Below are 57,671 nucleotides of genomic sequence, written 5' to 3' on the forward strand. Positions count from 1 at the left end.
TTTGGCTCGGTAGCTCAGTTGGTAGAGCAATGGATTGAAGCTCCATGTGTCGGCGGTTCGATTCCGTCTCGCGCCATCAATTCAATAATTCGGAAGGGTAGCGAAGAGGCTAAACGCGGCGGACTGTAAATCCGCTCCTTCGGGTTCGGGGGTTCGAATCCCTCCCCTTCCATCCTTTACGGGCATAGTTTAAAGGTAGAACTAAGGTCTCCAAAACCTTCAGTGTGGGTTCAATTCCTACTGCCCGTGTTAATAATTATGGCGGGTGTGGTGAAGTGGTTAACACACCAGATTGTGGCTCTGGCATGCGTGGGTTCGATCCCCATCACTCGCCTATTTATTATTTATATTATTGGGGTATAGCCAAGCGGTAAGGCAAGGGACTTTGACTCCCTCATGCGTTGGTTCGAATCCAGCTACCCCAGTTATACTTTGCCGGCGTGGCGGAATTGGCAGACGCGCTGGACTCAAAATCCAGTGTCCGCAAGGACGTGCCGGTTCGACCCCGGCCGCCGGTATAGTAATAAAGACAAGGTTTTCTGACCTTGTCTTTTTTTCTTTGTTGTGTGTCGAGTTACCAATTTTTTCCATTTTAAAATAAATCATCAAGTTTATTAGCCAATGTTTTCTGTTTGCTAGGGTACAAATGAGAATAAGTATCAATTGTTGTTGTAATAGATGCGTGTCCTAATCTTTCTTTGACAACAAGATAATCTTCTCCTTGATTTATAAGTAATGATGCATGTGAGTGTCTCAAATCATGAATTCTTATTTTCTTTAAATCTTTATCCCTTTCTAGTATTTGCTTAAACTTCTTATCAATCATATTTTTTGTAATTGTTATTGGTGTACTCTGTATTATTTGTAGTTCTTCAGTATTTTTCGTAAATTCCTCAAGTTTTCCTTTTTGTTTTACTTTCCAGTCTTTTAGCATTTCTGCTAATTTCTGATTTATTGTTATATTTCTAGTTCCTGATCGTGTTTTTGTTGTATTAATGTAGCTTGTATTATTGACAAAGTATACCGTTTTGGTAACGTAAATCGTATTTGTTAAAAGATTTATATCATTCCAGTTTAATGCGAGTATTTCTCCCATTCTCATTCCAGTAAAGAAAGCAATTACGAAAAACAGGTCATAGCTTATTTCATCATCTCGAATAAGTTCTCTAAATCTCGTGAACTCTTCTATACTCCAAAATTTGATATTAGGCTTCCTAATTGGTAATTTTCTAAGATTCTCAACAGGATTTTTATCAATGAGGGATTTTCTTATACCAGTATCAAAAATTTTTTTAAGTAAAATTAGAACCTTATTAATTGTATTATAGCTTAAAACTTCATTTTCATTTTGTTTTTTAGGTTTTGTTTTCAGGTATTCACGAAATTCGAATATATGGTCATACGTTAATTTATTTAAATTTGTATTTTTAAAATATGGCTTGATATGACGCTCATAATTGTTTCTTTGTGTACTTGTGTAGCTTACTTTTCTGCCATTTTTCAAATCATCTTCTTCAAGTAAGTCGAATAACATATCCGTTGTCACTACAAAGTCAAATTGTTTTTCTTTTAATTCTACAACTCGAATATGTTGTTCTAGTTCTAGGGCTTCCTTTTTAGATTTTAATCCTTTTCGAATGATACGTATTCTTTTTTGTGTGACGGGGTGAAAACCATTAGAAACATCAACGGTCCATTTACCACTTTTAGTTTTACGAATAGTCATTCATTATGCTTCTTTCTGTAGTTCAATTCCTAGTAGTTCTTCAGCGACACTGGCTGGAATTGTACCAATCCGTTTGTTATCGTAGATATTAAAACCACGATTCACTAATAGTAATTTGCCGGTATGGATAATCTTTCTTGCAGTTCCTGGAGCAAATCCAAGTTCGATAAGGTCATCTTTTGTTACAGTTTTAATCATGTAATCTCCTTTTCTAATAAGATTAAGTAAGGGGAGGATTAACTCCCCTTGTCTGATACTTATTTTTGTTTTACATCTACTAAATGGATAGCATCCGCCTTGTAATACATTGTCGTGCTAATCATAGTAGCTTGTAAATTGTCAAATGTTACTGGGACTTCATCCATTGCTTGGATATAGTCATTATCAACCAAGGCATCTGGATTGTCTACTGAGACTTGGGTTGATTTCTTTTTGAATTGTCCATCCTTGATTGTTACATTGTATTTCCAACCAATGATTTTATCGGTATTAAAACGTCTTTCGCTACCATCTCGGTTTTTGATAATTTCTCCGTTTGCATCTGCTCGGACTTCCGTTTCAAATTTTGGAATAACTTCATCCAATTCAAATTTTGTTCCAATGTTATTAAAATTCCAGTCATTTTGTGAAAGCATTTTTGCCATAATTAATTTCTCCTTTTGATATTTTCTTTGATTTTAGGGATTAAATCTTCTCTTTTAAAGAGAATTGCCCTTTCTATTAATCCACTTGCTAAATCTGGTGGATATTCCATGTTGTTGAGTGCGAGATAGTTAGATTTCTCATACTCGTGTAGTAAATTATTGTCGTATAGAAATTTATACGCTTTTAGAATAGCCCCTGAACCTTTATAAGTAAACCATTCTAATTTTTGTTCCAGTTCTGTTTTTGGTTTTGAAATAATGATAGAGACAGGTTTTGAGTGACCTAAAAACTTTTCCCAAGCTCTCAAAGGTTTTGAGAAATGGCTATCACTATAGAACCTCACTTTTTCTTTGAGATATCCCTTGGTAAAGTTGAGAAGATCTATTTCTGAATGCAACCATTCTTGAATGAAGTAGTGAGCTTTTTCTTTTCTAAGTTCTAACTCAGTTCTTATCCAATTTTCTATATAACGCTTGCTGATACCGAGCTTCTCAGCTCGTTCTAAGCGCTTATCGTAAATCCTAAGTCTTTCATCATCATTGGGTTTCCTCAAATATAAGGTCTGGCCGATTGTTTTATCTCCGTAGGTATTGTAGTAGGTGCTTTTCCCATATAGAAAGCGTTTTTTCTGACAAACCTTTAGAAGCTGATTAGGAGTGAAATAAGGTGTCTCATTAAAATCATCTATAGCAATATCAATTCGTCTGATTGAAAAACGATTGTAATTGTAGTAGAGATTGTTTAGAAACTGTCTTTCGGTCAGGCCATTTGGCTCTAATACCATATCTCTATAGAATTCGAGTGCCTGTCCTGACATGACAAGCATGTAGGACGACTCTTTCGCTCCATAGTAGATACGTGTATTCCCATAATGAAGCTGGCTATCATAGTTATAGTATTTAAGGCTCCCTTTATTCTCAATAAATAGGTCATAGTCAAGAAATAGGATGTCTTCGATTATTTCTCTTAGTGAAAATTCAGTCTTATCAAACTGAATTTGAATCCAGTCAAATACAGAACGTAAATGTTCATTTTTTGCCATAGATTTTGATTCAACTTTTTGCCTAATTTTGCCACCCTTAAAATCTCCAAAACCCTTGGGAATACTGAATTCTTTCGATGGTACACCTAACTTGCAGAGGGTGGTGTTACTACACACCCTATCGGTCAAAAATGGTCCGTCCGCATCTACGCTCATTTTCGGCTTTCTGCCTCATGGCTCAGCCGAAAACTCGCTATTAGCCGAACCTATTTTTTGACCTTTTGTTAACAAACCCTAGTAAGCCGGTTTGCATCGACACTTCAATATCTTGGATTTTCTTTTTTAGATTGGCATTCTCAATTTTTATCAGTCGTATTTCTCGCTTAAATTCCTGTTTTAAGGCGCTCAGTTCATCGTAGAGCTCATCTATTACTTGGTTTAGGGATTCATGCTCATTGTCGGCTAGACTCCCAAATACGGCTTGTATAGCCTCTTTGAGACCTATTTTGAGTTTTAGGTTAGCTAACTTTTGAAATTGTCTAAGGTCTTCGTCTGTAAAGTCATAGGCAATTGTATAACTTAATTGATGAGTTCTGGGATTTCTACTGATAGGAATTTTAATTTTCTTAAATTCCTTGCCACTTATCTCTTTAATCAGTTGGAGCCAATTTTTAAGAGTAGAGGTAGAGTTTAGGCCAGAAATTTGATTGACTAACTCTTTATTGGTCATCTTTTTGTGAAGCCTCCGAAATTTTCTTGTGCAACTGAAGAGTTTTCTGTGGTATAATTGTTACATAACATATTTTGATCTTGGAACGAACGGCACATTTGTTTCAAGATTTTTTTATTTTGTCGAATCTTACCTCCTTTATTAAAATTTTTTAAATTGACTACTAGTTACATACGCTTTTACCTCCTTTTATGCTATAATATTCTCAATGGAATATTTAATCTTAAAATAAATATTCCTTATGGAATAATTCCATTTTATACCGTTTAGAATATTTTGTCAAGCCAAAATATACCGAATCGAATATTTAAGGGGATGCAATGTTTAATAATGATTCTTTTGGAGAACGTCTTAAGGAACTGAGAAAGAGTAAGAAGTTAACTCAAGTACAAGTTTCTGAGATGATTGGTGTACAACAAGGTACTTATTCTCGTTGGGAGAATGGAACTTTAGAGCCTAATTTAGAAGCCGTTGTCAAATTAGCGAAATTATTTGATACTACGACAGATTATTTACTAGGAAAAACGATATACAGTACTCTAGATGTTATTCCTCATCCAATCACTAGAATTGATATGAAGAAGTTAAAAGAGTTTAATAAAACGGAACTAAATGATCTGAAATTTGCGATTGTTATGAATGGAATAAAAAATCATTTCACTGTATTTGACTATATGGATGAGCTAGTCTCTGAATATAATTTAGATGAAGAGGAGCAAGAAATATTGCATACTCTTTTTAAAGAGGTTTATGATTATTTTAATGCAGATTGATGATTTGTTTTTAGTTTCTAAATTCATTCTAGATGTTGGTACTATTTGTCATAATTCTTGACTCTGCTTTTAAACGGGAGCACAGTGATATTGAGGACAAGTAGTTGAAATGTTGCAGAAGTTGATAACATAAATACAAACCTACGGTGAGCCTCCGTAGGTTGTTTAATGTCTAAAAATCGCTATTTTACTGATGAAGTAAAAAACATTGGTATTACAGCGAAACACAAAATATGATACAATAAAAACAATTAATAGTTTGAACATTTATCAAAGAGGAGTAAGCATTATGAAAAATATTTATATGTATGTTCAAGATACTATGGCCGATTGGGAACACGGCTATTTGATGCATGCACTAAGTTTACAGGCTATGTTAGGAGAACCTAAAGTAAAATTATTAACGGTTTCTAAAGGGAAAAAGTCTATAAAAACTGCTGGAGGAATGACAATTGTTCCAGATTTTAATCTATATGATATAGATACTGCAAATACAGATGCTCTATTGCTTATCGGAGGAGATAGTTGGTTGAACAATGAGCAAGATGACGTTTTAGAACTTGCCTCTAAACTATTACAAGAAAATATCTTAGTTGGAGCTATCTGTGGAGCTACTTTGGGATTAGCCGAAAAAGGAATTTTAGATAATCGATATCATACAAGTAATGCTTCATTCTTTTTAAGCCAGATGAGCCAACATTATCAAGGGCATGGTTATTATAAAGATGAGATTGCAGTTCAAGACGGAAATCTTATTACTGCAAGTTCAGCCGGTTCTTTATTATGGGCTAAGTTTATTGTCGAAGAGTTGGGACTGTATTCAAAAACTACAGTCGAAGCATGGTTTAATTATTTTTCAACGGGAGATCCTCAATATTATGGCGAAATGATGAACTCTCTAGAAAAAGATGCATTGGAAAGTTAATATGAAAAAGATTATTTTCCTTCGTGGAGTAACACCAACTGGTACCAATAGAATTCCCAAAATGTCTTATTTAGTAGGAATCCTAACAGAAGTTGGTTTTTTAAATGTTCAAACATATATTCAGAGTGGGAATATACTGTTAGAATCAGAGTTATCTGACGAAGAAATCAGAAAGTTAGTTCATGATACGATTTTGGATAAAATTGGAGCCGATTTATCAATAATTATCAAAGAAATTAATCAATTAGAGATTGCTATTCAAGAAAACCCATTTGATAATACTTATGATAGTTCTCGTATTCATCTAGTTTTTACTAACGAAGAGATTCCCGAAAGTACTCTAACAGAACTTAGTAGAGAGAATTTTGGAGATGAAGAGTTCTATGGTGGTCACGAGTGTTGTTACCTATATTTACCACGTGATGCTCGAAAAAAACGTTTAAACACTAATTATCTTGAAAAGAAATTTGGAATTCGGATGACTATGCGAAAATTGAGTGTAGTTAACCGACTTTCAAAGTTTTAATCAGACAGAATCAGATAAAATTATATTAAAAAAACCTAGAAACACTTGAATCCATAATTTTGTGTAAACACTCACGAATAGTTTAAGAGTGTTAATCAAATAAGCTTTGAAGTGTGTTAAAACAGTAGCTAACCCCTTTTTGGATTCATTTAATTTGCTTGAAATTATAATCTTTAAACAAGATAACTACATAACGTTCCATATCCTCTATTGCAAATTTTTCAAAGGATGAATTTGATATTTTGAAACATTCAATAGCAGTTTCGGTGGCAAGAAATAAAATAAAGGCAACAGAACTAAAAGATAGAGTTATAGAAAAAAATCAGTTGTCAGAAAAAGATGCAGAACTTTTGAATAAGATTTTTGAAGAAGTTAAAACTTATTGGGAAAAATAGAAGGACGCCAGTCTTCAAAATTTCCTCCCAAAATGTGTCTAAAATATTAACGGAATTCCATTAAAGAAAGAACATTTAGAAGTTTCAATAGGTAAAGATTAGTATATTCTTGTTGAGTGATTTTATTTTATGAAGGTTGTTTATAGTTGAAAGGGGAAAATAGATGGTCTCTAAACTTGATACAGCATGGGACTTGTTTCTGGATGGAAAAACATCAGAAGCTAAAAAGTTGGTTGAACAAGATTTTTCCATTGATACCTGTACAGATTTTAGTCTTTTAAATCTGATGGGATATTTATTGTTAGCAGAAAAAGACTATGCCTCGTGTACCCATATCTTTGAGAAATACATTTTATTAGCTCAACAAAATGAAGATAAAGAACATGAACATATTGGCTTACATCAATTAGCGATGATCTACAGAGATCAGGGTGATTTTCATAAGGCTTTAAAACTCATTGAAGATGAAGAGAAGATAGTTGAAGAGTATTTTCCAAACGATAATCTAAAGAAAGCTGTGAATAACTACGAACAAGGCTATGTGAGATTGAAATTAAACAATCTTGATGAAGCTCTTACATTCATGAATCTGTCATTGGAACAATCTTTAGAGACTGATGATGTGATTTCTCAGGCTTGTAGCTACAGAGGGATAGGTGAGATCTATTTAGCCTTGGAAGATAAAGGATTAGCCAACACACATTTCAAACGAGCTATAGAACTTTTCGAAAGTGTTGGAGAGTTTGAAGGGGTAAAGGAAATTGAGGAATTGATTAATGAATGATTTGACATTTAGATTTTGCCATTAGTTTGTTTTTGCTTTGAAACTATGTTAGTCTAAGTTGCTAGTATTTTAAAAAGACAAGGTATTTTATCCTTGTCTTTTTCGTTTTAGTATTGCTTTTGTTTCAATGTCAATAAGTGTGTTCTTTTTGAATCAATAACTATTCCAATTTATCTATCTCTAAATATATAAAATCCCTTTGTAATACTATAAAAAATAACTAACAAAGAAATAACTATAAGACTCGGTTGCCAGAAACCTGATATATCTACTAAACTACGGCCTAAAAGTTGGCCAATAAAGCTAACTAAAATTAAAATAATTAAATTGAAAACTACTGATACTAATAAAATTAACACCGAATGTATTATTGCCTCGGCTATACGTATTTTAAAAAGTTGTAATCTTGACACTCCCAGTGTCTTTAACTGTTTAATGTCCTCAATATCTTTATTAGAAGATAAAATTGTAAGAGAAATAGAACTAGTAATAATCAGAATAATTGGAGCAGACAAATAAGCATAAAGGAAGCTCTTGCTTCTTGTACAGCGTTTGCTGTATTCATGAATGAATACATATTTTGGGTGTAAAGAATAAATCCAGAAATGAGAGTTACTCCCATACTCATTGAAGTTTGTATACTTTTCAAATAGCTAGGATTGGATAGTAGATTCCAAAAGCCTGTATTGATTACATAATTTTCAGTTGGTAATATCCTCATTAAAAATTTTATTAGAAACATTTGAATTGATGGAGATTTTGATTGAATAATAAGGATGTGAATAATTAATAAAAATAATATTATGCTTGACTGAGTTGCAATTATTTCTTTATTTCTGCTAAAACCTGCTGAAACAATAAAACCTATACATAGTAACCATAGAATTAAACGAGCAGAGATGTTAACAAAACCAGTTACTGTAACTTTTCTTTTTTTCTTTTTTGGTTTTAATATTGATGATATTTTAAGTATTCGACTCGAATAAAAGTAAGCCCCTATCCCGACAATTGTTGGGACTATAAAAACACTCAATAAAATTGATTGAATGTTGGCTGTAATAACTAAATCAGGTAACTCATCTCTTCCTAATAAATTTTGTAAAAATTTGTAGTAGCTATCTGCCATGAAGAATGAAAGTATTGTACCAATACTACTAACAATCACTGCCATTAAATAAAACTGTCCAGATACTAATAAAGATAGCTGAGTTCTGCTTGCGCCTAAGATAGCCCATAATTGGTAATCCTTTTTAAAGATATCTATTAGCAGTCTTATATTATTTGAAATAAGGAAAAATAGAGTAGTCCCGCCAAAAACTATTAGCATTTGAAAAAGTTGTGAAGCGTTAATATTAGCAGTCTTTATTGAACTAGCAATACCAAATAAAGATGTTCCAACAATCAGGCTAGATACAAATAGTAATGGTATTGTTCCTAACCATTGTCTTTTTGAGTACTGAAATTGGTAAATGATTAATTTTAGCATAATAAATCCTCCTCAAATTAATCTTTACTACTTTCAAGTGCTTGGTAGAGCTCATCAGCTGAAGGTTTAATAATTTGTCGAGATATTTTTCCGTCTTTTAAAATGAGTGCTCTGTCAGTTTTTGAAGCCAACTCAATATCATGAGTGACCATAAAAACACATTTTCCTTGACTCGCTAAATTACGAAGTGTTTCAAAAATAAGCTTTCTTGAGACGCTGTCCAGAGCTCCTGTTGGCTCATCAGCAAAAATAATTTTACTATCAGCTATTATTGCACGAGAAATAGCAACTTTTTGCTGTTCTCCACCTGATAAGGTAGAAACTAATGATGATAGTTCTGCTTTAAAATTCAAACTATCCAACATTTTTTTAACTTTATTGCTATCAACACTCTTTCCTGAAAGTCTCAGAGGAAGTGTAACATTTTCTAGAACAGGTAGAGCGGGTACCAGATTATAATTTTGAAAAATAATTGCAATATCTTGCCTTCTAAATTTAGCAAGTTTCCCTTCTTTTAAAGTGTATGGATTCACACCATTGATAACAACTTCGCCACTTGTTGGTTCAGATAAACTTGATAAACAACTTAATAAAGTAGACTTTCCAGAACCACTGACACCAAGGATTGATACAAATTCCCCATAATTGACAGATAAAGAAATATCTTTCAAAATAGATACAGTTTTATCTTGTCCTAGTAAAAATTCTTTTGAAAGATTTGTGACTTCAACAGCTAGATTATTAACCATAATAAATCCTCCTGGTCCCAGCGTCATATTTGATTTAATTATACAATATTGGAATCCTGTTAATATCAAGTAAGTAACTTATGAAACGTATTTTTAATGGATAAAATTTCTATTTCCTCTGGATCTCGTATAAAGGTCATTAGCGAACTAAGAATTTTTTCTATTTTCATAATAGTATCATAAACGAGGTTTCTTTGAAAGCGAAATCATAACTTTATTAAGAGGTACAGCTATTCTATACAAAATTTAAACATAAAACTTAGGTATACTTAATAAATGAGAATTAAAGTTAGCTATAACGAAGATAGTAGTATATGTAAAAAGGTTTTGATAGATCAGAGTTACTAAAAAGTTACTAAAATTTGAAAAATGAGTCTATTTTGAAAGATTCAAAAGTCCCAAAACCCTATTAAATCAAGGATATAAGATTTAAAAAGTGTATTCATAGAACTCAAAATCCAGTGTCCATTAGGACGTGCCGGTTCGACCCCGGCCGCCGGTATAGTATTAAAGACAAGGTTTTCGGACCTTGTCTTTTTCTTTTCTTTTATTTTATGTTAGAAAAGGAAATTTGTGAATATGAGTTTTAAATACATTAGAGAATGCAATTAGTATGTTTTGTGTATTTGATGGAATAAAGAGAAGGTTTGATTTTCCTCAATTTTATATTAGTAAATGATTGTATAATAAATTTATTACTTCACAGGATAAGAATACTTTTCCTTACAATATTGAGCATGATTTGAAATTTTTCCTTCTCCTTTTTCTTTTTTTGTGATATAATTAACCAGTAAAACATTTACCGGTTAATGAGAAGGAGTTTATTTTGTCTGAAGTTGCTAATAAAATTGATCGTTTTTTAAATTCGATTTTATTATTATCTGAGAATCAGCATGAAATTCTAGTTGGTTCTTGTACTAGTGGCGTTTCTTTAACTAACACGCAGGAACATATCTTGATGTTGGTTGCTGATGAGCCGCTGACAAATTCAGTTTTGTCTAAGAAATTAAATGTCAGTCAGGCGGCTATTACCAAGGCTGTCAAACCGTTGTTGAGTCAGGGTATGCTAGAGACCTATCGTGATGAAAATGATGCACGGGTACTCTATTATCGTTTGACGGATATTGGAAAGCCGATTGCATTGGAGCATCAGCATCACCATCTGCATACTCTTCATACGTATGAGGATGTATTGGGTAAATTTACTCAAAATGAACAAAGTGTGATTTCTCGATTTTTAGAATTATTAGAAAAGGAGTTGTGAGTTGAGGTATATTACGGTTTCAAATTTATCGTTCTATTATGATCGAGAACCGGTTCTGGAAGGGATCAATTACTACTTAGATAGTGGGGAGTTTGTTACCTTGACTGGGGAGAATGGTGCTGCTAAGTCAACCTTGATTAAGGCTAGCCTTGGCATCTTACAGCCCAAGGTTGGGACTGTTGAGATTTCAAAGACCAATGTAAATGGAAAGAAATTACGGATTGCTTATTTACCTCAACAAATTGCCAGTTTTAATGCAGGATTTCCAAGTACGGTTTATGAATTTGTGAAGTCAGGCCGTTACCCGCGGAAAGGTTGGTTTCGTAAATTAAATGAGCATGATGAACAACATATTCTTAAAAGTTTGGAATCTGTTGGAATGTTAGAGCATAAGAATCAAGCGATTGGATCTTTGTCTGGTGGCCAAAAACAACGAGCTGTTATTGCGAGAATGTTTGCATCTGATCCGGATATCTTTATTTTAGATGAACCGACAACAGGGATGGATGCCACAACAAAGAGTGATTTCTATGAATTAATGCACCATAGTGCGCATCATCATCAAAAATCTGTTTTAATGATTACCCATGACCCTGAAGAGGTAAGTCAGTTTGCGGACCGCAATATTCATTTGGTGCGAGACCAGAGCTCTCCTTGGAGATGTTTTAACGTCCATGGGACTGAAGGGGAGGGTTACCATGCTTGATTTATTTCAGTATGATTTTATGCAGCGGGCCTTACTAGCCATGATTGCGATGAGTCTTTTTTCTCCGGTATTAGGGATTTTCCTGATTTTAAGACGGCAGAGTTTGATGAGTGATACGCTGAGTCACGTTTCTTTGGCAGGGGTTGCTTTTGGGCTTTTCCTGGGTATTTCTCCAACGCTCTCGACCATGTTGATAGTGATTGTAGCAGCGGTCTTCCTAGAGTATTTGCGGACCTTATTTAAGGACTTTATGGAAATTGGGACGGCGATTTTGATGTCGACGGGTCTTGCACTCGCCTTGGTCCTGATGCGTGGTGGTGGAAAGAGCTCCATGAGCTTGGATCAGTATTTGTTTGGTTCGACCCTAACCATTACGGATGAGCAGGTGCTGGCCTTGTTTGTTATTGCCTTCGTTGTATTGGTGCTGACAGCCTTATTCTTGCGTCCTATGTATATTTTGACTTTTGATGAAGATACGGCTTTTGTGGATGGGCTTCCGGTCCGGACCATGTCTATCTTATTTAATGTGGTGACAGGGATTGCGATCGCTTTAATGATCCCTGCAGCAGGGTCTTTATTGGTCTCAACCATCATGGTCTTACCGGCTAGTATTGCCCTGAAACTTGGGAAGAACTTCCGTGGGGTCATGCTGATTGCAGTCATCATTGGCTTTATCGGTATGTTTAGTGGATTGATTTTGTCTTATATTGCTGATACACCAGCAAGTGCTAGCATCACGCTCTTATTTGTGGCTCTGTTCTTGCTTGTGAATCTTGGATCACGTTTGAGGAAGTAAATATGAAATATAAAAAAATAGGTTTAATGTTGTTGGTGGCTTTTGTCCTTATCTTGACAGCTTGTGGAAAAAGCCAGAGTAAAAATGAGAAACTGAAAGTGATGACCACTTTTTATCCTGTTTATGATTTTACAAAAAATATTGTTGGAGATGAAGGAACGGTGGATCTGCTGATTGGAGCGGGGTCTGAGCCTCATGAGTATGAACTGTCTGCTAAGGGACGGGCCATGATTCAAGATTCAGATGTCTTCGTCTATGAAAATGAAAACATGGAAACATGGGTGCCAAATCTTTTGAAATCCATGAAGGATAAGAAAACCAAAGCGATCGATGCCACCAAGGGCATGGTCTTGCTTCCTGGATTGGAAGAGGAACATGAACACGAAGGGGGCGAGGAGCACCATCATGAATATGATCCTCACCTTTGGCTCTCTCCACATCGTGCCATGAAGATGGTAGAGTCGATTCGCGATCAGTTGGTGGCAGCTTATCCAGATAAGAAAAAGACGTTTGAGAAAAATGCGCAAGCTTATCTGAAGAAATTACAGGCTTTGGATCAAGCGTATCAGGATGGCTTGAAAGATGCGAAACAAAAGAATTTCGTGACCCAACACGCCGCTTTCCGTTATTTGGCACTGGATTATGGCCTGAATCAGGTAGCTATTTCAGGGCTTTCACCTGATAGTGAGCCCTCTGCTGCACGATTGCGTGAATTGACAGAGTATATCAAGAAAAATGAGATCAAGGTCATTTACTTTGAGGAAAATGCTTCTAAGTCTTTGGCGAAAACCTTGTCTTCTGAAGCTGGTGTCGAGTTGGCTGTCTTAAATCCTTTGGAAAGTCTGACGGAGAAAGAAATGAAGGATGGCGAAGACTACGTGTCTGTCATGAAGGAGAATCTGAAGGCGCTAGAAAAAACAACGTCACAAGCTGGCAAGGACATTCAACCGGAACATGAGGAAGATACTAAGACGGTTCAAAAAGGCTATTTCGAGGATAGTCAAGTGAAGGATCGTAGCTTGGCCAATTATGCGGGAGATTGGAAATCCGTTTATCCATACTTGCAAGATGGAACTTTGGATCAGGTCTTTGATTACAAGGCAAAATTAAATCCAACCATGACTGCTGCTGAGTATAAGGAATATTATACCAAGGGTTACCAAACAGATATTGATCGGATCAAGATTGATAAGGATTCAATGGAGTTTTATCAAAAAGGATCTTCTAAGAAATATACCTATAAATACGTAGGGAAGCACATTTTGACTTATAAGAAGGGGAATCGTGGTGTTCGTTATCTCTTTGAAGCGAAAGAGAGCGATGCGGGAGACTTCAAATATGTTCAATTTAGTGACCATGAAATTACTCCGGTAAAGGCAGCTCACTTCCACATTTTCCATGGAGGAAAGAGTCAAGAGGCGCTCTATGATGAGTTGGAAAATTGGCCAACTTATTATCCTTCCAACTTATCTGGTTTAGAAGTTGCACAGGAAATGGTGGCTCATTCATAATCCGTATGCAAAGAAGTTGGGAGGAAACTCTCAGCTTCTTTTTGGTCTAAAATAGGGAGTGAAGCTTGTAAAATACTGGAAAATACGTTACAATGAAAGGGCTTTAAATAAAAATGTATGGGGAATTTTAAATGAAAAAAGTTGGTGCAATGTTAATAGGTCTTCTCAGTGTGCTCCTGTTAGTGGCTTGTTCGCAACAGGGAGCAAGCAAAAAATCAACCGCTTCATCTAGTCAAACGAGTGCTTCTTCTGAGGTCAAAAAGACGACAGCTTCTAGTTCAGAAGCCAAGGAGAAAGAAAAAAAAGAAGAGAAAAAAGAAGTGAAGAAAATGGATCTTGAAGCGATTGCTAATGGGGATTACAGCAGTATTGCTGGTGTCTGGCAAGATGATAAAGGAAACAAGCTGGTCTTTAACGACAAAGGGTTGGTTTCACAAGAGTTAGAGGGCTATGGAGCTTCTTTGACGGATTATGGCACCGCCTCAGAAGGCATTTATGGTGGTCGTGATGGGGGCTTCTTGTTGGAGTATATTCCTGCGGGAGTAACTATTGGTGATCAGGTCGATGATCAAGGACAAGTCGTCTTTAAGGATACATCAGATGTCTCTAAAAACCGTTTGTGGTCTGGTGTTGGTATCGCTAGTTTTGGGGAACAAGGCTCGATCTACTATCATGTAGGAGATGAATAACAGAAAAAAGAGGCTAGGACAAAAGTCCTAGCCTCTCAATTATTTTTGGATTATCGAGCAAGACGCAGTGGTTGAGTGGGCTCTACTACGCTGATTTCATCAGCTTTTACAGCCCTACTCAACTGTGCGGAGGTGGGACGACGAAATCGAATTCTAACGAATTACCGATTTCTGTCCCACTCTCTTTTCTTATGCATGTGGTGGGAGCCAAGAAAGCTCAAACTGGAGCAATTGGGCTTCAAGGAGATCTTGATGGGAAACCTCTTGTTTCTCTTTACCATCTAATAGGGCTTTTTGGATGAAATAGGCGCCTGCAGTGTGTGAGTTGGCGCAAATTTTGAGCTCTTGCTTGGGAAGATGGAGAAGGACTTCTTTAAAGAGGGGGAGGCCCAGATCATAGATTGGTTTTCCTGGGCAGGTTGGATAGAGTCCAAGGGCTGACCAGATGTACCAAGCAGATAGACTACCGTTGTCCTCATCACCTGGATAGGCTTGGAAATCTTGATGGAAAGCTTGGGAACGGATCTGGTGGATAAGGAGATTGGTATATTCGGGGTGGAGACTGTGGCGGAAGAGGTAGGGGATGTGAAAGCTGGGTTGATTGGAGATGGCGATCTGCCCAAATGGGGCTTGGGCCATTTCACTCATTTCATGGATTTCATAGCCATACCCTCTTACGTCAAATTGAGGTCTTTGATTGGCTAAATCCAGCAGTCGTTGGGTGAAGGCTTTTTTGCCACCCATCAGCTCTATCAGGCCGGAGAGGTCGTGCAAGGCTCCAAAAGTAGCCTGGGTTGCAGAGCATTCTGCATAATCTCCTCCCCAACTGGTAGGAGAGAAGGGCTCTTTAAATTTTCCAGTGGTGGATCGCGCTCTCATGAAACCCGTTTGGGCATCGTACAATGTTCGGTAGGAGAGGCTGGAAGCAGCATACTGAGTAGCCATTTCTGTCTGGCTCAATTGTTTTGCGACAGTGGCAATGCAAAAATCACTATAAGCATAATCGAGGCTATGGCTAACACTTTCGTGAAAATCATCGGGTAGGTAGCCAAGTGCCTTGTAAGTTTCATTGCCATGGCGACCAAAATGTTGATGAGGATCAGTTTTTTTGGCTGTTTGGAGCATGGCTGTCAGCATGTTTTCATGTAGATCTGGTGCGATCCCTTTTGTGACAGCATCTGCGAAGACTCCATCGATAAGGGTACCTGGCATCATTCCTCGTTCATCTGGGGCTAACCATTTTGGTAGAAAACCAGTATCCTTGTATGTATTTAAAAATCCTTCGAGAAAGTGACGGTAGTAATCGGGGTAGACAAGGCTAAAGAGCGGAAAAGAGGTCCGAAAGAGGTCCCAAAATCCGATATTTGTATAAGCTTTTCCTGGTTTGATTTCATTATGAGTGACATCCAGGTGCCAGTCATTTCCCTCAGTATCCGTTTCATAAAAAGTTTGAGGGAAAAGGAGGAGACGATACAGGCAATGGTCGAAGAAAGCTTGATCACACCCACCGGTATCTTTTACTTCAATTCGTTTTAGTAGCTGATTCCATTGATCGGCTGCTTCTTTTTTAGCTTCCTCTAGAGAAAGGTTGGGAAGATGATGGTGAGCCATGTCTTGAGACAGATAAGAAGTTCCTAATTGGACGGTCACTTCATTGCTAGCAAAGGTGAGAAAAAGATCTTGATCGATGTGAGTGACGTTCTCGATCGGCTGGCTAAATTGCCACTGGAGATAGAAAGAGTAGGAAGTATCTGAGGTATGAGCCTGATCCAGAATGCGGAAGTGACAGGTGTGGTCTGTAAGGGTCAAGTCCTCTAGTTCATTTGCTGCATGAAAGCAGAGAGTCAGCTTTTCTGGTGCTCGAAAGCGCAGGACAGCCCCGTAGCGGCTTGGAACCAGCTCGCTTTGAATCTGATAACGTTCCGAAAAAATACGAAGGTAGTGGGGCTGAAAAAGAGCTTCTTTCATCGAATAACTGCTTTGGCGACGGAAGAGGTCGGAACATGTAGCTTCTCCTGTGATGGGCGTGATGAGGCACCAAGCGTAGTCTCCGATCCAAGGACTAGGCTGGTGGGTGAGGCGAAAGCCCTGAAAAATAGGGAGATTGGGGTTGAAAAACCAAGCTCCTTGTTCATGTGTCATCTGAGGAAGAAAGTAATTCATTCCAAAAGGGACTCCGGTATAAGGGAGGGTGTTTCCGTACGAATAGTGGGGGTGATTATCGCTCCCCCAGCGGGTATCGATGGTCTGGCAAGTTGTGTGCATCTTGTCTCCTTTTTCTTCATCAACCTTAAATGATCTGTGTTTTTCTTGGAACACGCAGTGGTATTTTCTTCATTGTATCAAAGTGTTGTCAAATATGATAGCGTTTTTATCAAATGGAAAATTTTGTAGAAAAAGGGCTATAGTTTGCGTATGTATTTCCCTTTTGAAATCTTTTATACTGAATAGGAAAGAATCGATATGTGTGAGGAAAATAAATGACCTATTCAAGAGAAATTGTGAGAGAATGGTTGGATCAAGTGGCTGAGCGAGCTAAGGAGTACCCTGAGTGGGTGGATGTCTTTGAACGTTGTTATACAGACACTTTGGATAATACAGTTGAAATTTTAGAAGACGGTTCAACCTTTGTGTTAACAGGTGATATCCCAGCTATGTGGTTGCGTGACTCAACAGCTCAATTGAGACCTTATCTTCATGTGGCTAAACGAGATCCCCAATTGCGCCAGACCATTGCTGGTTTGGTTAAACGTCAGACGACTTTGATTCTCAAGGATCCCTATGCTAACTCCTTCAACATTGAAGAGAACTGGAAGGGTCACCACGAGACCGACCATACAGACCTCAATGGCTGGATTTGGGAGCGCAAGTATGAAGTAGATTCGCTTTGCTATCCCTTGCAATTAGCTTATCTCCTTTGGAAGGAAACTGGTGAAACTAGCCAATTTGATGAAACCTTTGTCACAGCGACTAAGGAAATCCTTCATCTCTGGACAGTAGAGCAAGACCACAAGAACTCTCCTTATCGCTTTGTTCGGGATACCGATCGTAAGGAAGACACCTTAGTTAATGGTGGTTTTGGCCCTGATTTTGCCGTGACAGGAATGACCTGGTCAGCCTTTCGTCCAAGTGATGATTGTTGTCAATATAGCTACTTGATTCCGTCAAATATGTTTGCAGTGGTTGTCTTGGGTTATGTGCAAGAAATCTTTGCAACATTGAATCTAGCTGATAGTGAGAGTATCATTGCAGATGCCAAACGATTGCAAGCGGAGATTCAAGAAGGGATCGAAAACTACGCCTACACGACTAATAGCAAGGGCGAGAAGATCTATGCCTTTGAAGTGGACGGTTTAGGAAATGCTAGCATCATGGATGACCCTAACGTACCAAGTTTGTTAGCTGCTCCCTATCTTGGTTACTGTGATGTGAACGATGAGGTCTATCAAGCCACTCGTAGGACTATTTTGAGCCCTGAAAATCCATACTTCTACCAAGGAGAATACGCTAGTGGGCTAGGAAGTTCTCATACTTTCTACCGCTATATCTGGCCGATTGCCCTGTCGATCCAAGGTTTAACAGCTACAGATAAAGCTGAGAAGAAATTCTTGCTGGACCAGTTGGTCGCTTGTGATGGTGGCACGGGTGTCATGCACGAAAGTTTCCACGTAGATGATCCAACCAAATACTCGCGTGAATGGTTCTCTTGGGCTAACATGATGTTCTGCGAATTGGTCTTGGATTACTTGGATATTCGCTAATGAGCTTTCGCTCAACAGGTTCTTGTCAAGAATCACAAATATATTTTTAAGTTAGAATGAGGTTTTACTCATGGAAAATGTTGTTGTACATATTATCTCTCACAGTCACTGGGATCGTGAGTGGTATCTACCTTTTGAAAGTCACCGCATGCAATTGGTGGAACTGTTTGACAATCTGTTTGATCTTTTTGAAAACGATCCTGAATTCAAGAGTTTCCACTTGGATGGGCAAACCATTGTCCTTGATGACTATTTAGAAATTCGCCCTGAAAATCGCGATAAGGTGCAGCGTTATATCGACGAGGGCAAGCTCAAGATTGGTCCTTTCTATATCTTGCAGGATGATTACTTGATCTCCAGCGAAGCCAACGTTCGCAATACCTTGATTGGACAGGCTGAATGTGCCAAATGGGGGAAATCTACGCAGATTGGTTACTTCCCTGATACCTTTGGAAATATGGGACAAGCTCCTCAAATCCTTCAAAAATCAGGCATTCACGTAGCGGCCTTTGGGCGTGGGGTGAAGCCGATCGGATTTGACAACCAAGTTCTTGGAGATGAGCAATTTACCTCTCAATTTTCTGAAATGTACTGGCAAGGGGCGGATGGGAGTCGTGTACTGGGCATTCTCTTTGCCAACTGGTACAGTAACGGGAACGAAATTCCAGTGGATAAAGATGAAGCTTTGGCTTTCTGGAAACAAAAATTGGCAGATGTTCGTGACTATGCCTCAACCAACCAATGGTTGATGATGAACGGCTGTGACCACCAACCGGTTCAACGAAACTTGAGTGAAGCTATACGCGTAGCTAACGAACTTTTCCCTGACGTGACCTTTGTTCATAGCTCCTTTGATGAATATGTGCAAGCAGTGGAGAGTGCGCTCCCTGAACAATTATCAACGGTTACGGGAGAATTGACCAGTCAGGAAACCGATGGTTGGTACACACTGGCAAATACGTCTTCTTCTCGGATTTATCTCAAGCAAGCCTTCCAAGAAAACAGCAACTTACTCGAGCAAGTGGTCGAACCTTTGACCATCATCACTGGTGGACATCACCACAAGGATCAGTTGACCTATGCCTGGAAGACGCTCTTACAAAATGCGCCGCACGATAGTATTTGTGGTTGTAGCGTGGATGATGTTCACCGTGAAATGGAAGTTCGTTTTGCCAAGGTTAACCAAGTTGGAAACTTTGTCAAGACCAACCTTCTGAACGAATGGAAGGGTAAACTAGCGACTCAAAAAGCCCAGAGTGAGCATCTCTTTACGGTCATCAATACAGGCTTGCATGATAAGGTGGATACCGTCAGCACGATCGTCGATGTAGCGGTTTGTCCATTTAAGGAATTGCACCCGACAGAAGGCTTCAAGAAAATGGCCGCTTTGACCTTGCCAGACTATCATGTAGAAGATTTAGATGATCATCTTGTAGAAGCAGAGATTGAAGACTTGGGAGCAAGCTTTGGCTATACCTTGCCTAAGGATAAATTCCGCCAACCTTATATTGCACGTCAAGTACGCGTGACAATTCCAATTCACCTTGCACCACTTTCTTGGGCAAGCTTCCAATTGGTCGAAGGCCAAGTAGGTTACCATGATGGTATTTACCAAAATGGAGTCATTGATACACCATTCGTAACAGTGAGTGTAGATGAAGGAATTACAGTTTACGACAAGACTACTAACGAAGCCTACGAAGACTTTATCCAATTTGAAGATCGTGGTGATATCGGTAATGAATATATCTACTTCCAACCAAAAGGAACGGAGCCGATCTTTGCTCAACTGAAAGGTTATGAAGTTCTAGAAAACAATGCTCGCTATGCCAAAATCTTGCTCAAGCATGACTTGACCATTCCAGTCAGCGCAGATGAACAATTGGATGCGGAGCAAAGAGGCATTATCGAGTTTATGAACCGCAAGGCAAGTCGCTCAGAAGAGGTGACAACCATCCCTCTTGAAACGGAGATGACTATCTTTGTGGATGATCCGCAAATTCGCTTCAAGACGCGCTTTACCAATATAGCCAAGGATCACCGTATCCGTCTCTTGGTGAAAACTCATAACACTCGTCCAAGTAATGATTCAGAAAGTATCTATGAGGTGGTGACACGGCCAAATAAACCAGCTGCTTCTTGGGAAAATCCTGAAAATCCCCAGCACCAACAAGCCTTTGTCAGCTTGTATGATGATGTTAAAGGAGTAACCGTAGCCAACAAAGGATTGCACGAATACGAAATCCTTGGAGACGATACCATAGCCGTGACCCTTCTGCGTGCTTCAGGGGAACTCGGTGACTGGGGCTATTTCCCAACACCAGAAGCACAATGCTTGCGGGACTTTGAGGTGGAATATGCAGTAGAATGCCATCAAGCTCAGGGGCGCTTCTCCGCTTATCGCCGAGCTAAAGCTTTACAGACACCGATGACCAGTCTTCAAGTTGAAAAACAAGAAGGAAGTGTAGCAGCGTCTGGTAGCTTACTCAAGCATACGGCTTTGACGCATCCTCAGGTTTGTCCAACAGCTTTTAAGGTGGCAGAAAATGAAGAAGGTTACATCCTTCGCTATTACAATATGAGCCAAGAAAATGTGCGCGTGTCAGAAGGACAACAAACAGTTGTCGATCTTCTGGAGCAACCGTATCCGTTCCATTCAGGACTATTGGCACCACAAGAGATTCGTACAGAATTCATTCAAAAAGAAGAAATTTAATTTCAAAAAGAAAGGAGGAGTGAAAAAAGTAAGAATCAACTGCTTTTTTCGCTCTTTTTTATAGGTGAAAGTAATGACCATTGCAACGATTGATATCGGAGGGACTGGGATTAAGTTTGCTAGTCTAACTCCTGATGGAAAAATTTTAGATAAGACCAGCACGCCAACTCCAGAGACTCTGGAAGAGTTACTGGCTTGGTTGGACCAACGTTTGTCAGAACAAGACTATCGTGGGATTGCTATGAGTGTGCCAGGAGCCGTTAATCAAGAAACTGGAGTGATTGAGGGGATTAGTGCCATTCCTTATATACATGGATTTTCTTGGTATGAGGCGCTTGCTCATCATAAGCTACCTGTCCATCTAGAAAATGATGCCAATTGCGTTGGACTGAGTGAACTGCTGGCTCATCCTGAGATTGAAAATGCAGCCTGTGTCGTGATTGGTACAGGAATTGGAGGGGCCATGATTATCAATGGTAAGCTTCACCGTGGGCGCCATGGCTTGGGAGGAGAGTTTGGCTATATGACAACCATTGAACCAGCAGAAAAGCTCAATAATTGGTCGCAGCTCGCTTCTACAGGCAACATGGTTCGTTATGTGATTGAAAAATCAGGTCGGTCAGACTGGGATGGTCGTAAGGTGTATCAAGAGGCTGCAGCAGGTGATGCTCTTTGCCAAGCAGCGATTGAGCGCATGAACCGTAATCTGGCTCAAGGTCTTCTTAATATCCAGTACTTGATCGACCCAGATGTCATTAGCCTAGGTGGCTCTATCAGTCAGAACCCTGAGTTTATCAAAGGGGTGCAAAAAGCAGTAGATGCTTTTGTGGAAAGATATGAAGAATATACCATCGCTCCAGTGATTCAGGCTTGTACCTATCACGCAGATGCCAATCTCTACGGTGCCCTTGTCAACTGGTTACAGGAGGAAAACCAATGGTAAGTTTTACCGGAATCAGCAGTAAACAAGCACAAGCTATACAGTTGCTTCAAAAGCATATTTCCCTACCGGATGTAGAAGTGGCTGTCGCTCAGTCTGATCAAGCTTCCATCTCTATCAAGGGAGAGAATGAACAGTATTACTTGACTTACCGTAAACCTCATCAGCTTTACCGCACCTTATCTCTGCTAGCAACAGCTTTGGCAGGAGGTAACAAGGTAGAGATTGAAGAACAGGCAGCCTATGAAGATTTAGCCTATATGGCGGACTGTTCGCGCAACGCCGTGCTCAATGTCGCATCTGCCAAACAGATGATTGAGGTCTTGGTTCTCATGGGTTATTCAACCTTTGAGCTTTATATGGAAGACACCTATCAGATTGAAGGACAACCATACTTTGGCTATTTCCGTGGGGCCTATTCGGCTGAAGAGCTACAGGAAATTGAAGCCTACGCGCAGCAGTTTGATATGACCTTTGTCCCCTGTATCCAGACCTTGGCCCACTTGTCAGCCTTTGTCAAATGGGGTGTCAAGGAAGTGCAGCAACTCCGTGATGTAGAGGACATTCTCCTCATCGGTGAAGAAAAAGTTTATGACCTGATTGACGGCATGTTTGCGACGTTGTCTAAACTGCAAACTCGCAAGGTCAATATTGGGATGGACGAAGCTCACCTAGTTGGTTTGGGTCGCTACCTTATCCTAAACGGTGTGGTTGATCGAAGCCTCCTTATGTGCCAACACTTGGAGCGCGTGCTGGATATTGCAGACAAGTATGGTTTCCACTGCCAGATGTGGAGCGATATGTTCTTCAAGCTTATGTCAGCAGATGGCCAGTACGATCGTGAAGTGGAAATTCCTGAGGAAACTCGTGTCTATCTAGATCGTCTAAAAGACCGTGTCACCTTGGTTTACTGGGATTATTACCAAGATAGCGAAGAAAAATACAACCGCAACTTCCGGAATCACCACAAGATTAGTCAGGACATCGCCTTTGCGGGGGGAGCTTGGAAGTGGATTGGTTTTACGCCTCACAACCATTTCAGTCGTCTCATCGCTGTCGAAGCTAACAAAGCCTGCCGTGCTAATCAGATCAGGGAAGTTATTGTGACGGGTTGGGGAGACAATGGTGGAGAAACTGCCCAGTTTTCGATCCTTCCGAGCTTACAAATCTGGGCAGAGCTCAGCTATCGCAATGATTTAGAACGCCTATCCGCTCACTTCAAGACCAATACAGGTCTATCCGTTGAGGACTTCATGCAGCTTGACCTGGCCAATCTCTTGCCAGACCTACCAGACAATCTTAGCGGCATCAATCCTAACCGCTATGTCTTTTATCAGGATGTTCTTTGCCCAATCCTTGACAAGCACATGACTCCTGAGCAGGACAAACCCCACTTTGCCAAAGCGGCTGAGACCCTTTCTGGCATTAAAGAAAAAGCAGGCGCCTACGCTTATCTCTTTGAAACTCAGGCTCAGTTGAATACTATTTTAAGTAGCAAGGTTGATGTGGGACGACGCATTCGGGAAGCTTATCAAGCAGGTGATAAAGAGAGCTTGCGACAAATCGCAAGAGAAGAATTGCCAAAACTTAGAAGTGAGATTGAACACTTTCATGACCTCTTTAGCTACCAATGGTTGAAAGAAAACAAGGTCTTTGGCTTGGATACCGTAGACATCCGTATGGGTGGTCTCTTGCAACGCATCAAGCGAGCAGAAAGTCGGATTGCAGACTATCTAGCTGGTTCCATCACACGTATTGATGAACTAGAAGTAGAGATCTTGCCCTTCAATGATTTATACGGGGATCAGGACTTCGCGGCTACAACGGCTAATCAATGGCATACTATTGCGACTGCCTCAACCATTTATACAACATAAAAAATGCCAAGTTGGATGACAGATGTCTTATCCACGGTGAATAGGAGTAGAAGAGGAGCTGTGTTTACAATCACCCTTTTCTACTCCTTTTTTAAAGCTATGTCATAAATTTGTAGAATTTTTTCTATAATTAGGAGTTTGAAAATATAGAAAGGCTATCTTATAATAGGCAATGTAAACGCTACCAAAGTAAAAACGCGCTCAAGACTCAAAGGGGGGAGTTAGATGAAAAAGTTTGTAAGGACTCTGAGAGAAAATTTCATTTTTCTTTTAATGGTCTTACCTGGTGCAGCGTGGTTAATCTTATTCTTCTATATTCCGGTTTTTGGGAATATCGTAGCATTTAAGGACTATCATATCACAGGAGAAGGCTTCATCGACAGCGTCATGAAGAGTAAGTGGGTTGGCTTTGACAACTTCAAGTTCCTCTTTAGTTCCAAAGATGCCTACATTATTACAAGAAACACGGTATTATACAACTTAGGATTCATCTTCTTAGGATTGATTGTTTCCGTTGGGATCGCCATCATCTTTAGTGAGTTGAGATCAAAAAGAGTGGTCAAGGTGCTTCAAACCTCCATGCTCTTCCCATACTTCCTATCATGGGTTATCATCAGCTTCTTCACCGATGCCTTCCTAAATGTGGACAAAGGATTGGTCAACCACATCTTAACTTCACTTGGCATGAAGGCCATCAATTTCTATTCGGAATTGTGGATCTGGCCAGCGCTTCTCCTCTTCTTAGGAATCTGGAAAGGCTTTGGTTATAGCAGTGTTATGTACTATGCGACCATCATGGGAATCGATCCAACTTACTATGAAGCAGCGACCGTGGATGGTGCGTCTAAGTGGCAACGCATTCGCAACATCACCATTCCTCAGTTGTCTTCCTTGATTACAGTCTTGACGATTCTTGCAGTTGGAAATATCTTCCGCGCAGACTTCGGTCTCTTCTACCAAATCCCGCATAATGCTGGAGCGCTCTATAGTGTGACCAACGTTATTGATGTTTATGTCTACAACGGTTTGACCAAGTCAGGGGATATCGGGATGACAGCAGCAGCCGGTCTTTACCAATCGGTAGTAGGTTTGGTTCTTGTTTTAATCTCAAATATCATTGCCCGTCGCATTGATAAGAATGCCGCTCTCTTCTAGAAAGGAGGATCGTATGAAAAAATCAACCATTCAAAAAGAAAAAATTGATAATGTCGGGATCCATTCTTTCAGTAAGAAGAGCAACTTCTTCTTTACCTTATTGTTGACCTTGGTCGGCTTGACCTGTGTGCTTCCCTTCATCTTCGTTGTCATGATCTCTTTGACAGACGAACAAAGTTTGGCAGTTCATGGATTTCAATTCTGGCCAGCAAAATTTGGATTTGATGGTTACCTCTTCTTAGTACAGTTCAAAGACAAAATCTTGCAAGCCCTCTTCATTACCTTGTTTGTGACCATTGTGGGAACAGCATGTAATGTCTTTATCACAACGACCTATGCTTACGCTATCTCACGGAGTACCTTTAAATACCGCAAGTTCTTTACCGTATTTTCACTCCTTAGTATGCTCTTTAGTGCAGGATTGGTGCCAAGCTACATTGTGACGACTCAATTCTTGCAGTTAGGTGATACCATCGGGGCTCTGATTATCCCAATGTTGCTCAGTCCATTTAACATCATCTTGATGCGGACCTTCTTTAAACGGACCATTCCAGAAGCCATCCTCGAATCTGCTCGGATCGATGGGGCAAGTGAAACACGGATCTTCTTCCAAATCTGTTTGCCACTCTCTCTACCAGGGATTGCGACCATCAGTTTGTTCACTGCTTTAGGATTCTGGAACGACTGGTTTAACGCTCTTCTCTATATTAAGAGTGACAACCTTTACCCATTGCAATACCTCTTGATGCAAATCCAAAACAATATGGATTACATCGCTAAAAACGTCGGGGTATCCGGCCAATTGGCAGGAGCTGTACAATCCATTCCACGGGAAACAGGACGTATGGCCATGGTGGTTGTGGCAACAGTGCCAATCGCCATTCTCTATCCATTCTTCCAACGCTACTTTGTAAAAGGCTTGACCATCGGTGGTGTGAAAGAATAAAGCCGTTCGTTGAAAATCAACAGGATTTTCAACTCATAACTTAGTCTAAAAAGAAAATAACATAAAGGAGATTTTTCTTATGAAAAATTGGAAAAAATACGCGTTAGCATCTGCTAGTGTCATTGCTCTTGGAGCTACTCTTGCTGCTTGTGGAAGCCTTACAGGGAACAACAAGAAATCAGCAACAACTGAAGATGGTAAACCAATCATCAAGATGTACCAAATCGGTGACAAACCAGATAACTTGGATACCTTGTTAGAAAATGCCAACAAGATCATTGAAAAGAAAGTCGGCGCAAAATTGGATATCCAATATCTTGGTTGGGGTGACTACGCACAAAAAATGAACGTCATCATCTCATCTGGTGAAAACTATGATATTGCCTTTGCCAATAACTACGTGATCAATGCTCAAAAAGGTGCCTATGCTGACTTGACAGAATTGTACAAGAAAGAAGGGAAAGACCTTTACAAAGCACTTGACCCAGCTTACATCAAAGGAAACACTGTAAATGGCAAGATCTATGCTGTTCCAGTAGCAGCTAACGTTGCATCTTCTCAAAACTTTGCTTTCAACGGACCACTTGTTGAAAAATATGGTATCGACATCTCAAACGTCAAAGACTATGCTTCTCTTGAACCAGTCTTGAAAGCCATCAAAGAAAAAGATCCAAACGTTGTTCCATTTGCCATGAACAAGAGCTACGGTGGACCTTCAGATGATTTCGACTATGTAGCTGTTGATGGACTTCCATTCGTTGTTGACTTGAAAGGTGACACTACCAAGATCGTTGACCGTTACACAATTCCTCGTTATGTAGAAAACTTGAAGACTCTTCACAAATACTACGAAGCAGGATACATTCCAAAAGACGTAGCTACAAGCGATACTGGATACGACCTTTCTCAAGATACTTGGTTGGTACGTGAAGAAACAGTAGGACCTGCTGACTACGGTAACAGCTTGCTTTCTCGTGTAGCAAACCGTAAGATCGACATCAAACCATTTACTGAACTTTACAAGAAGAACAATACCACTCAAGTAGCTAACTTTGTTATCTCAAACAACTCTAAGAACAAAGAAAAAGCAATGGAAGTATTGAACCTCTTGAACACTGATCCAGAACTCTTGAACGGCCTCGTTTATGGACCAGAAGGCAAGAACTGGGAAAAAGTTGCCGGCAAAGAAAACCGTGTGAAAGTCTTGGATGGCTACAACGGAAACACTCACATGTCTGGATGGAACACTGGTAACAACTGGATTCTTTACATCAACGAAAACGTAACAGATGAACAAATTGCACAATCTAAGAAAGACTTGGAAACTGCAAAAGAATCTCCAGCACTTGGTTTCATCTTTAACACAGATAAAGTGAAATCAGAAATCACTGCTCTTACAAATACTTTGAACCAATTCGCAGGTGCGATCAATACTGGTACTGTGGATCCTGAAGTAGAAGTTCCTAAGATGCTTGAAAAATTGAAATCAGAAGGTGCTTACCAAAAAGTGCTTGATGAAATGCAAAAACAATACGATGCATACCTTGCTTCTAAAAAATAAGAACAGGTAGTGTGAAAAGGCTTTGGAGGAATCTCCATAGCCTTTTTAATCCTTTATGAAAATGAATCCTGTAAATGAAAATCAATATTTCAATTAACTAATGTAAATATGGGAAAGCGTTTTATTTTTATGGTATAATAGAATCACTATTTGGGAAAGAGGCTGAATGATGGGAAAAATCATCGAGTTCATTTTTACGAGGGTCTATGTTGCTATGCTGGTAACAGGGATTTTTTGGGTCTTGACGATCTGTGGGGGCGTTCTTCTAGGAGTAGGACCGGCCAGTGCCACAATCATGAGCCTCTATGCGGAAAATGGCATGACTTACAAAGATTATCATTGGTCACGCGCTTGGGAACTTTTCAAAGAAAATCTGGTTCCAGCCAATCAAGTCTTTTATACCTTCTTTGCTATTGAAGGGGTTCTCCTCTATGGCATGTACCTCATGATCCAGATTCCTCACTTGAATTTCTTCCAAATTTTGGTTCTCTTATTTAATCTGGTTTTCCTTTTGGTTGCGCCTCTAGCTTACGCTGTTTATTTGAAATTGCAAGTTCATTTTGCGCTCTCTTATGCCAACAGTATCAAGCTCAGTTTGATCGGAATGTTGCTGGACATTCGTCCGGTTCTGAAGCTCATCCTTGGAACAGCTCTACTTGGCGTCATTAGTTACTATATGCCAGCCCTTCTCTTTTTCGTCTTGATCGGTGTATGGCATTTCTTTGTCAATGATATCTTTGACCCTGTTTATCAAAACATCCACGAAAAATTGGTATCCTAACGATGAAAAAAATCTGGTTAAGTACGCTTTTAAAATTCTACGCCTATGTCATGGTGGTCATTTTGACCATTATGGGCCTGGTTGTCGCGGGGATCTCTTGGAAAAACCAGCAAGCTGAAGCCGATCGGATCGCCCAACGGGTCTTAACCGAAGTAGCGACGGATCTTGAGACCTCTTATCAGCGGGTCACACAAGAAGGCCGTAGTCTCGTTGAAAACCCTGCAAAATTAGAAGGAGTTTATCGCTATTTTACCTTGTCACCATCGGAGTATGAGACTTGGAGATTGAATGCCCAATTCCCTTCTTATATCCAATTGTCCCTACATAAGAATATTGACAGCCTCTATTTGAGCAATAAAAGCATCGAGGGTATCGATGTTACCTTGTCTGATTACAAGACGGTATTTGTCTCTACGCGGCAATCGAAGGGAGGCAAGCAGGTTTCAGCGGACCATTACAAGGCTCCTGCGACAGCCATTCCGGTTTCTTTGACAGATCCGACTACGGGTGCTGGAGTTGGGATTGCTTATATGACGCTGGACCAAGAAATTTTGACGGCAGCGATTGATAATGCCAGAGGCGATCTTCCGATCGCCGTGCGAGTCTTCACTCCCTTTGGGAAAGAGATGTACCATGAAGGGGATAAGGATCTACCCAAAAAGATTAAATGGCAAACCCGTAGTACGATCTATGGCTACAAGGTGGATGTAGCTGTTTCTGAAAGTTATCTGGTCAAAAAGGGTCTAGCTAACCTGACCACTTTTCTCTCTATTGCTTTCCTAATTTTCTTGATCCTTTACTTGTTATTACGGCAGATTTTCAAAAATTATCGGTGTCAAGTCTTCGATTTGGTCGATACCATGAACCAGATCAGTCAAGGCGATAGTGAACGTCGGATTGATACTTCGACCAAGGACCAAGAACTTTTGGCCATTGGGAATATGATCAATACCATGTTAGACAATATGGATAAGAATATTCGGGATATCTATCAGCTACAGCTCAGCCAAAAAGATGCCAATATGCGGGCACTACAAGCCCAGATCAATCCCCATTTCATGTACAATACACTGGAATTTATCCGGATGTATGCCGTCATGCAAGAGCAAGAAGAGTTGGGTGATATTATCTATGAGTTTAGCAGTCTCTTACGCAATAATATCTCAGATGAGCGAGTGACGACAGTTGAAAATGAGCTCGAATTTTGTCGCAAATACAGCTACCTCTGTATGGTACGTTATCCAAAATCGATTGCCTATGGCTTTAGGATCGATCCAGGCTTGGAAAAAATGAAGATTCCCAAATTCACGATCCAGCCTTTGGTCGAGAACTATTTTGCACATGGAGTGGACCACAAACGCAAGGACAATGTGATTAGTGTCAAAGTCTTGCAAGGAGAAGGGCAAGTCATGATCCTAGTTACTGATAATGGGCGCGGGATGGAAGAAGAACAGCTAGAAAAAATTCAAGAGATACTAGCCAATCGCGATCCACACTCAGAAATCGAAGAAAAGAGTGGTCGGCAGTCCATCGGAATTGTCAATGTCCATGAACGCATGCTACTCTATTTTGGAGATCGCTACCATATCCAAGTCTTCTCCCAACCTAACCATGGAGTGACCTATACGATAACCATTCAAGATGAATAAAGGAGACAGAATGTACAAAGTCTTATTAGTAGACGATGAGTATATGATTACAGAAGGGTTAAAAAAATTAATCCCCTTTGACCACTGGAATATGGAAGTGGTCGCAACTGCAGAAGATGCAGACCAGGCCCTTGATTATGTGCGAGAGTATCCGGTAGATGTGGTGATTACAGATGTCAATATGCCTGGAAAAACTGGACTTCAGATGATTGCTGAGATGAAGGATTTGATCCCAGATGCTGCCTTTATCATTATGTCAGGCTATCAGGATTTTGAATATGTCAAGACAGCCCTCAATTTGCGCGTGGCAGACTACCTGCTCAAACCGGTCAATAAGGTGGAGATGGGCAATATCCTAGAAAAAATTCAGCATAAAATCCAGCAACCAAGCCAAGAGTTAGCCAACCGTTTGATTCACGATGACATCTCTGAGGAAGAGTTTTGTCAGTATATCGCAGGTCGGAACTCACTGTGGATTGGAGTCGCTAAGGAGAAAAAAGGCTTTATCAGCTCGTCTTATCAAGTTCTTGGGCAAAATCTTCAACTCTTTATCTCGGATCAAGAAGAAGAAGCCATGATTGAGAAGGCCTTTGAGCCTCCTTATAAGGAGCACTTTCATCAATTTAAGGACCTAGTGGAGCGGAGTCTCTTTTATGGAGCGGCCCCTCTCAATCAAGATGAAGAGGTCTTCCATTACTACGAGCCTGCTTATCGGGTGATTATGCAAGGAAATATCCAGCAAATCTTAGAAGAACTGGACTGGTTAGAAAAAATGATCCTTGAGAAGACACCCAAGGTGTCGCTGACCAAGCAGCTCTTTATCCAATTTTTGATGGATGTCTTTCATTTGTTTGAATACTTGCAAGGAGACGATTTAGCTGATGTGGTAAAGAAAGTCCATGATGCTGCCACCTTTAGCGAGATGATTGGCTTTATCCAGGAAGAGTTGTCTCGTTTCTTATCCCACTATCGAATGAATGAAAATGTAGCGAGTGTCCTTCAAGTGATTAGCCGCGATTACCAAAAAGAACTGTCACTCAAGGACATCAGTCAGGGTCTCTTTATTAATCCAGTCTATTTAGGCCAATTAATTAAACGAGAAACCAATGCGACTTTCGCAGAACTCCTCAACAAACAGCGGATCAAGGCTGCCCAGCAGCTCCTCTTATCAACCAATGATAGTATTGAAGATATCTGCTACAAGGTCGGTTACAGTAATGTTGGCTATTTCTACAAGGTTTTTCGCAAACTCTGTGGAAAATCGCCTAAAACCTATCGCTTACAAGTCATGACAGAGCATACAGAAGATGAGTAAAAGGCTGAGACGGTGGTCTCAGCCTTTTAATTGAAGATAAAGTCTTCTTAGAAACTTTCCTTAGGTGAGTATGGACGTTAGGTGAAATTATCCAGTGGATGATTTCAGCAATCCAGGAAGTTCCATGACGAATTATTGAACCTAAGGTTTCAATAATTCCGACTACCTGAAACAAATGTGTTTCAGGTACTTTTCTCACGGCGGAAAGTTTCAGTAGATGATTGGATAATTCAAACGAATGAACTTTTTTAGGATTTTATTAGATTTTTAAAAATGCATCCTCCTAAAATCTAATGATTCTGCGTCGAATACCCTATTTTGACTTTATCCGCTACGTCCTTTGTATCTTGAGTTTCCCAACCAGCAGCTCAGCTTCAATGGTGATTTCTGTGAGTTGGCTCCAGTCGATTTTTTCTTGGTCAACGTGAAATAGAAGAGGGGTCATGGTGAGGAGCGCCTCACGTTCTTCAGGAGTTAAACTCTTGGTAAGGCTGACCGTTTCGGATGAGAGGATCTGACAGTGATCTTCAAAGTGCTCCAAAATTTCCTGGTTGGAGTAGGATTGCTTGGCCAATTGATCTTGGGCCAACTGACGAATTTCTTTTAGATGAGAAGAGGTTGGGACGACCTTGATGATCACCCCTCCAGCCTGTAAGACACGCTCGAATTCAGCGTAATTAGCTGGGGAGAAGATGTCCAAAATGACCTCCATACTCTTAGATTGAATGGGTAAATGGGCCAAGTCTCCTACAAACCAATTGACCTTCCAGCTAGCGTCGCTCTTGGCAGCTAGCTGCACGGATTCCTTGGAAAGATCAAATGCATAGAAAGTAGCCTTGGGATAGGCTTCTTGTAGCTTTCGGGAGTAATAACCTTCTCCGCAACCGATATCTAGAATTCTGGCATCCCTAGTCGGAATTTTTTGTCCGATCGCTGTGAGAATCGGCTCATAAAACCCTGCTTCTAAGATCAGCTGGCGATTCTGGAAATTTTCTTTGTCATAGTCCTTTGATTGCTTGATCTGGGGAGCCAGGTTGACATAGCCAAATTTTGCCAAGTCAAAAGAATGGGCCTTGGGACATTTAAAACTGGTCCCCACAAGTTCTAGGTTCAGTTGACAGATAGGACAGGCAAAAGCAGTGGCTGTTTGAAATCGTTGTAATTTTGGTTTGATCGGTGTATTCATATTAGTAGTGTAACAAAAGAGCCTCTAGATAGCAACTGATGCTTTAATGGGACTAAGTCACACTTTTTTAACGGTTCTACGCGGTATTGAGTGGACCTTGAGTCTCTTCATTTAATTTTCTCCTTTTCGTCCAATGGATCGCCGAGGATGGTTTTCAATTCTGGACAATATTTACTTGCCTCAAATTCAATGATCTCATATTGAGCAATCTCATTTTGATAGAATGGATCGTGTGCAATGATTTCTTGGACAGCATCTTTATTTTTTGCTCTCATGAGAATGATACCGCCGGTTCTTGGATTTTTTCTTCCAGATGCGATAAAAAGACCTTTTGTATAATACTGATTTAAAAAATCTATGTGTTTTTCTAAGTGTTTTTCAACTTCATCAAGGGACTTTATATAGGTAAGATTTACAATAAACATAAGTGACTCCTTTAAAATAAATGATAAATAGATTATAATACTTTACAAACTACCTGAATAGTAGGCACATTTTTGTAAGGAGAAAAAATGTTAACAAATAAAAATTGGAACTGTAGTATGTCTCGAGTCTTAGATGTGGTTGGTGGGAAATGGAGGATGAATATATTATGGGTTATAAACAAGCATAAGAGAGTCCGTTTCAATCAATTGAGAAGAGAAGTTGAAGGGATTACAACTATCAGTTTGACACGTGGATTAGATGTTTTAATAGAGAACCAATTGATTGAGAAATATGATTTTGAAACGATACCACTCCATACAGAATATGAGCTGACAGAAAAAGGGAAATCACTGATGCCGATTTTAAAGGACTTGAATCAATGGGGAAAAGAATGGTTGCATTAAATTTTCTTCTTCTTTTTGTCACTTTCATCTTGCCACTTAGGTTCTCATTTTGACCGCTTATCCCAAAAGGCCGTTTTTTAAACGGCTTTTTTGCTAGACTGATACTGTCAAAAAGGAGAGAGAACATGATATTACAAGCTAAAAACATCAGTAAACGGTATGGAAATCATCTAGTGGTTGATCATATTCACCTACAGTTTGAAAAGGGAACGTTTAATGCGATTCTAGGACCAAATGGGGCGGGGAAATCAACGACGATTTCCATGTTGATTGGTTTGAAACAACCAACGCAAGGCGACATTATTTATGAACCCGGTACTAAAATTGGTGTGGTCTTCCAAACCAGTGTTTTAGATGAGATGCTGACGGTTAAGGAAAATCTGACCATTCGTGCCAGACAGTACAAAGGCCTAAAACCAAATCGTGTGTCTGATCTTATTGATCGACTAGGCCTATCAGCTTTCCAAAAGCAGAAATATGGGACGCTTTCAGGCGGCCAAAAGCGTCGGGTTGACATTGCGCGTGCTCTACTGCACGGTCCGGATCTTCTGTTCTTAGATGAGCCAACGACAGGTTTAGACATTCAAACCCGGAAGTCTATTTGGGATTTGCTCTATCAATTGCAGAGAGAAGAGGGAATGACCGTTGTATTGACCACGCATTATCTTGACGAAGCAGATGAAGCTGATCAAATTTATATTGTAGATCTTGGGAAAGTGATTGCTCAAGGATCGGCACTAGATATTAAGAGCCAATATGCTACTAATATCTTAAAGATTCGTTTCAAGGAGAGACAGCAGATAGAAAGTCTCAAATCTTCGGGAATGTCAGTAGAGCAACAAAGTCAATTGGAGTATGTTCTTCGACCCGAGAGTGAAAGGGAAGCCATTGATTACCTGGCGCAAGTTAGAGATAATCTAGCCCATTTTGAGTTTCGTCCAGGGACCATGGATGACGCCTTTATTGCACTTACAGGAAGGGAGGTCCGCTAATGCTAGCCTTACTAAAGCGAAATTTTTTATTGTATTTTAGGAATCGTTCAGGAGTTTTCTTCTCCCTGTTGGGAGCCTTGATTTCCTTTGTTCTCTATATTATTTTTCTTCAAAAAATAGCATAAAAATCTAGTTATCCGCATAAAAACTGGACTTATCACACTTTATCAAGGTCAAAACCACTCAATTTACTACTAATTTACTACTTATGAATGAGCTTTGATACGACGATTTATCCTTGAAAAGTGAAGATATAAAGATACTTCCAATAAAATTTGAATATTTAATAGGTAGACACTTCAAAAAATGAGGTGTCTATTTTTTTACCCGATTTTGAAAGGAAGTGAACTTATGAAAACAAAAAATCAAGAATCAAAAGGTCGTTCCCCACTCTTTAAGACCATCAAACATTCATTCAGCCAATAAAAAAGAAAGGATAGGTAAAAATATGGAACTTAAATTTGTGATTCCCAACATGGAAAAAACATTCGGCAATTTAGAATTTGCTGGCGAGGATAAAGTCGTTCAGCGAAGAATCAACGGACGGCTAACTGTCTTATCAAGAAGCTATAATCTCTATTCTGATGTTCAAAGAGCAGATGATATTGTGGTGGTGCTTCCTGCTGAAGCTGGCGAAAAACATTTCGGCTTTGAGGAACGTGTGAAGTTAGTCAATCCACGTATTACCGCAGAGGGCTACAAAATCGGCACTCGTGGTTTTACAAATTACCTTTTACATGCTGACGACATGATAAAAGAATAAAGAAAGAGAGGAAAAATGATGAGATTAGCAAATGGCATTGTATTAGATAAAGACACGACTTTTGGAGAATTGAAATTCTCTGCTCTACGTCGTGAAGTGAGAATCCAAAATGAAGACGGGTCGGTTTCAGATGAAATCAAGGAACGTACCTATGACTTAAAATCCAAAGGACAAGGACGCATGATTCAAGTAAGTATTCCTGCCAGCGTGCCTTTGAAAGAGTTTGATTATAACGCACGGGTGGAACTTATCAATCCCATTGCGGACACCGTTGCTACTGCCACCTATCAAGGAGCAGATGTTGACTGGTATATCAAGGCAGACGATATTGTGCTGACAAAGGATTCTAGTTCATTCAAAGCTCAACCACAAGCAAAGAAAGAACCGACACAAGACAAATAGTCGCTAGGTAGAAAGGAGACTTTTTCGCATGAAACAGCGTGGTAAAAGGATTCGCCCATCTGGTAAAGATTTAGTCTTTCATTTTACGATAGCGTCACTCCTGCCTGTTTTCCTGCTGGTTGTCGGACTGTTTCATGTGAAGACAATCCAGCAGATCAACTGGCAGGATTTTAACCTATCACAAGCAGATAAGATTGACATTCCCTATTTAATTATCAGTTTCAGTGTCGCAATTCTTATCTGCTTGCTGGTAGCGTTTGTATTCAAACGGGTTCGCTATGATACGGTTAAACAACTTTACCACCGTCAAAAACTGGCAAAGATGATACTTGAAAACAAGTGGTATGAATCTGAACAGGTCAAAACAGAGGGTTTCTTTAAAGATAGTGCTGGTCGTACAAAGGAAAAGATAACCTACTTCCCTAAAATGTATTATCGACTTAAAAATGGCTTGATACAGATACGGGTGGAAATCACGCTGGGAAAATATCAAGACCAACTCTTACACTTGGAAAAGAAATTAGAGAGTGGCTTGTACTGTGAGCTGACGGATAAAGAGTTAAAGGATTCCTATGTGGAATATACTTTGCTCTATGACACCATAGCCAGTCGTATTTCTATTGATGAAGTAGAAGCTAAAGATGGTAAACTTCGCTTAATGAAAAACGTATGGTGGGAATATGATAAGCTCCCTCATATGTTGATTGCTGGTGGTACAGGTGGCGGTAAAACTTACTTTATACTGACACTGATTGAAGCCTTGCTTCATACAGATTCAAAACTGTATATTCTTGACCCGAAAAATGCTGATCTTGCGGACTTAGGTTCTGTGATGGCAAATGTCTACTATAGAAAAGAAGACTTGCTTTCTTGCATTGAAACATTCTATGAAGAAATGATGAAACGTAGTGAGGAAATGAAGCAGATGAAGAACTATAAGACTGGCAAAAATTATGCTTACTTAGGTCTCCCGGCACACTTCTTAATCTTTGATGAATACGTCGCTTTCATGGAAATGCTGGGAACAAAAGAAAACACCGCAGTTATGAATAAGCTGAAACAGATTGTCATGTTAGGTCGTCAAGCTGGCTTCTTTCTAATACTGGCTTGTCAACGTCCAGACGCAAAATATTTAGGCGACGGAATCCGTGATCAGTTTAATTTCAGAGTGGCTTTAGGTCGTATGTCTGAAATGGGCTATGGCATGATGTTTGGCAGTGACGTACAAAAGGATTTCTTCTTAAAGCGAATCAAAGGTCGTGGCTATGTTGATGTAGGAACAAGTGTCATATCAGAGTTTTATACTCCCCTTGTACCAAAAGGATATGATTTCTTGGAGGAAATTAAAAAGTTATCCAACAGCAGACAGTCCACGCAGGCGACGTGCGAAGCGGAAGTCGCAGGTGTGGACTGATCTTGCTGGCTGGTGTGGCAATAGCCACGCCAGCACTTACCCCCCCGTATCTAACAGGGGGGTACAAATCGACAGGAAACAGTCAAAAAAACATTAGAAAATCCTTTGGTTACAAGGGATTTACAAAATTTCAGCGTATGTCAAATGGGCTTTAAAAGTTGACATACGCCTTTTTGATTGGAGGGATTTTTACTGAATGAACAAACTTGGTTACAGCATTTAAAAGAAAAACGCTTGGCTTATGGACTATCTCAAAACCGTTTAGCTGTTGCGACTGGTATTACAAGGCAGTATCTAAGCGATATTGAAACAGGAAAAGTCAAGCCATCAGAGGATTTACAGCAGTCCCTTTGGGAAGCTCTGGAACGCTTCAATCCCGACGCTCCCCTTGAAATGCTGTTTGATTATGTAAGAATTCGCTTTCCGACAACAGACGTACAGCAGGTGGTCGAAAACATCTTACAACTGAAACTGTCCTATTTTCTTCATGAGGACTATGGTTTCTATTCTTATTCAGAGCATTATGCTTTAGGCGACATATTCGTCCTTTGCTCCCATGAACTGGACAAAGGAGTTCTGGTGGAATTGAAAGGTCGTGGGTGCAGACAATTTGAAAGCTATCTTCTGGCACAACAAAGAAGCTGGTATGAGTTCTTTATGGACGTTTTGGTGGCTGGCGGTGTGATGAAACGCCTTGACCTTGCCATTAACGATAAGACAGGGATTTTAAATATCCCTGTACTCACTGAAAAGTGCCAACAGGAAGAATGTATCTCCGTCTTCCGCAGTTTTAAAAGCTATCGCAGTGGCGAACTGGTACGCAAAGAGGAAAAGGAATGTATGGGAAACACCCTCTATATCGGTTCATTACAAAGTGAAGTTTATTTCTGTATCTATGAAAAGGACTACGAGCAGTACAAGAAAAATGATATTCCCATTGAAGACGCAGAAGTAAAAAACCGTTTTGAGATTCGATTGAAAAATGAGCGTGCCTATTATGCAGTCCGTGTTTTACTCGTCTATGACAATCCAGAGCATACCGCCTTTAAAATTATCAATCGGTATATCCGTTTTGTAGATAAAGACGATTCCAAACCTCGTTCTGATTGGAAACTGAATGAAGAATGGGCTTGGTTTATTGGGAACAATCGTGAACGATTAAAACTAACCACAAAACCAGAGCCTTACTCCTTCCAAAGGACGCTGAACTGGCTATCTCATCAAGTTGCCCCGACCTTAAAGGTTGCGATTAAACTTGATGAAATCAACCAGACGCAGGTTGTAAAAGACATTCTCGACCATGCGAAACTGACAGACCGACACAAGCAGATTTTGAAGCAACAGTCAGTAAAAGAACAGGACGTGATAACAACAAAAAAATAACTCAAATACAAATTCATTGAATATAGAGAGGAGAACATTTTTATGAATTTTGGACAAAACCTTTATAACTGGTTTCTATCAAACGCTCAATCACTGGTGCTTTTAGCAATCGTTGTGATTGGCTTGTATCTTGGCTTCAAGCGTGAGTTTAGCAAACTGATTGGCTTTTTAATTATTGCGATTATTGCGGTTGGCTTAGTCTTCAACGCTGCTGGAGTAAAAGACATTTTACTAGAGCTATTCAATCGCATTATTGGTGCTTAAATAAAACCGTTCTTTTGTGGAATATAAGTGGTTTTCTTATGTTCCGCAAAGGAATGGTACACCAAACGAAGTGCGGTAGGGATTTTTGAATCTCTACAAAGAAAGGACGTGAATATATGGACGATATGCAAGTCTATATTGCGAATTTAGGCAAATACAATGAGGGCGAATTGGTCGGTGCGTGGTTTACCTTTCCCATTGACTTTGAGGAAGTCAAAGAGAAAATCGGCTTGAATGATGAATATGAGGAATACGCCATTCATGACTACGAGTTACCCTTTACGGTTGACGAATACACTTCCATTGGCGAACTCAATCGACTATGGGAAATGGTATCGGAATTACCCGAAGAATTACAATCGGAGCTATCTGCTCTGCTCACTCATTTTTCAAGCATTGAAGAACTAAGCGAACATCAAGAGGATATTATCATTCATTCCGATTGTGATGATATGTATGACGTGGCACGCTACTACATTGAAGAAACGGGTGCTTTAGGCGAAGTACCAGCTAGTCTTCAAAACTATATTGATTATCAAGCCTATGGTCGGGATTTAGACCTTTCAGGAACGTTTATCTCAACCAATCATGGGATTTTTGAAATCGTCTATTAAATCTGTCGGTACATTACTACTGGCAGATTTTCTATTTTACGGGGTGGCTCAATCAGCTACCCCTATTTTTTATGAAAGGATTGATTACATGAAGAAAATACGAAGCTATACCAGTATCTGGTCTGTGGAAAAGGTACTGTATTCTATCAATGATTTTAGACTTCCGTTTCCCATAACCTTTACGCAAATGACATGGTTTGTCGTGTCACTCTTTGCAGTGATGATACTTGGCAACTTGCCCCCTCTTTCCATGATAGAGGGAGCATTTCTCAAATACTTTGGGATTCCTGTGGCTTTCACATGGTTTATGTCTACAAAAACTTTTGATGGTAAAAAGCCTTATGGATTTTTGAAGTCTGTCATTGCTTATGCACTGCGACCAAAGCTGACCTATGCAGGAAAAAAAGTAACGCTTGGCAGAAACCAGCCACAAGAAGCCATTACAGCAGTTAGGAGTGAATTTTATGGCATATCCAATTAAATACATTGAAAACAATCTCGTCTGGAATAAAGACGGGGAATGTTATGCTTACTATGAGCTTGTTCCTTACAATTACTCATTTCTAAGTCCAGAACAGAAAATACAAGTGCATGATTCTTTCAGACAGCTTATCGCACAAAATCGTGATGGCAAAATTCATGCTTTACAAATCAGTACAGAATCCAGCATACGTTCTGCACAAGAGCGTTCCAAAAATGAAGTCACTGGCAAGCTCAAAGCGGTTGCCTATGACAAAATCGACCAACAGACAGACGCTTTAATATCCATGATTGGCGAAAATCAAGTGAACTACCGTTTCTTTATCGGCTTTAAGTTGCTTCTCAACGATCAGGAGTTTTCTATGAAAAGTCTTACCGTTGAAGCAAAAAATGCTTTGTCTGATTTTGTCTATGATGTGAACCATAAGCTGATGGGCGATTTTGTTAGTATGAGTAATGATGAAATCCTGCGTTTTCAGAAGATGGAAAAGCTCTTAGAAAATAAAATCTCTCGTCGTTTCAAAATCCGCAGGTTAGATAAGGACGACTTCGGCTATCTGATTGAACACCTTTACGGACAGACAGGCACTGCCTATGAAGAGTATGAGTACCATCTATCAAAGAAAAAGCTGGATAATGAAACGCTGATTAAATACTATGACTTGATTAAGCCTACTCGCTGTTTGGTGGAAGAAAAACAGCGATATTTGAAAATCCAGCAGGAAGATGAAACCGTCTATGTAGCTTACTTTACCATTAACAGCATTGTCGGAGAACTGGACTTCCCGTCCTCTGAAATCTTCTACTACCAGCAACAGCAATTTACATTCCCGATTGATACGTCAATGAATGTGGAAATTGTAGCGAATCGTAAAGCCCTATCTACTGTCCGCAATAAAAAGAAAGAACTGAAAGACTTGGATAACCACGCTTGGCAAAGTGATAATGAAACCAGCTCCAATGTGGCGGAAGCTCTGGAAAGTGTGAATGAGCTGGAAACCAATTTAGACCAAAGCAAGGAATCTATGTACAAGCTGTCTTATGTGGTAAGGGTATCAGCAAATGATCTTGACGAACTCAAACGTCGTTGTAATGAAGTGAAAGATTTTTATGACGATTTAAGCGTAAAACTGGTACGACCATTTGGGGATATGCTCGGCTTACATGAAGAATTTTTACCTGCCAGCAAGCGTTATATGAATGATTATATTCAATACGTGACCTCTGATTTCCTCGCTGGTTTAGGTTTTGGTGCTACTCAAATGCTGGGGGAAAATGAGGGGATTTATGTTGGCTACAGCTTAGATACTGGACGCAATGTCTATCTGAAACCTGCTCTTGCCAGTCAAGGGGTTAAGGGTTCAGTAACCAATGCGTTAGCGTCGGCTTTTGTTGGTTCGCTGGGTGGTGGTAAATCCTTTGCGAATAACCTTATCGTCTATTATGCGGTGCTTTATGGGGCACAAGCAGTGATTGTAGACCCAAAAGCAGAACGTGGCAGATGGAAAGAAACCTTGCCAGAGATTTCCCATGAAATCAATATCGTCACTCTGACTTCTGATGAGAAAAACAAAGGCTTACTTGACCCTTATGTGATTATGAAAAATCCCAAAGATTCTGAATCACTGGCTATTGATATTCTGACATTCCTTACGGGGATTTCCTCTCGTGATGGGGAACGCTTCCCAATCCTTAGAAAAGCCATTCGTGCAGTAACCAATAGTGAAGTACGAGGGTTGATGAAAGTGATTGAGGAATTACGGGTTGAGAATACGCCACTAAGTACCAGTATAGCCGACCATATCGAAAGTTTTACAGACTATGACTTTGCACATTTATTATTCAGTAATGGTTATGTGGAGCAGTCTATCAGCTTAGAAAAACAACTGAACATTATACAGGTTGCGGACTTGGTACTTCCCGACAAGGAAACTTCCTTTGAGGAATATACCACTATGGAGCTTTTATCCGTTGCTATGCTGATTGTCATTAGTACCTTTGCTTTAGACTTTATCCATACAGACCGAAGCATTTTCAAGATTGTAGATTTAGACGAAGCATGGAGCTTTTTACAGGTAGCACAAGGAAAAACACTATCTATGAAGCTGGTTCGGGCTGGTCGTGCTATGAACGCTGGGGTATATTTCGTGACCCAAAATACAGACGACCTCTTAGATGAAAAACTGAAAAATAACCTCGGCTTAAAATTTGCATTTCGTTCCACTGACCTTAACGAGATTAAAAAGACCTTAGCCTTTTTTGGTGTAGACCCAGAGGACGAAAACAATCAGAAGCGATTGCGTGATTTGGAAAACGGGCAATGCCTTATCAGTGATTTATATGGTCGTGTCGGTGTGATACAGTTCCACCCTGTATTTGAAGAACTGCTCCATGCCTTTGATACCAGACCACCTGTGCGAAAAGAGGTGTAAATGTGAAACCATCAATAGTAAACAGAATAAAATCAAACTGGACGCTGAAACGTCTAGGTAAAGTGGCAATGACAGTGGCTTTCACACTTGTGATTGCCATTTTTCTTTTAGCCATGCTGGGAACGGTGGTTCAAGCTGCGGGCTTGGTAGATGATACGGTCAATGTGGCAAATGAATACAGCCGATACCCACTTGAAAACTATCAACTGGATTTTTATGTGGATAATAGCTGGGGCTGGCTTCCGTGGAACTGGTCGGACGGGATTGGAAAACAGGTCATGTATGGACTATATGCCATTACCAATTTTATTTGGACAATCAGTTTGTATGTTTCCAATGCGACAGGTTACTTAGTACAGGAAGCCTATTCCTTAGACTTCATTTCCGCTACAGCAGATTCCATTGGTAAGAATATGCAGACCTTAGCTGGTGTGAGTGCAAACGGATTTTCAACAGAGGGTTTCTATGTTGGATTCCTCTTACTCTTGATTTTGGTTCTTGGGGTTTATGTTGCCTATACGGGACTGATAAAGAGAGAAACCACAAAGGCAATTCATGCCATTATGAATTTTGTGCTGGTGTTTATCCTATCGGCTTCCTTTATTGCCTACGCTCCCGACTACATTAAAAAAATCAATGACTTTTCATCAGACATCAGTAATGCCAGTTTATCACTTGGCACGAAGATTGTCATGCCCCATTCCGATAGTCAAGGCAAGGACAGCGTGGACTTAATCAGAGATAGCCTGTTTTCCATACAGGTTCAGCAACCGTGGCTACTGCTTCAATACAACAGTTCAGACATTGAAAGTATCGGTATTGACCGTGTGGAAAGCCTGCTCTCCACCAGCCCAGATTCCAACAATGGCGAAGACAGAGAAAAAATTGTTGCGGAAGAAATTGAAGACAGAAGCAATACCAATCTAACCATTACAAAGACCATTAACCGTTTAGGTACAGTCTTCTTCCTATTTGTCTTCAATATTGGGATTTCCATATTTGTATTCCTATTAACAGGAATCATGATTTTCTCGCAGGTACTTTTTATCATCTATGCTATGTTTCTGCCTGTGAGCTTTATTTTAAGCATGATTCCATCATTTGATGGTATGTCAAAACGAGCCATAACAAAGCTCTTTAATACCATTTTGACACGAGCTGGAATCACATTGATTATTACGACAGCATTTAGTATTTCAACCATGCTCTATACCTTATCGGCTGGTTATCCGTTCTTTTTGATTGCTTTTCTACAGATTGTGACCTTTGCAGGAATCTACTTCAAGCTGGGCGATTTAATGAGTATGTTTTCTCTACAGAGTAACGATTCTCAAAGTGTGGGAAGTCGTGTGATGAGAAAACCTCGTATGCTTATGCACGCTCACATGCACCGTCTACAGCGGAAACTTGGACGTTCCATGACTACTCTAGGGGCTGGGTCTGCCATTGTTACAGGTAAAAAAGGACAGTCGGGTTCGGGGAGTTCTGCAAGGACACAAGCAGATCACTCCCGACCAGACGGAAAGGAAAAATCAACACTTGGAAAACGTATCGGTCAAACCATCGGTACAGTAGCTGATACCAAAGACAGAATGGTAGACACTGCTAGTGGTTTGAAAGAACAGGTTAAAGATTTGCCGACCAATGCAAGATATGCAGTATATCAAGGAAAATCCAAAGTAAAAGAGAATGTCCGTGATTTAACCAGTAGTATTTCTCAAACCAAAGCGGACAGAGCCAGTGGACGCAAGGAACAGCAGGAACAAAGGCGAAAAACCATTGCGAAGCGTCGCTCTGAAATGGAACAGGTCAAACAGAAAAAACAGCCTGCTTCTTCTGTTCATGAAAGACCGACTACAAGACAAGAACAATATCATGATGAACAGACCTCAAAACAGTCTAATATTCAGACTTCATATAAGGAATCTCAACAAGCCAAACAAGAGCGTCCAGCAGTTAAGTCCGATTTTTCAAGTCCAAAAGTGGAACGCCAAGGCAATACCGTTCAAGAAAAAACCGTTCAAAAGCCAGCAACTTCAACCACTACAGCAGATAGAACTTCACAACGTCCAATCACAAAAGAACGTCCGTCTACTGTTCAAAGAGTACCACTACAAAATACAAGAAGTAGACCACCAATCAAAACCGCCACCATTAAGAAAGTCGGTAAGAAACCATGAAGTTGAAAACTTTAGTGATTGGTGGTTCTGGATTATTCTTGATGGTCTTCTCACTGCTTCTGTTTGTTGCCATTTTATTTTCAGATGAACAGGACAGCGGAATTTCCAATATTCATTATGGAGGTGTGAATGTTTCCGCAGAAGTGCTGGCTCATAAGCCTATGGTAGAAAAATATGCCAAAGAATATGGCGTTGAAGAATATGTCAACATACTTCTTGCGATTATACAGGTGGAATCGGGCGGTACTGCGGAAGATGTTATGCAGTCCTCGGAATCCCTCGGTCTTCCACCTAATTCATTGAGTACAGAAGAATCCATTAAGCAAGGTGTGAAGTATTTCAGTGAATTATTAGCCAGTAGCGAAAGGCTCAGTGTAGATTTAGAATCGGTTATCCAGTCCTACAATTATGGTGGTGGTTTCTTAGGGTATGTGGCTAATCGTGGAAATAAATATACCTTTGAACTGGCTCAAAGTTTCTCAAAAGAGTATTCAGGTGGCGAAAAAGTGTCTTACCCCAATCCCATAGCCATACCTATCAATGGGGGCTGGCGATACAACTATGGCAATATGTTTTATGTGCAACTGGTAACGCAGTATCTTGTCACAACAGAGTTTGATGATGATACGGTACAAGCCATCATGGACGAAGCACTGAAATATGAGGGCTGGCGATACGTTTACGGTGGAGCTTCCCCGACTACTTCTTTTGATTGTAGCGGACTGACACAATGGACGTATGGAAAAGCTGGAATTAACTTACCACGAACCGCACAACAGCAATATGATGTGACCCAGCATATCCCACTATCGGAAGCACAAGCTGGCGATTTGGTTTTCTTTCATTCTACCTATAACGCTGGCTCTTATATTACTCATGTTGGGATATACCTTGGCAATAACCGTATGTTTCATGCAGGCGACCCAATCGGTTATGCCGACTTAACAAGCCCCTACTGGCAACAGCATTTAGTGGGAGCAGGACGAATCAAACAATGAGAAAGGAAGATTTAATGATGAAATTTAGAAAAAATCAGAATAAAGAAAAACAGATACCAAAGGAAAAGAAACCTCGTGTCTACTATAAGGTCAATCCTCATAAAAAGGTTGTGATTGCCTTGTGGGTACTTTTAGGGCTTAGTTTCAGCTTTGCGATATTCAAGCACTTTACAGCTATAGATACTCATACTATTCACGAAACAACTATCATAGAAAAGGAATACGTTGATACTCATCATGTAGAAAATTTTGTAGAGAACTTTGCGAAAGTCTACTATTCATGGGAACTAAACGACAAGTCCATTGATAATCGCATAGAAAACCTGAAAGCATATCTGACAGAGGAACTTCAAGCTCTCAATGTCGATACAGTTCGTAAAGATATTCCTGTATCGTCTTCTGTAAAAGGATTTCAGATATGGACGGTAGAAGCAGATGGCGACAATCAATTTGATGTAACCTACAGTGTAGACCAACTCATTACAGAGGGGGAAAATACAAAGACCGTCCACTCTGCTTATATAGTGAGTGTCTATGTAGACAGTACTGGAAATATGGTCCTCATTAAGAATCCGACCATTACTAGCATACCAAAGAAATCAGACTATAAACCAAAAGCCATTGAAAGTGAGGGGACGGTTGATTCCATTACAACCAATGAAATCAATGAGTTTTTAACGACGTTCTTCAAGCTCTATCCTACAGCGACAGCCAGTGAACTTTCCTACTATGTGAATGACGGGATATTAAAACCAATCGGAAAAGAGTACATCTTTCAAGAACTGGTAAATCCTATTCACAATCGTAAGGATAATCAAGTCACGGTATCGCTGACAGTGGAGTATATCGACCAGCAGACCAAAGCAACGCAGGTATCTCAATTTGATTTGGTACTTGAAAAGAACGGGAGTAATTGGAAGATTATAGAATAACAAATATTGGTACATTATTACAGCTATTTTGTAATCACGTACTCTCTTTGATAAAAAATTGGAGATTCCTTTACAAATATGCTCTTACGTGCTATAATTTAAGTATCTATTTAAAAGGAGTTAATAAATATGCGGCAAGGTATTCTTAAATAAACTGTCAATTTGATAGTGGGAACAAATAATTGGATGTCCTTTTTTAGGAGGGCTTAGTTTTTTGTACCCAGTTTAAGAATACCTTTATCATGTGATTCTAAAGTATCCAGAGAATATCTGTATGCTTTGTATACCTATGGTTATGCATAAAAATCCCAGTGATAAAAGTATTTATCACTGGGATTTTTATGCCCTTTTGGGTTTTTGAATGGAGGAAAATCACATGAAAATTATTAATATTGGAGTTTTAGCTCATGTTGATGCAGGAAAAACTACCTTAACAGAAAGCTTATTATATAACAGTGGAGCGATTACAGAATTAGGAAGCGTGGACAAAGGTACAACGAGGACGGATAATACGCTTTTAGAACGTCAGAGAGGAATTACAATTCAGACAGGAATAACCTCTTTTCAGTGGGAAAATACGAAGGTGAACATCATAGACACGCCAGGACATATGGATTTCTTAGCAGAAGTATATCGTTCATTATCAGTTTTAGATGGGGCAATTCTACTGATTTCTGCAAAAGATGGCGTACAAGCACAAACTCGTATATTATTTCATGCACTTAGGAAAATGGGGATTCCCACAATCTTTTTTATCAATAAGATTGACCAAAATGGAATTGATTTATCAACGGTTTATCAGGATATTAAAGAGAAACTTTCTGCCGAAATTGTAATCAAACAGAAGGTAGAACTGTATCCTAATATGTGTGTGACGAACTTTACCGAATCTGAACAATGGGATACGGTAATAGAGGGAAACGATGACCTTTTAGAGAAATATATGTCCGGTAAATCATTAGAAGCATTGGAACTCGAACAAGAGGAAAGCATAAGATTTCAGAATTGTTCTCTGTTCCCTGTTTATCACGGAAGTGCAAAAAACAATATAGGGATTGATAACCTTATAGAAGTGATTACGAATAAATTTTATTCATCAACACATCGAGGTCAGTCTGAACTTTGCGGAAAAGTTTTCAAAATTGAGTATTCGGAAAAAAGACAGCGTCTTGCATATATACGTCTTTATAGTGGCGTACTGCATTTGCGAGATTCGGTTAGAATATCGGAAAAGGAAAAAATAAAAATTACAGAAATGTATACTTCAATAAATGGTGAATTATGTAAAATCGATAAGGCTTATTCCGGGGAAATTGTTATTTTGCAGAATGAGTTTTTGAAGTTAAATAGTGTTCTTGGAGATACAAAGCTATTGCCACAGAGAGAGAGAATTGAAAATCCCCTCCCTCTGCTGCAAACGACTGTTGAACCGAGCAAACCTCAACAAAGGGAAATGTTACTTGATGCACTTTTAGAAATCTCCGACAGTGACCCGCTTCTGCGATATTATGTGGATTCTGCGACACATGAAATCATACTTTCTTTCTTAGGGAAAGTACAAATGGAAGTGACTTGTGCTCTGCTGCAAGAAAAGTATCATGTGGAGATAGAAATAAAAGAGCCTACAGTCATTTATATGGAAAGACCGTTAAAAAAAGCAGAGTATACCATTCACATCGAAGTTCCACCGAATCCTTTCTGGGCTTCCATTGGTTTATCTGTATCACCGCTTCCGTTGGGAAGTGGAATGCAGTATGAGAGCTCGGTTTCTCTTGGATACTTAAATCAATCATTTCAAAATGCAGTTATGGAAGGGATACGCTATGGCTGTGAACAAGGATTGTATGGTTGGAATGTGACGGACTGTAAAATCTGTTTTAAGTATGGCTTATACTATAGCCCTGTTAGTACCCCAGCAGATTTTCGGATGCTTGCTCCTATTGTATTGGAACAAGTCTTAAAAAAAGCTGGAACAGAATTGTTAGAGCCATATCTTAGTTTTAAAATTTATGCGCCACAGGAATATCTTTCACGAGCATACACCGATGCTCCTAAATATTGTGCGAACATCGTAGACACTCAATTGAAAAATAATGAGGTCATTCTTAGTGGAGAAATCCCTGCTCGGTGTATTCAAGAATATCGTAGTGATTTAACTTTCTTTACAAATGGACGTAGTGTTTGTTTAACAGAGTTAAAAGGGTACCATGTTACTACCGGTGAACCTGTTTGCCAGCCCCGTCGTCCAAATAGTCGGATAGATAAAGTACGATATATGTTCAATAAAATAACTTAGTGTATTTTATGTTGTTATATAAATATGGTTTCTTGTTAAATAAGATGAAATATTTTTTAATAAAGATTTGAATTAAAGTGTAAAGGAGGAGATAGTTATTATAAACTACAAGTGGATATTGTGTGCTGAGAGCTTTCTTCTATACTAATAGACGAAAGGGTGTGAAAATGATTTTTAAATGATACTGTGGAACGGAACAGTAGCCCTAGTATTGACTACTGTCGTTTCTATTCATATTGGCTATTCTAGGACTGAGATGAAAAAATCTATAAATGCTCAGAATAAAATTGAACCCGCAAATCTCCCCAAAACAATGGTGAGTCATGTACTTGTATTATTCCGAAAAAATACACCTCTGGTGCAGTGAGACAAATTGGTGTATCTTATAGTGGCTTCGTAGATGAAAGCTATACTCTACTATCACTCTTTGATGATGTAGAACAAATTGAAAAAGATAATAGACTTCAGACAGCTATTGATGTTGTCAGAGAACAGTTTGGTTTTTTAGCCATACAAAAAGGAACCGTCCTAACTGAAGGTTCCAGAAATATTGAACGCAGTAAACTTATCGGTGGTCATTCCGCGGGTGGATTGGAGGGATTAAAATGAAACAAGAAAAAAATACAGTACAATTTTCAGAAATCCGTAGCAAAGGATGTAATGATATTGAAATGCTTGAAAGATTTTTACATGGAATCGTTGAAACAGCAACTTCAAAACTTCGTCAGAGAAAACTCAAAACAACTGAAATATCGATACGACTAGTACATGCTAAATCTGAAAACCGATTACCATTGGAATTTACATTTAGCATTAAGCCAACAAGCTCATCTGTGATAATCTATACTGAGGTAATCAATCGCTTTAAAGAATGTTACACAGGTGGGGGAATTCAAGGTTTTACGATTCAATTTGATAAAAATACCCTTGCCTCTGCATAGAAAGGATTTGATATGATTGACCGTTCATATTTACCATTTCAATCAGCAAGAGAGTACCAGGATACAAAGATGCAAAAATGGATGGGCTTTTTCCTATCTGAACATGCATCAGCACTCTCTGATGATACAAACAAAGTAACGTACATGTCTGACTTATCACTAGAGAAGAAATTATTACTCCTCAGTCAAGTATACGCCGGGCAGCTACGCACACGCATTCAAGTGATTGAAAAAAACAAGCGTGTTTCCTACACTGGAACAATACCAAGTCTGACCAAAGATTTCATTTTGATAAAAACTACAACAGGTCACATCAATTTGAAATTAAAAGACATTATTAGTATTGAACTTGTCGAGGAGGTGCTCTATGAATCAGCTTGAGTTTCAGCGTAATCACCTACAAATGGACTATTATAGCGAGAGCTACCAAGATTTTGAACGTGACTTCTACCGCTACTCTAACATGAATATTCCATTGACCTTCCTAACTGATGATATCCTAAAAACAATGGCGACTTCACGTAAGAATTACTTTGTCCTCAATAAGGAAAAGTCCAGAGATAACCGCGATCACTTCTTCATATTTGAAGTAAGTACCGTAGATGAGAATCCGCTAATCTATCATTATACATATAAGAAAACTACAATATATTTAGCAGAAAAATAGGAGCAGTTCAATTGACTGTTCCTATTTTTAATATTCATAAAATCTAAAGTCTTTATACTCTTTAACAATGGAGTCGCCAACCAGAACAGACTATACTGACCAGCGACTACCTTAAATTTAATGTTTCAGATTTATTTTCTTATCTCTAATTTCATAAACTACATCTGCTACATTTTCGAGTAATCGTTTATCGTGGGTGATAAACACGATAGTTCCGGTGTACTCCTTCATTAGTATTTCCAAAGCCTCTAAACTTGGTATGTCAAGGAAGTTACTGGGTTCATCCATTATTAGGATGTTATATCTACCCATGAGCATTTTAGCAAGCAACAATTTTATAATTTCTCCACCGCTTAAAACAGATAAACTTTTTCCAATATCGTTCTGTTTGAACCCCATAGATGCTAGCACTGAACGAATTTCTGATATATTGTAGTCACAATCCTTCTGCATAAACTCCATAACATTCTGATTACTGTTGTACTTGTAACCATTCTGTGCAAAGTAACCTATTTTTGCCTTAGGCGAAATAGAAATTCCTTCTTCATGGTTTAAGATCATTTGGATTAAAGTTGTTTTTCCGATTCCATTACCACCAGTTAACGCCACTTTTGCTCCTAACGGAATTTGAAAAGATGCATTTTCAAACAGAGCCTTATCCCCAAATACTTTATTAATTTCTGCACCGACTATAGGGTATGGATTATGGAGCTCCAATGCTTTACTTTGCCTGAAACGAATTCTGCGAATGCCTTCCGGAGCTTCTACTTTTCCTAAGGCCGCAATCCTGTGCTCTAGGGTTTTAGCAGCATTATACATCTTTTTTTCCTTACTTCCTATTGATTTTTGATGAGCTAAACGCCCTCCGTCTTCAGTACTTTTTTTCTTTGAAGAACCTTTTGCCTTCTGTTCTATTTTACGAGCCTGTTTTCGCTTTTCCTCCGCAGCCCTTTCCAATCGGGCACGTTCCGCAATAAATTGTTCGTATTCTGCAGCTTGGCTCTTACGTTCTTCCTCTTTCTGACGAAGATAATCAGAATAGTTTCCCCAATACTCAGTGATTTTGCCATCTTTCAGTTCCCATATTTTATCTACTATTTCATCAAGAAAATAGCGGTCATGGCTAATAACTAACAGTGCACCTGTAAAATATTTTAGCTGTCCTATTAGAAAATCAATTCCTTCACGGTCTAAATGGCTCGTAGGTTCATCCGCTAAAATACCATGAACCTGTGCCGATAAGGCCTGTGCTATTTTAAGCCTTGTTTCTTCACCACCGCTCATAGTCTGTATATTTAATTGCTCAACACCTAGCTTGCCTACAAGTGCAAAATCTTTTTCCTCCTGCAGAGTTACTTCGTCCAACTGGGGAATATAGGCAAGTTCACCCAGACGATTCATTTTACATCCTGGGGGAGTTAATTCTCCTAAAAGTACCCTGAGTAAAGTGCTTTTTCCAGCACCATTTGCTCCTACTAAACCAATACGGTCATAATCATATACTTCTAATTCATTTATATCTAAAACATCGCGTCCTTTGAATTCCACACGAATGTCTTTTGCTTTTAATATTAATTCCATAACATTTCCTCCTGTCTATAATCGCATGCTTTCATTTGCTTGTATGCAGGGAAAACCCTGCGATTTTAGCAGGAAGAGTTACATGAAAATAAGATACATAAATATTCCTCCAATATTGTTTATTTTAAATCTAATTTTCTAACCTCAGTTATCATTTGGCAAACTATAGCAATGCCAATAATTAAAATACCTGATAGTAAAAACCAATGATTTACACCGATTTTATCAGCAAAGAATCCAGAAAGAATTAACCCAATTGGCATAGCAAGTGACATGATACTTCCGATCAAAGAAAATACACGTCCTAAATATTCAGGCTTAATTTTCTCCTGAAAAAGAGCTGTTTGCACACCGCTATAAAATGGCACCGAAAGCCCCATTATTGCACAGCAAACTACGAATATTACAAATCCATTTGGAGGAAGTATTCCCGAAACGGCTAAACTGGTCCCCATTATAAAAAATGAACTTGTTATTAGTAATACATGCTTTTCGAAGCCCCCTAATCTTCCTAATAATAAGCCTCCTGCTAGCATCCCAAATGCAAAGGAAATTTCCGTAATAGAAATATGCACAGGCGTTCCATTAAAGTGTTCCATGCTTATTAAAGGAAATAGTGCATTGATTGGCATATAAACAAAAGTATATAGTGTTCCTAAGAGTAATAAGGCAAACAATCCTTTGTTTTGTCTCAGAACCACAACTCCTTCTTTCATCTCCCTTATGAAATTTGGTTCTAAACTTTGCACTTGATTACCCAGCTTAGGTATACGTACAATTGCTACCGTAATAGATGCAATCACAGCACCCAATACGTCGATGGCAATAATAGCATTTAAATCCCAAACGGAGTATAAGAGTGCTGCAACTGCCGGACTAACAATATAGCTTATAGACTGCAAAGACTGACTATAGCCTGCGCATTTCGTTAGCTGTTCTTCTGGTACTAAAAGTGGTGTAACCGCATTGAGTGCTGGGGTATGAAAAGCTGTTCCAATGCTACGGATAAACAATACTATCATAATCATCCAGACAGGTAGCTCCATACAGAATGCAACAATAGCAAGCACTGCACCAGCTGCTGCGATAATTAAATCGGCACCAATCATTATCTTCTTCCTATCATGACGATCCACTAGCACACCAATGGCAGGTCCCAAAATCGCATAGGGTAAAAAACCTACTAATGAAGCCATAGACAAGACCATCGCAGATCCTGTTTTTTCTGTAAGGTAAAAAATAATCGCCATTTGCAGGATGGCACTAGTGATTAATGATACTGCTTGCCCTGCCCATATTGCATAAAATTTTCGTTTCCAATTGTTGTATTTTTCCATTTATATTATCTCCTGCATATTATTTTGCTTGAATTTCTATTTTGAATAGCATTCTAGGCAATAAAAAATGCAGGCCAAACCCCACAATGTGGCTTTTGGTCTGCATACATACAATTTGGAAACATTCATATTAAAGACATAGTTAAATAAAGGTATAGTTAAATAACCAATATCCTCACCGTAACTAATGAATGCTCAATATCGTATAAATAAGCACAACAAAAAAGCCTATCATCGGGTATAGATTCTGCTTTTTTTATTGCCAGCTTATCTTAAACGCATTGAGGCTGTCATAGTTTCGGTTCCTCCTACATCTTTGTTTATATCAATTTATAGTATAACACAACAAGATGATATGTTCAATATAAAAGTTATGGAATGAGACTCATACTTCCAATTCGATGCCAGATTTAAAGGATATGACGAAGTTTTCTTCATAGACTGTAACGCTCTGGATTATCTTCCTTAGTAGCAAGCGATTAGCTTTCACAAAATCTTCTGTTTGTAGTTTTAAAAATTCATCAGGATTTTCTAACTCAACCTCAAAATATTTCATTTTACATTCCCTCATTTCATTTATTGATAAATTGAGTTTGCAAAAAAGAGTGGACAATTTTTGTCTACTCTTAACCTTTAAAATAGTTTTTTTTAATCGATTTGAAGTTGCCTAAATTATTACTTATTCGGTAAAATGAAGTATTGCTTTCAACAGATTTCCTTCAACTACACTTCACTTGATTCAAACAAGGTGGGTACATTTCTATTCCCACAAACTCCTTGTCAATGGAAACAAACACGTACCCACAGGGTAAATGGAAATAGAAACTGATAATTTCTAGCTATCACTTCTACTCATTCCAAAAATTTTCTCACTCTGATACTTACCCACCATAAAGCAAAAAGCCTTGCAATCAAGGCTTTCATTATCCCTTTCGTTCAAAGGTTTCTAAGCTTTTACGAGCAGAGCGACACACTCAGCGGTTCGCTATCTCCGTTCTGTCTGCGTGCTAGCACTTGTCAATCACGGACAGCTATCGCATGGGCGGAAGTAAATGCTAATCTTCGTCGTTTTACTCCTTGACTAGCAAACTTACCGCCTCAACATGTCCTGTATGTGGAAATAAAACACGATTAAAGATAAGGGAAGATACTGAATTAAAAAAATTCCCCCTCTATTGTCCGAAATGCAGACAAGAAAATTTAATTGAAATAAAGCAGTTCAAAGTAACTGTGATTACAGAGCCAGACGCAAAGACGCAGAGCCGATAAAATGAGATTAATACAATCTCATTTTATCGGCTCTTTCCGTTATGTATGGATTCTTTTAATTAGTCTTCGATGTTTCTTGCTTCGTTGATACCGCTGGCTAAAGATTCCATTAAGGATAGTTCTTTGTCTGTAAAGCTATCCATGTATTTCTCTATCTGTAATCGTCGGGTGCTTTTTACCAAGTTATTAGCAGGTAAGAAAAATTCATCAACGGAAACATGAAGTAACGATACAAGGTCATAAAGAACTTGTATGCTGGGGTGTTGCCCTTTATTTTCAATATTAGTTAAGTACCGTGGGTCAATTTCAATCAATGCTCCCACTTGTTCACGAGTTAAACCTCGTTTCAATCGAGCTTCTTTAATGGCTAAACCAAAGGCTCTAAAATCATATTTATCTTCTTTTTTACGCATAGTAGACCACCTCTATACATTTTATTGTTCCTACTGAATTAAAAACAGGTATAGAAAAACGTGTTATATGGTTTATAGGTTTATATTTAATAAAAAGCACTACTAAACGCCAATAAAAAAACCGTTATATGGTAGTGCTATTTACGCTGTTAAAATATTGTATATTACTTCCAAATGGCGGTTTGTTGGAGGTCAACGTCGCCATGAAGTACATCATATACAATAAATTTCCTTACATTGGGTTCTTGTCAAAAAAAGTCGTCTATCTGCAATAGATAAGTACGTCCACCAATGTGGTTTTATAAATCATATAGATAGAATAACAGAAGCATGTAAACAGAGAAATAAATCTGTTTATATGCTTTTTTGGCTATTCAGAACTTTTTTACAAAGTTTATTTATCAGTAATGCAACAAATCCCCCTTTCACATTGGGACTAAGAGTGAAAGGAGATAAACGAGCAAGGCTCACTTCCTTTCCTAGACAGAAAGGGGGTGAGAAACATGAAACCATCTTCTTTTCAGACCACAATAGAAAATCAGTTTGACTATATCTGTAAACGTGCTATGGAAGACGAGCGAAAGAATTATATGCTTTATCTTTCAAGGATTGCAAAGCGTGAGGTGTCCTTTTCGGATGTTGGCGATTATCTTGTTAGCCAGTTTGCGACAACAGATAACTATTCAACTGACTTTCAGATTTTTACACTCAATGGGTTATCAGTAGGCGTTGAAAATGATTTGTTGAGTGAAGCATTACGTGAGTTGCCAGACAAGAAACGTGAAATTCTACTGCTGTTTTACTTTATGGACATGAGCGATTCAGAAATTACAGACCTGTTGAAATTGAACCGTTCTACTGTCTATCGGCATAGAACCAGTGGACTAGCCTTAATTAAAAAGTTTATGGAGGAATTTGAAGAATGAAAACACAATATCCTATGATTCCCTTTCCTCTCATTGTAAAGGCAACAGATGGCGATACCGAAGCGATTAACCAGATTCTACATCATTACAGAGGGTACATAACGAAGCGTTCCCTACGACTTATGAAAGATGAATATGGCAATCAAAGTATGGTCGTTGATGAAGTCTTACGTGGAAGAATGGAAACCAGACTGATTACAAAGATTTTGTCATTTGAAATTAAGTAATATCCTCTCTCCTTTCGTGGAAGCGTGCTAAACCATTCCACGCTTCCCGAACAGGGAGGTTTGTTATTCCACCAAAGCATATTGAGCTTTCAATGTGTTTTGATAGGCTAACGAGCCATTGTTCTTTGAAAACTGAATAAAAGTAATCGAATACGTTTCGATAAGAAAAGAGCCAACGGAACTAACCGCCATGACCTATCTTATAAAGATAGCGAGCGATTCATGTTAGTGATCCGAGAAGCAATCTTTAGCAGGATTGCCTGCAACGACATTCTTATCGTGATAATGATACTCCCATACAGTCAATAGTCCGAGCGTGATAAAACCGTCGCAGGCAATGAGTATGGCTACATGAGAACCATGCAGGGGTGGAACTCCCGTGAGCTTTGCTAAAGCTGTTCGATTGCTGGTAAAACAACTTTTATGAAATCCAAATAAGTGATTTGGAAAGGAGGATTTTATGAAGCAGACTGACATTCCTATTTGGGAACGTTATACCCTAACCATTGAAGAAGCGTCAAAATATTTTCGTATTGGCGAAAACAAGCTACGACGCTTGGCAGAGGAAAATAAAAATGCAAATTGGCTGATTATGAATGGCAATCGTATTCAGATTAAACGAAAACAATTTGAAAAAATTATAGATACATTGGACGCAATCTAGCGTCGCCAAAGGGTCTTGTATATGATAAAATAGTATTAAGTCGTATCAAGGCTCTTTCCATAAAGGAAAGGAGCAAATGCCATGTCAGAAAAAAGACGTGACAATAAAGGTCGAATCTTAAAGACTGGAGAGAGCCAACGAAAAGACGGAAGATACTTATACAAATATATAGATTCATTTGGAGAACCGCAATTTGTTTACTCGTGGAAACTTGTGGCTACAGACCGAGTACCAGCAGGAAAGCGTGATTGTATCTCACTTAGAGAGAAAATCGCAGAGTTACAGAAAGACATTCATGATGGTATTGATGTTGTAGGAAAGAAAATGACACTCTGCCAGCTTTACGCAAAACAGAACGCTCAAAGACCAAAGGTTAGAAAAAACACTGAAACTGGACGCAAATATCTTATGGATATTTTGAAGAAAGACAAGTTAGGTGTAAGAAGTATTGACAGTATTAAGCCATCAGACGCTAAAGAATGGGCTATTAGAATGAGTGAAAATGGTTATGCTTATCAAACCATCAATAACTACAAACGTTCTTTAAAGGCTTCATTCTATATTGCTATACAAGATGATTGTGTTCGGAAGAATCCATTTGACTTTCAACTGAAAGCAGTTCTTGATGATGATACTGTCCCTAAGACCGTACTAACAGAAGAACAGGAAGAAAAACTGTTAGCCTTTGCAAAAGCTGATAAAACCTACAGCAAAAATTATGATGAAATTCTGATACTCTTAAAAACAGGTCTTCGTATTTCAGAGTTTGGTGGTTTGACACTTCCAGATTTAGATTTTGAGAATCGTCTTGTCAATATAGACCATCAGCTATTGAGAGATACTGAAATTGGGTACTACATTGAAACACCAAAGACCAAAAGTGGCGAACGTCAAGTTCCTATGGTTGAAGAAGCCTATCAAGCATTTAAGCGAGTGTTAGCGAATCGAAAGAATGATAAGCGTGTTGAGATTGATGGATATAGTGATTTCCTCTTTCTTAATAGAAAGAACTATCCAAAAGTGGCAAGTGATTACAACGGCATGATGAAAGGTCTTGTTAAGAAATACAATAAGTATAACGAGGATAAATTG

56 protein-coding genes, 6 tRNA genes and 3 pseudogenes (1 of these 65 running past the window's edge) are annotated in these 57,671 nt (G+C 39.1%); 51 read left to right on the forward strand and 14 right to left on the reverse strand.

Annotated elements, in window-relative coordinates:
* The first annotated feature begins 3 nt into the window (after nucleotides 1–3).
* The 6 genes from JX304_RS10140 (at nucleotide 4) to JX304_RS10165 (ending at nucleotide 518) form a co-directional block, all read left to right on the forward strand.
* Nucleotides 4–76: transfer RNA gene (locus JX304_RS10140), tRNA-Phe, on the forward strand.
* A gap of 15 nt (nucleotides 77–91) precedes the next feature.
* Nucleotides 92–172: transfer RNA gene (locus JX304_RS10145), tRNA-Tyr, on the forward strand.
* Nucleotides 173–178: 6 nt separating this feature from the next.
* A tRNA-Trp gene (locus JX304_RS10150) sits at nucleotides 179–249 on the forward strand.
* Between the two features lie 12 nt (nucleotides 250–261).
* A tRNA-His gene (locus JX304_RS10155) sits at nucleotides 262–334 on the forward strand.
* Nucleotides 335–353: 19 nt separating this feature from the next.
* Nucleotides 354–425, forward strand: a tRNA-Gln gene (locus JX304_RS10160).
* Nucleotides 426–434: 9 nt separating this feature from the next.
* Nucleotides 435–518 (forward strand) — tRNA-Leu (locus JX304_RS10165).
* 74 nt (nucleotides 519–592) lie between these two features.
* On the opposite strand, the gene JX304_RS10170 is transcribed toward JX304_RS10165, so the two are convergent.
* From JX304_RS10170 to JX304_RS10190, 5 genes are read right to left on the reverse strand one after another with little or no spacing between them, the layout of a single operon-like run.
* Nucleotides 593–1,726 carry a tyrosine-type recombinase/integrase gene (locus JX304_RS10170; RefSeq protein ID WP_205012457.1) on the reverse strand — a complete coding sequence of 378 codons (1,134 nt, stop codon included), beginning with the start codon at nucleotides 1,724–1,726 and terminating at the stop codon, nucleotides 593–595.
* 3 nt (nucleotides 1,727–1,729) lie between these two features.
* The gene (locus JX304_RS10175; protein ID WP_000598356.1) at nucleotides 1,730–1,924 is read right to left on the reverse strand and encodes a DUF3173 domain-containing protein; all 195 of its coding nucleotides are present in this window, start codon (nucleotides 1,922–1,924) and stop codon (nucleotides 1,730–1,732) included.
* Nucleotides 1,925–1,983: 59 nt separating this feature from the next.
* Nucleotides 1,984–2,370, reverse strand: coding sequence for a hypothetical protein (locus JX304_RS10180; RefSeq protein WP_001096843.1), 387 nt, complete (start codon nucleotides 2,368–2,370; stop codon nucleotides 1,984–1,986).
* 2 nt (nucleotides 2,371–2,372) lie between these two features.
* Nucleotides 2,373–3,569, reverse strand: coding sequence for a replication initiation factor domain-containing protein (locus JX304_RS10185; protein WP_205012458.1), 1,197 nt, complete (start codon nucleotides 3,567–3,569; stop codon nucleotides 2,373–2,375).
* Between the two features lie 40 nt (nucleotides 3,570–3,609).
* The gene (locus tag JX304_RS10190) at nucleotides 3,610–4,083 is read right to left on the reverse strand and encodes a hypothetical protein (RefSeq protein ID WP_205012459.1); all 474 of its coding nucleotides are present in this window, start codon (nucleotides 4,081–4,083) and stop codon (nucleotides 3,610–3,612) included.
* A gap of 320 nt (nucleotides 4,084–4,403) precedes the next feature.
* On the opposite strand from JX304_RS10190, the gene JX304_RS10195 reads away from it, so the two are divergent.
* The 5 genes from JX304_RS10195 to JX304_RS10215 all read left to right on the forward strand — a co-directional run bounded on the left by JX304_RS10195 (nucleotide 4,404) and on the right by JX304_RS10215 (nucleotide 7,486).
* Complete coding sequence (locus JX304_RS10195; protein ID WP_205012460.1) at nucleotides 4,404–4,856, forward strand: helix-turn-helix domain-containing protein; 453 nt, start codon at nucleotides 4,404–4,406, stop codon at nucleotides 4,854–4,856.
* 289 nt (nucleotides 4,857–5,145) lie between these two features.
* A complete protein-coding gene (locus tag JX304_RS10200) occupies nucleotides 5,146–5,781 on the forward strand; it encodes a DJ-1/PfpI family protein (RefSeq protein ID WP_123160772.1) in 636 nt (211 codons plus the stop codon).
* 1 nt (nucleotide 5,782) lies between these two features.
* Nucleotides 5,783–6,307: a DUF1697 domain-containing protein gene (locus JX304_RS10205; protein WP_205012461.1), complete on the forward strand. Its 525-nt coding sequence runs from the start codon at nucleotides 5,783–5,785 to the stop codon at nucleotides 6,305–6,307.
* A 242-nt stretch (nucleotides 6,308–6,549) separates the two neighbouring features.
* The gene (locus tag JX304_RS10210; protein ID WP_239649435.1) at nucleotides 6,550–6,702 is read left to right on the forward strand and encodes a hypothetical protein; all 153 of its coding nucleotides are present in this window, start codon (nucleotides 6,550–6,552) and stop codon (nucleotides 6,700–6,702) included.
* Between the two features lie 163 nt (nucleotides 6,703–6,865).
* Nucleotides 6,866–7,486, forward strand: coding sequence for a tetratricopeptide repeat protein (locus JX304_RS10215; RefSeq protein ID WP_205012462.1), 621 nt, complete (start codon nucleotides 6,866–6,868; stop codon nucleotides 7,484–7,486).
* 170 nt (nucleotides 7,487–7,656) lie between these two features.
* Here the strand turns inward: JX304_RS10215 and JX304_RS10220 are convergent.
* A pseudogene (locus JX304_RS10220) lies at nucleotides 7,657–8,972 on the reverse strand (beta-carotene 15,15'-monooxygenase).
* Between the two features lie 17 nt (nucleotides 8,973–8,989).
* The gene (locus tag JX304_RS10225; RefSeq protein WP_205012463.1) at nucleotides 8,990–9,721 is read right to left on the reverse strand and encodes an ABC transporter ATP-binding protein; all 732 of its coding nucleotides are present in this window, start codon (nucleotides 9,719–9,721) and stop codon (nucleotides 8,990–8,992) included.
* A gap of 826 nt (nucleotides 9,722–10,547) precedes the next feature.
* Between JX304_RS10225 and JX304_RS10230 the strand changes: the two genes are divergently transcribed.
* The 5 genes from JX304_RS10230 (at nucleotide 10,548) to JX304_RS10250 (ending at nucleotide 14,687) form a co-directional block, all read left to right on the forward strand.
* Nucleotides 10,548–10,985, forward strand: a complete 438-nt coding sequence (locus tag JX304_RS10230) for a zinc-dependent MarR family transcriptional regulator (RefSeq protein WP_200772843.1) — start codon at nucleotides 10,548–10,550, stop codon at nucleotides 10,983–10,985.
* A 1-nt stretch (nucleotide 10,986) separates the two neighbouring features.
* Entirely contained in the window at nucleotides 10,987–11,691 is a 705-nt protein-coding gene (locus tag JX304_RS10235; RefSeq protein ID WP_200772844.1) for a metal ABC transporter ATP-binding protein, read from the forward strand.
* Nucleotides 11,684–12,487, forward strand: a complete 804-nt coding sequence (locus JX304_RS10240) for a metal ABC transporter permease (RefSeq protein ID WP_205012464.1) — start codon at nucleotides 11,684–11,686, stop codon at nucleotides 12,485–12,487. Before JX304_RS10235 ends, JX304_RS10240 begins: the two co-directional genes overlap by 8 nt.
* 2 nt (nucleotides 12,488–12,489) lie before the next feature.
* Nucleotides 12,490–13,998 carry a zinc ABC transporter substrate-binding protein AdcA gene (locus JX304_RS10245; RefSeq protein ID WP_205012465.1) on the forward strand — a complete coding sequence of 503 codons (1,509 nt, stop codon included), beginning with the start codon at nucleotides 12,490–12,492 and terminating at the stop codon, nucleotides 13,996–13,998.
* A gap of 131 nt (nucleotides 13,999–14,129) precedes the next feature.
* Entirely contained in the window at nucleotides 14,130–14,687 is a 558-nt protein-coding gene (locus JX304_RS10250; RefSeq protein ID WP_205012466.1) for a DUF6287 domain-containing protein, read from the forward strand.
* A gap of 189 nt (nucleotides 14,688–14,876) precedes the next feature.
* Here JX304_RS10250 and JX304_RS10255 read toward each other — a convergent pair whose 3' ends face one another.
* Complete coding sequence (locus JX304_RS10255; protein ID WP_205012467.1) at nucleotides 14,877–16,952, reverse strand: GH92 family glycosyl hydrolase; 2,076 nt, start codon at nucleotides 16,950–16,952, stop codon at nucleotides 14,877–14,879.
* Nucleotides 16,953–17,167: 215 nt separating this feature from the next.
* On the opposite strand from JX304_RS10255, the gene JX304_RS10260 reads away from it, so the two are divergent.
* From JX304_RS10260 to JX304_RS10305, 10 genes are all read left to right on the forward strand, one after another.
* Entirely contained in the window at nucleotides 17,168–18,448 is a 1,281-nt protein-coding gene (locus JX304_RS10260) for a glycoside hydrolase family 125 protein (RefSeq protein WP_205012468.1), read from the forward strand.
* A 70-nt stretch (nucleotides 18,449–18,518) separates the two neighbouring features.
* Complete coding sequence (locus JX304_RS10265; protein WP_205012469.1) at nucleotides 18,519–21,164, forward strand: alpha-mannosidase; 2,646 nt, start codon at nucleotides 18,519–18,521, stop codon at nucleotides 21,162–21,164.
* 73 nt (nucleotides 21,165–21,237) lie between these two features.
* The gene (locus tag JX304_RS10270; protein ID WP_205012470.1) at nucleotides 21,238–22,107 is read left to right on the forward strand and encodes an ROK family protein; all 870 of its coding nucleotides are present in this window, start codon (nucleotides 21,238–21,240) and stop codon (nucleotides 22,105–22,107) included.
* A complete protein-coding gene (locus tag JX304_RS10275) occupies nucleotides 22,101–23,981 on the forward strand; it encodes a beta-N-acetylhexosaminidase (RefSeq protein ID WP_205012471.1) in 1,881 nt (626 codons plus the stop codon). The genes JX304_RS10270 and JX304_RS10275 overlap by 7 nt, the downstream gene beginning before the upstream one ends.
* Before the next feature lie 225 nt (nucleotides 23,982–24,206).
* A complete protein-coding gene (locus JX304_RS10280; RefSeq protein WP_049492090.1) occupies nucleotides 24,207–25,136 on the forward strand; it encodes an ABC transporter permease in 930 nt (309 codons plus the stop codon).
* A 13-nt stretch (nucleotides 25,137–25,149) separates the two neighbouring features.
* Nucleotides 25,150–26,082 carry a carbohydrate ABC transporter permease gene (locus JX304_RS10285; RefSeq protein WP_205012472.1) on the forward strand — a complete coding sequence of 311 codons (933 nt, stop codon included), beginning with the start codon at nucleotides 25,150–25,152 and terminating at the stop codon, nucleotides 26,080–26,082.
* A 79-nt stretch (nucleotides 26,083–26,161) separates the two neighbouring features.
* The gene (locus tag JX304_RS10290) at nucleotides 26,162–27,643 is read left to right on the forward strand and encodes an ABC transporter substrate-binding protein (protein WP_205012473.1); all 1,482 of its coding nucleotides are present in this window, start codon (nucleotides 26,162–26,164) and stop codon (nucleotides 27,641–27,643) included.
* A 169-nt stretch (nucleotides 27,644–27,812) separates the two neighbouring features.
* Nucleotides 27,813–28,424, forward strand: a complete 612-nt coding sequence (locus JX304_RS10295; RefSeq protein WP_205012474.1) for a YesL family protein — start codon at nucleotides 27,813–27,815, stop codon at nucleotides 28,422–28,424.
* Between the two features lie 2 nt (nucleotides 28,425–28,426).
* Complete coding sequence (locus tag JX304_RS10300; protein WP_205012475.1) at nucleotides 28,427–30,073, forward strand: sensor histidine kinase; 1,647 nt, start codon at nucleotides 28,427–28,429, stop codon at nucleotides 30,071–30,073.
* Between the two features lie 10 nt (nucleotides 30,074–30,083).
* Nucleotides 30,084–31,388, forward strand: coding sequence for a response regulator transcription factor (locus JX304_RS10305; protein WP_205012476.1), 1,305 nt, complete (start codon nucleotides 30,084–30,086; stop codon nucleotides 31,386–31,388).
* A 331-nt stretch (nucleotides 31,389–31,719) separates the two neighbouring features.
* On the opposite strand, the gene JX304_RS10310 is transcribed toward JX304_RS10305, so the two are convergent.
* Together JX304_RS10310 and JX304_RS10315 are read right to left on the reverse strand one after the other, a co-directional pair.
* Complete coding sequence (locus JX304_RS10310) at nucleotides 31,720–32,574, reverse strand: putative RNA methyltransferase (RefSeq protein ID WP_205012477.1); 855 nt, start codon at nucleotides 32,572–32,574, stop codon at nucleotides 31,720–31,722.
* A 107-nt stretch (nucleotides 32,575–32,681) separates the two neighbouring features.
* The gene (locus tag JX304_RS10315; protein WP_049496823.1) at nucleotides 32,682–32,999 is read right to left on the reverse strand and encodes a YciI family protein; all 318 of its coding nucleotides are present in this window, start codon (nucleotides 32,997–32,999) and stop codon (nucleotides 32,682–32,684) included.
* Nucleotides 33,000–33,086: 87 nt separating this feature from the next.
* Between JX304_RS10315 and JX304_RS10320 the strand changes: the two genes are divergently transcribed.
* The 20 genes and pseudogenes from JX304_RS10320 to JX304_RS10420 all read left to right on the forward strand — a co-directional run bounded on the left by JX304_RS10320 (nucleotide 33,087) and on the right by JX304_RS10420 (nucleotide 50,162).
* Nucleotides 33,087–33,404 (forward strand): winged helix-turn-helix transcriptional regulator, encoded by a 318-nt coding sequence (locus JX304_RS10320; protein ID WP_080978948.1) that lies wholly within the window; start codon nucleotides 33,087–33,089, stop codon nucleotides 33,402–33,404.
* A gap of 125 nt (nucleotides 33,405–33,529) precedes the next feature.
* The gene (locus JX304_RS10325; protein WP_049496827.1) at nucleotides 33,530–34,396 is read left to right on the forward strand and encodes an ABC transporter ATP-binding protein; all 867 of its coding nucleotides are present in this window, start codon (nucleotides 33,530–33,532) and stop codon (nucleotides 34,394–34,396) included.
* Nucleotides 34,396–34,512, forward strand: a pseudogene (locus JX304_RS10330) (ABC transporter permease); the annotation flags it as partial. The gene JX304_RS10325 and the pseudogene JX304_RS10330, both read left to right, overlap by 1 nt.
* A 332-nt stretch (nucleotides 34,513–34,844) precedes the next feature.
* Nucleotides 34,845–35,159, forward strand: coding sequence for a YdcP family protein (locus JX304_RS10335; RefSeq protein ID WP_000420682.1), 315 nt, complete (start codon nucleotides 34,845–34,847; stop codon nucleotides 35,157–35,159).
* A 15-nt stretch (nucleotides 35,160–35,174) separates the two neighbouring features.
* Complete coding sequence (locus JX304_RS10340) at nucleotides 35,175–35,561, forward strand: YdcP family protein (RefSeq protein WP_000985015.1); 387 nt, start codon at nucleotides 35,175–35,177, stop codon at nucleotides 35,559–35,561.
* 28 nt (nucleotides 35,562–35,589) lie between these two features.
* Entirely contained in the window at nucleotides 35,590–36,975 is a 1,386-nt protein-coding gene (locus JX304_RS10345) for an FtsK/SpoIIIE domain-containing protein (protein WP_000813488.1), read from the forward strand.
* A 177-nt stretch (nucleotides 36,976–37,152) separates the two neighbouring features.
* The gene (gene mobT, locus JX304_RS10355) at nucleotides 37,153–38,358 is read left to right on the forward strand and encodes a MobT family relaxase (RefSeq protein WP_205012478.1); all 1,206 of its coding nucleotides are present in this window, start codon (nucleotides 37,153–37,155) and stop codon (nucleotides 38,356–38,358) included.
* A 42-nt stretch (nucleotides 38,359–38,400) separates the two neighbouring features.
* Nucleotides 38,401–38,622 (forward strand): hypothetical protein, encoded by a 222-nt coding sequence (locus JX304_RS10360; protein ID WP_001009056.1) that lies wholly within the window; start codon nucleotides 38,401–38,403, stop codon nucleotides 38,620–38,622.
* 116 nt (nucleotides 38,623–38,738) lie between these two features.
* Nucleotides 38,739–39,236, forward strand: coding sequence for an antirestriction protein ArdA (locus tag JX304_RS10365; protein WP_000342539.1), 498 nt, complete (start codon nucleotides 38,739–38,741; stop codon nucleotides 39,234–39,236).
* A gap of 88 nt (nucleotides 39,237–39,324) precedes the next feature.
* On the forward strand, nucleotides 39,325–39,717 hold the full coding sequence (locus JX304_RS10370) for a conjugal transfer protein (protein WP_000723888.1): 393 nt from the start codon (nucleotides 39,325–39,327) through the stop codon (nucleotides 39,715–39,717).
* A complete protein-coding gene (locus JX304_RS10375) occupies nucleotides 39,701–42,148 on the forward strand; it encodes an ATP-binding protein (RefSeq protein ID WP_000331160.1) in 2,448 nt (815 codons plus the stop codon). Before JX304_RS10370 ends, JX304_RS10375 begins: the two co-directional genes overlap by 17 nt.
* 2 nt (nucleotides 42,149–42,150) lie before the next feature.
* On the forward strand, nucleotides 42,151–44,328 hold the full coding sequence (locus tag JX304_RS10380; protein WP_000804748.1) for a CD3337/EF1877 family mobilome membrane protein: 2,178 nt from the start codon (nucleotides 42,151–42,153) through the stop codon (nucleotides 44,326–44,328).
* Nucleotides 44,325–45,326: a lysozyme family protein gene (locus JX304_RS10385; protein WP_000769868.1), complete on the forward strand. Its 1,002-nt coding sequence runs from the start codon at nucleotides 44,325–44,327 to the stop codon at nucleotides 45,324–45,326. The genes JX304_RS10380 and JX304_RS10385 overlap by 4 nt, the downstream gene beginning before the upstream one ends.
* The gene (locus JX304_RS10390; RefSeq protein WP_205012479.1) at nucleotides 45,323–46,258 is read left to right on the forward strand and encodes a conjugal transfer protein; all 936 of its coding nucleotides are present in this window, start codon (nucleotides 45,323–45,325) and stop codon (nucleotides 46,256–46,258) included. The genes JX304_RS10385 and JX304_RS10390 overlap by 4 nt, the downstream gene beginning before the upstream one ends.
* A gap of 313 nt (nucleotides 46,259–46,571) precedes the next feature.
* Nucleotides 46,572–46,619: pseudogene (locus JX304_RS10980) on the forward strand (hypothetical protein); the annotation flags it as partial.
* A gap of 15 nt (nucleotides 46,620–46,634) precedes the next feature.
* Complete coding sequence (tet(M), locus tag JX304_RS10400) at nucleotides 46,635–48,554, forward strand: tetracycline resistance ribosomal protection protein Tet(M) (RefSeq protein ID WP_000691745.1); 1,920 nt, start codon at nucleotides 46,635–46,637, stop codon at nucleotides 48,552–48,554.
* A gap of 363 nt (nucleotides 48,555–48,917) precedes the next feature.
* Nucleotides 48,918–49,163 carry a hypothetical protein gene (locus JX304_RS10405; RefSeq protein WP_001813542.1) on the forward strand — a complete coding sequence of 82 codons (246 nt, stop codon included), beginning with the start codon at nucleotides 48,918–48,920 and terminating at the stop codon, nucleotides 49,161–49,163.
* Nucleotides 49,160–49,495 (forward strand): hypothetical protein, encoded by a 336-nt coding sequence (locus JX304_RS10410; protein WP_000806926.1) that lies wholly within the window; start codon nucleotides 49,160–49,162, stop codon nucleotides 49,493–49,495. The genes JX304_RS10405 and JX304_RS10410 overlap by 4 nt, the downstream gene beginning before the upstream one ends.
* A 12-nt stretch (nucleotides 49,496–49,507) precedes the next feature.
* Nucleotides 49,508–49,876, forward strand: a complete 369-nt coding sequence (locus JX304_RS10415; RefSeq protein WP_000567222.1) for a hypothetical protein — start codon at nucleotides 49,508–49,510, stop codon at nucleotides 49,874–49,876.
* On the forward strand, nucleotides 49,863–50,162 hold the full coding sequence (locus tag JX304_RS10420; protein ID WP_001072467.1) for a DUF5960 family protein: 300 nt from the start codon (nucleotides 49,863–49,865) through the stop codon (nucleotides 50,160–50,162). Before JX304_RS10415 ends, JX304_RS10420 begins: the two co-directional genes overlap by 14 nt.
* A 117-nt stretch (nucleotides 50,163–50,279) precedes the next feature.
* Here the strand turns inward: JX304_RS10420 and msr(D) are convergent, their stop codons facing one another.
* From msr(D) to JX304_RS10435, 3 genes are all read right to left on the reverse strand, one after another.
* Nucleotides 50,280–51,743 (reverse strand): ABC-F type ribosomal protection protein Msr(D), encoded by a 1,464-nt coding sequence (gene msr(D) / locus JX304_RS10425; RefSeq protein WP_000420313.1) that lies wholly within the window; start codon nucleotides 51,741–51,743, stop codon nucleotides 50,280–50,282.
* Nucleotides 51,744–51,862: 119 nt separating this feature from the next.
* Nucleotides 51,863–53,080, reverse strand: a complete 1,218-nt coding sequence (gene mef(A), locus JX304_RS10430) for a macrolide efflux MFS transporter Mef(A) (RefSeq protein ID WP_000417519.1) — start codon at nucleotides 53,078–53,080, stop codon at nucleotides 51,863–51,865.
* Nucleotides 53,081–53,465: 385 nt separating this feature from the next.
* Nucleotides 53,466–53,636 carry a hypothetical protein gene (locus JX304_RS10435; protein ID WP_000873143.1) on the reverse strand — a complete coding sequence of 57 codons (171 nt, stop codon included), beginning with the start codon at nucleotides 53,634–53,636 and terminating at the stop codon, nucleotides 53,466–53,468.
* A 521-nt stretch (nucleotides 53,637–54,157) separates the two neighbouring features.
* Between JX304_RS10435 and JX304_RS10440 the strand changes: the two genes are divergently transcribed.
* The gene (locus JX304_RS10440; protein ID WP_001860868.1) at nucleotides 54,158–54,349 is read left to right on the forward strand and encodes a cysteine-rich KTR domain-containing protein; all 192 of its coding nucleotides are present in this window, start codon (nucleotides 54,158–54,160) and stop codon (nucleotides 54,347–54,349) included.
* Nucleotides 54,350–54,408: 59 nt separating this feature from the next.
* Here the strand turns inward: JX304_RS10440 and JX304_RS10445 are convergent, their stop codons facing one another.
* On the reverse strand, nucleotides 54,409–54,762 hold the full coding sequence (locus JX304_RS10445; RefSeq protein ID WP_001227347.1) for a helix-turn-helix transcriptional regulator: 354 nt from the start codon (nucleotides 54,760–54,762) through the stop codon (nucleotides 54,409–54,411).
* A gap of 503 nt (nucleotides 54,763–55,265) precedes the next feature.
* Here JX304_RS10445 and JX304_RS10450 point away from each other — a divergent pair.
* The 4 genes from JX304_RS10450 to JX304_RS10465 form a co-directional block, all read left to right on the forward strand.
* Nucleotides 55,266–55,688: a sigma-70 family RNA polymerase sigma factor gene (locus JX304_RS10450; protein ID WP_016399599.1), complete on the forward strand. Its 423-nt coding sequence runs from the start codon at nucleotides 55,266–55,268 to the stop codon at nucleotides 55,686–55,688.
* Nucleotides 55,685–55,915 (forward strand): helix-turn-helix domain-containing protein, encoded by a 231-nt coding sequence (locus JX304_RS10455; protein ID WP_000857133.1) that lies wholly within the window; start codon nucleotides 55,685–55,687, stop codon nucleotides 55,913–55,915. The genes JX304_RS10450 and JX304_RS10455 overlap by 4 nt, the downstream gene beginning before the upstream one ends.
* Nucleotides 55,916–56,375: 460 nt before the next feature.
* Nucleotides 56,376–56,579: an excisionase gene (locus JX304_RS10460; RefSeq protein WP_000814511.1), complete on the forward strand. Its 204-nt coding sequence runs from the start codon at nucleotides 56,376–56,378 to the stop codon at nucleotides 56,577–56,579.
* A gap of 81 nt (nucleotides 56,580–56,660) precedes the next feature.
* Nucleotides 56,661–57,671, forward strand: partial view of a tyrosine-type recombinase/integrase gene (locus JX304_RS10465; RefSeq protein WP_001291561.1) — the 5' portion only. The gene runs 207 nt beyond the window's last position; 1,011 of the gene's 1,218 nt are visible here — the first part of the coding sequence; the start codon lies at nucleotides 56,661–56,663; its stop codon lies beyond the right edge, outside the window.

The organism is Streptococcus parasanguinis, from assembly GCF_901875555.1.
GTDB lineage: Bacteria > Bacillota > Bacilli > Lactobacillales > Streptococcaceae > Streptococcus > Streptococcus parasanguinis_H.

What these genes read in the sequence shown, in the direction of transcription:
- JX304_RS10415 (WP_000567222.1), top strand. Translation starts at nt 49,508, where the DNA reads ATGATTGACCGTTCATATTTACCATTTCAATCAGCAAGAGAGTACCAG.
- JX304_RS10410 (WP_000806926.1), top strand. Translation starts at nt 49,160, where the DNA reads ATGAAACAAGAAAAAAATACAGTACAATTTTCAGAAATCCGTAGCAAA.
- JX304_RS10255 (WP_205012467.1), bottom strand. Translation starts at nt 16,952, where the DNA reads ATGCACACAACTTGCCAGACCATCGATACCCGCTGGGGGAGCGATAAT.
- JX304_RS10375 (WP_000331160.1), top strand. Translation starts at nt 39,701, where the DNA reads ATGGCATATCCAATTAAATACATTGAAAACAATCTCGTCTGGAATAAA.
- JX304_RS10250 (WP_205012466.1), top strand. Translation starts at nt 14,130, where the DNA reads ATGAAAAAAGTTGGTGCAATGTTAATAGGTCTTCTCAGTGTGCTCCTG.
- JX304_RS10315 (WP_049496823.1), bottom strand. Translation starts at nt 32,999, where the DNA reads ATGTTTATTGTAAATCTTACCTATATAAAGTCCCTTGATGAAGTTGAA.
- JX304_RS10215 (WP_205012462.1), top strand. Translation starts at nt 6,866, where the DNA reads ATGGTCTCTAAACTTGATACAGCATGGGACTTGTTTCTGGATGGAAAA.
- JX304_RS10370 (WP_000723888.1), top strand. Translation starts at nt 39,325, where the DNA reads ATGAAGAAAATACGAAGCTATACCAGTATCTGGTCTGTGGAAAAGGTA.
- JX304_RS10385 (WP_000769868.1), top strand. Translation starts at nt 44,325, where the DNA reads ATGAAGTTGAAAACTTTAGTGATTGGTGGTTCTGGATTATTCTTGATG.
- JX304_RS10295 (WP_205012474.1), top strand. Translation starts at nt 27,813, where the DNA reads ATGGGAAAAATCATCGAGTTCATTTTTACGAGGGTCTATGTTGCTATG.
- JX304_RS10275 (WP_205012471.1), top strand. Translation starts at nt 22,101, where the DNA reads ATGGTAAGTTTTACCGGAATCAGCAGTAAACAAGCACAAGCTATACAG.
- JX304_RS10455 (WP_000857133.1), top strand. Translation starts at nt 55,685, where the DNA reads ATGAAAACACAATATCCTATGATTCCCTTTCCTCTCATTGTAAAGGCA.
- JX304_RS10185 (WP_205012458.1), bottom strand. Translation starts at nt 3,569, where the DNA reads ATGAGCGTAGATGCGGACGGACCATTTTTGACCGATAGGGTGTGTAGT.
- JX304_RS10205 (WP_205012461.1), top strand. Translation starts at nt 5,783, where the DNA reads ATGAAAAAGATTATTTTCCTTCGTGGAGTAACACCAACTGGTACCAAT.
- JX304_RS10180 (WP_001096843.1), bottom strand. Translation starts at nt 2,370, where the DNA reads ATGGCAAAAATGCTTTCACAAAATGACTGGAATTTTAATAACATTGGA.
- JX304_RS10290 (WP_205012473.1), top strand. Translation starts at nt 26,162, where the DNA reads ATGAAAAATTGGAAAAAATACGCGTTAGCATCTGCTAGTGTCATTGCT.
- JX304_RS10300 (WP_205012475.1), top strand. Translation starts at nt 28,427, where the DNA reads ATGAAAAAAATCTGGTTAAGTACGCTTTTAAAATTCTACGCCTATGTC.
- JX304_RS10245 (WP_205012465.1), top strand. Translation starts at nt 12,490, where the DNA reads ATGAAATATAAAAAAATAGGTTTAATGTTGTTGGTGGCTTTTGTCCTT.
- JX304_RS10260 (WP_205012468.1), top strand. Translation starts at nt 17,168, where the DNA reads ATGACCTATTCAAGAGAAATTGTGAGAGAATGGTTGGATCAAGTGGCT.
- JX304_RS10320 (WP_080978948.1), top strand. Translation starts at nt 33,087, where the DNA reads ATGTTAACAAATAAAAATTGGAACTGTAGTATGTCTCGAGTCTTAGAT.
- JX304_RS10435 (WP_000873143.1), bottom strand. Translation starts at nt 53,636, where the DNA reads ATGAAATATTTTGAGGTTGAGTTAGAAAATCCTGATGAATTTTTAAAA.
- JX304_RS10270 (WP_205012470.1), top strand. Translation starts at nt 21,238, where the DNA reads ATGACCATTGCAACGATTGATATCGGAGGGACTGGGATTAAGTTTGCT.
- JX304_RS10175 (WP_000598356.1), bottom strand. Translation starts at nt 1,924, where the DNA reads ATGATTAAAACTGTAACAAAAGATGACCTTATCGAACTTGGATTTGCT.
- JX304_RS10360 (WP_001009056.1), top strand. Translation starts at nt 38,401, where the DNA reads ATGAATTTTGGACAAAACCTTTATAACTGGTTTCTATCAAACGCTCAA.
- JX304_RS10345 (WP_000813488.1), top strand. Translation starts at nt 35,590, where the DNA reads ATGAAACAGCGTGGTAAAAGGATTCGCCCATCTGGTAAAGATTTAGTC.
- JX304_RS10450 (WP_016399599.1), top strand. Translation starts at nt 55,266, where the DNA reads ATGAAACCATCTTCTTTTCAGACCACAATAGAAAATCAGTTTGACTAT.
- JX304_RS10325 (WP_049496827.1), top strand. Translation starts at nt 33,530, where the DNA reads ATGATATTACAAGCTAAAAACATCAGTAAACGGTATGGAAATCATCTA.
- JX304_RS10420 (WP_001072467.1), top strand. Translation starts at nt 49,863, where the DNA reads ATGAATCAGCTTGAGTTTCAGCGTAATCACCTACAAATGGACTATTAT.
- JX304_RS10225 (WP_205012463.1), bottom strand. Translation starts at nt 9,721, where the DNA reads ATGGTTAATAATCTAGCTGTTGAAGTCACAAATCTTTCAAAAGAATTT.
- JX304_RS10460 (WP_000814511.1), top strand. Translation starts at nt 56,376, where the DNA reads ATGAAGCAGACTGACATTCCTATTTGGGAACGTTATACCCTAACCATT.
- JX304_RS10190 (WP_205012459.1), bottom strand. Translation starts at nt 4,083, where the DNA reads ATGACCAATAAAGAGTTAGTCAATCAAATTTCTGGCCTAAACTCTACC.
- JX304_RS10280 (WP_049492090.1), top strand. Translation starts at nt 24,207, where the DNA reads ATGAAAAAGTTTGTAAGGACTCTGAGAGAAAATTTCATTTTTCTTTTA.
- JX304_RS10340 (WP_000985015.1), top strand. Translation starts at nt 35,175, where the DNA reads ATGATGAGATTAGCAAATGGCATTGTATTAGATAAAGACACGACTTTT.
- JX304_RS10240 (WP_205012464.1), top strand. Translation starts at nt 11,684, where the DNA reads ATGCTTGATTTATTTCAGTATGATTTTATGCAGCGGGCCTTACTAGCC.
- JX304_RS10305 (WP_205012476.1), top strand. Translation starts at nt 30,084, where the DNA reads ATGTACAAAGTCTTATTAGTAGACGATGAGTATATGATTACAGAAGGG.
- JX304_RS10445 (WP_001227347.1), bottom strand. Translation starts at nt 54,762, where the DNA reads ATGCGTAAAAAAGAAGATAAATATGATTTTAGAGCCTTTGGTTTAGCC.
- JX304_RS10365 (WP_000342539.1), top strand. Translation starts at nt 38,739, where the DNA reads ATGGACGATATGCAAGTCTATATTGCGAATTTAGGCAAATACAATGAG.
- JX304_RS10170 (WP_205012457.1), bottom strand. Translation starts at nt 1,726, where the DNA reads ATGACTATTCGTAAAACTAAAAGTGGTAAATGGACCGTTGATGTTTCT.
- JX304_RS10195 (WP_205012460.1), top strand. Translation starts at nt 4,404, where the DNA reads ATGTTTAATAATGATTCTTTTGGAGAACGTCTTAAGGAACTGAGAAAG.
- JX304_RS10285 (WP_205012472.1), top strand. Translation starts at nt 25,150, where the DNA reads ATGAAAAAATCAACCATTCAAAAAGAAAAAATTGATAATGTCGGGATC.
- JX304_RS10390 (WP_205012479.1), top strand. Translation starts at nt 45,323, where the DNA reads ATGAGAAAGGAAGATTTAATGATGAAATTTAGAAAAAATCAGAATAAA.
- JX304_RS10310 (WP_205012477.1), bottom strand. Translation starts at nt 32,574, where the DNA reads ATGAATACACCGATCAAACCAAAATTACAACGATTTCAAACAGCCACT.
- JX304_RS10200 (WP_123160772.1), top strand. Translation starts at nt 5,146, where the DNA reads ATGAAAAATATTTATATGTATGTTCAAGATACTATGGCCGATTGGGAA.
- JX304_RS10335 (WP_000420682.1), top strand. Translation starts at nt 34,845, where the DNA reads ATGGAACTTAAATTTGTGATTCCCAACATGGAAAAAACATTCGGCAAT.
- JX304_RS10265 (WP_205012469.1), top strand. Translation starts at nt 18,519, where the DNA reads ATGGAAAATGTTGTTGTACATATTATCTCTCACAGTCACTGGGATCGT.